The 43,153-nt window shown below is 64.7% G+C and carries 43 protein-coding genes and 2 pseudogenes; 21 read left to right on the forward strand and 24 right to left on the reverse strand.

Annotated elements, in window-relative coordinates; translation table 11 throughout:
- Positions 1-447: 447 nt before the first annotated feature.
- A pseudogene (locus tag B2828_RS05755) lies at positions 448-984 on the forward strand (YiiX/YebB-like N1pC/P60 family cysteine hydrolase); the annotation flags it as partial.
- Positions 985-1,047: 63 nt separating this feature from the next.
- Here B2828_RS05755 and B2828_RS05760 read toward each other — a convergent pair.
- The 4 genes from B2828_RS05760 to B2828_RS05775 form a co-directional block, all read right to left on the reverse strand.
- Positions 1,048-1,947, reverse strand: a complete 900-nt coding sequence (locus B2828_RS05760) for a hypothetical protein (protein WP_479632745.1) — start codon at positions 1,945-1,947, stop codon at positions 1,048-1,050.
- Positions 1,948-1,955: 8 nt separating this feature from the next.
- Positions 1,956-2,528, reverse strand: a complete 573-nt coding sequence (gene pgsA, locus B2828_RS05765) for a CDP-diacylglycerol--glycerol-3-phosphate 3-phosphatidyltransferase (RefSeq protein WP_479632746.1) — start codon at positions 2,526-2,528, stop codon at positions 1,956-1,958.
- 84 nt (positions 2,529-2,612) lie between these two features.
- A complete protein-coding gene (xerA, locus tag B2828_RS05770) occupies positions 2,613-3,527 on the reverse strand; it encodes a site-specific tyrosine recombinase/integron integrase (protein WP_479632747.1) in 915 nt (304 codons plus the stop codon).
- 7 nt (positions 3,528-3,534) lie between these two features.
- Positions 3,535-4,155: a C39 family peptidase gene (locus tag B2828_RS05775; RefSeq protein ID WP_479632748.1), complete on the reverse strand. Its 621-nt coding sequence runs from the start codon at positions 4,153-4,155 to the stop codon at positions 3,535-3,537.
- Between the two features lie 102 nt (positions 4,156-4,257).
- Between B2828_RS05775 and B2828_RS05780 the strand changes: the two genes are divergently transcribed.
- The 5 genes from B2828_RS05780 (at position 4,258) to B2828_RS05800 (ending at position 7,058) form a co-directional block, all read left to right on the forward strand.
- A complete protein-coding gene (locus B2828_RS05780) occupies positions 4,258-4,731 on the forward strand; it encodes a GtrA family protein (protein ID WP_479632749.1) in 474 nt (157 codons plus the stop codon).
- 115 nt (positions 4,732-4,846) lie between these two features.
- Positions 4,847-5,761 (forward strand): hypothetical protein, encoded by a 915-nt coding sequence (locus B2828_RS05785; RefSeq protein ID WP_479632750.1) that lies wholly within the window; start codon positions 4,847-4,849, stop codon positions 5,759-5,761.
- A 16-nt stretch (positions 5,762-5,777) separates the two neighbouring features.
- On the forward strand, positions 5,778-6,254 hold the full coding sequence (locus B2828_RS05790) for a hypothetical protein (RefSeq protein ID WP_479632751.1): 477 nt from the start codon (positions 5,778-5,780) through the stop codon (positions 6,252-6,254).
- Positions 6,255-6,337: 83 nt separating this feature from the next.
- The gene (locus tag B2828_RS05795; protein WP_479632752.1) at positions 6,338-6,829 is read left to right on the forward strand and encodes a bifunctional nuclease family protein; all 492 of its coding nucleotides are present in this window, start codon (positions 6,338-6,340) and stop codon (positions 6,827-6,829) included.
- 4 nt (positions 6,830-6,833) lie between these two features.
- Positions 6,834-7,058: a DUF2905 domain-containing protein gene (locus B2828_RS05800; RefSeq protein WP_479632753.1), complete on the forward strand. Its 225-nt coding sequence runs from the start codon at positions 6,834-6,836 to the stop codon at positions 7,056-7,058.
- Positions 7,059-7,062: 4 nt separating this feature from the next.
- Here B2828_RS05800 and B2828_RS05805 read toward each other — a convergent pair whose 3' ends face one another.
- Together B2828_RS05805 and B2828_RS05810 are read right to left on the reverse strand one after the other, a co-directional pair.
- On the reverse strand, positions 7,063-7,431 hold the full coding sequence (locus B2828_RS05805) for a hypothetical protein (RefSeq protein WP_479632754.1): 369 nt from the start codon (positions 7,429-7,431) through the stop codon (positions 7,063-7,065).
- Position 7,432: 1 nt separating this feature from the next.
- Positions 7,433-7,981, reverse strand: a complete 549-nt coding sequence (locus tag B2828_RS05810) for a hypothetical protein (RefSeq protein ID WP_479632755.1) — start codon at positions 7,979-7,981, stop codon at positions 7,433-7,435.
- Positions 7,982-8,202: 221 nt separating this feature from the next.
- Here B2828_RS05810 and metF point away from each other — a divergent pair, with 221 nt between their 5' ends.
- The 6 genes from metF (at position 8,203) to B2828_RS05840 (ending at position 13,231) form a co-directional block, all read left to right on the forward strand.
- Positions 8,203-9,117: a methylenetetrahydrofolate reductase [NAD(P)H] gene (metF, locus tag B2828_RS05815; protein ID WP_479632756.1), complete on the forward strand. Its 915-nt coding sequence runs from the start codon at positions 8,203-8,205 to the stop codon at positions 9,115-9,117.
- 10 nt (positions 9,118-9,127) lie between these two features.
- A complete protein-coding gene (locus B2828_RS05820) occupies positions 9,128-10,414 on the forward strand; it encodes a DUF2157 domain-containing protein (protein ID WP_479632757.1) in 1,287 nt (428 codons plus the stop codon).
- On the forward strand, positions 10,411-10,968 hold the full coding sequence (locus tag B2828_RS05825; protein WP_479632758.1) for a GDYXXLXY domain-containing protein: 558 nt from the start codon (positions 10,411-10,413) through the stop codon (positions 10,966-10,968). The genes B2828_RS05820 and B2828_RS05825 overlap by 4 nt, the downstream gene beginning before the upstream one ends.
- A 98-nt stretch (positions 10,969-11,066) precedes the next feature.
- Positions 11,067-11,804 (forward strand): class I SAM-dependent methyltransferase, encoded by a 738-nt coding sequence (locus B2828_RS05830; RefSeq protein WP_479632759.1) that lies wholly within the window; start codon positions 11,067-11,069, stop codon positions 11,802-11,804.
- A gap of 38 nt (positions 11,805-11,842) precedes the next feature.
- Complete coding sequence (locus B2828_RS05835; protein WP_479632760.1) at positions 11,843-12,829, forward strand: aldo/keto reductase; 987 nt, start codon at positions 11,843-11,845, stop codon at positions 12,827-12,829.
- Between the two features lie 75 nt (positions 12,830-12,904).
- On the forward strand, positions 12,905-13,231 hold the full coding sequence (locus tag B2828_RS05840; protein ID WP_479632761.1) for an STAS domain-containing protein: 327 nt from the start codon (positions 12,905-12,907) through the stop codon (positions 13,229-13,231).
- 144 nt (positions 13,232-13,375) lie between these two features.
- On the opposite strand, the gene B2828_RS05845 is transcribed toward B2828_RS05840, so the two are convergent.
- Complete coding sequence (locus tag B2828_RS05845) at positions 13,376-15,562, reverse strand: ATP-dependent DNA helicase RecG (RefSeq protein ID WP_479632762.1); 2,187 nt, start codon at positions 15,560-15,562, stop codon at positions 13,376-13,378.
- A 259-nt stretch (positions 15,563-15,821) separates the two neighbouring features.
- On the opposite strand from B2828_RS05845, the gene B2828_RS05850 reads away from it, so the two are divergent.
- The 4 genes from B2828_RS05850 to B2828_RS05865 all read left to right on the forward strand — a co-directional run bounded on the left by B2828_RS05850 (position 15,822) and on the right by B2828_RS05865 (position 21,019).
- Positions 15,822-16,490: a sigma-70 family RNA polymerase sigma factor gene (locus B2828_RS05850; RefSeq protein WP_479632763.1), complete on the forward strand. Its 669-nt coding sequence runs from the start codon at positions 15,822-15,824 to the stop codon at positions 16,488-16,490.
- Between the two features lie 139 nt (positions 16,491-16,629).
- Positions 16,630-19,146 (forward strand): DNA translocase FtsK, encoded by a 2,517-nt coding sequence (locus B2828_RS05855; RefSeq protein ID WP_479632764.1) that lies wholly within the window; start codon positions 16,630-16,632, stop codon positions 19,144-19,146.
- 13 nt (positions 19,147-19,159) lie between these two features.
- Positions 19,160-20,179, forward strand: a complete 1,020-nt coding sequence (locus tag B2828_RS05860) for a helix-turn-helix domain-containing protein (protein WP_479632765.1) — start codon at positions 19,160-19,162, stop codon at positions 20,177-20,179.
- A gap of 483 nt (positions 20,180-20,662) precedes the next feature.
- The gene (locus tag B2828_RS05865; RefSeq protein WP_479632766.1) at positions 20,663-21,019 is read left to right on the forward strand and encodes a hypothetical protein; all 357 of its coding nucleotides are present in this window, start codon (positions 20,663-20,665) and stop codon (positions 21,017-21,019) included.
- Here the strand turns inward: B2828_RS05865 and B2828_RS05870 are convergent.
- The 4 genes from B2828_RS05870 to B2828_RS05885 all read right to left on the reverse strand — a co-directional run bounded on the left by B2828_RS05870 (position 21,008) and on the right by B2828_RS05885 (position 24,048).
- On the reverse strand, positions 21,008-21,907 hold the full coding sequence (locus B2828_RS05870; protein WP_479632767.1) for an NAD-dependent epimerase/dehydratase family protein: 900 nt from the start codon (positions 21,905-21,907) through the stop codon (positions 21,008-21,010). The genes B2828_RS05865 and B2828_RS05870 overlap by 12 nt on opposite strands.
- Positions 21,904-22,419 carry an 8-oxo-dGTP diphosphatase gene (locus B2828_RS05875; RefSeq protein WP_479632768.1) on the reverse strand — a complete coding sequence of 172 codons (516 nt, stop codon included), beginning with the start codon at positions 22,417-22,419 and terminating at the stop codon, positions 21,904-21,906. The genes B2828_RS05870 and B2828_RS05875 overlap by 4 nt, the downstream gene beginning before the upstream one ends.
- A 190-nt stretch (positions 22,420-22,609) precedes the next feature.
- Positions 22,610-23,245 (reverse strand): response regulator transcription factor, encoded by a 636-nt coding sequence (locus B2828_RS05880; protein WP_479632769.1) that lies wholly within the window; start codon positions 23,243-23,245, stop codon positions 22,610-22,612.
- Positions 23,246-23,403: 158 nt separating this feature from the next.
- Positions 23,404-24,048 carry an acyloxyacyl hydrolase gene (locus B2828_RS05885; protein ID WP_479632770.1) on the reverse strand — a complete coding sequence of 215 codons (645 nt, stop codon included), beginning with the start codon at positions 24,046-24,048 and terminating at the stop codon, positions 23,404-23,406.
- A 131-nt stretch (positions 24,049-24,179) separates the two neighbouring features.
- Between B2828_RS05885 and B2828_RS05890 the strand changes: the two genes are divergently transcribed.
- Positions 24,180-24,938 carry a GDSL-type esterase/lipase family protein gene (locus B2828_RS05890; RefSeq protein ID WP_479632771.1) on the forward strand — a complete coding sequence of 253 codons (759 nt, stop codon included), beginning with the start codon at positions 24,180-24,182 and terminating at the stop codon, positions 24,936-24,938.
- Between the two features lie 68 nt (positions 24,939-25,006).
- On the opposite strand, the gene B2828_RS05895 is transcribed toward B2828_RS05890, so the two are convergent.
- The 8 genes from B2828_RS05895 to glgA all read right to left on the reverse strand — a co-directional run bounded on the left by B2828_RS05895 (position 25,007) and on the right by glgA (position 32,039).
- The gene (locus tag B2828_RS05895) at positions 25,007-25,654 is read right to left on the reverse strand and encodes a lysophospholipid acyltransferase family protein (protein WP_479632772.1); all 648 of its coding nucleotides are present in this window, start codon (positions 25,652-25,654) and stop codon (positions 25,007-25,009) included.
- Between the two features lie 34 nt (positions 25,655-25,688).
- On the reverse strand, positions 25,689-26,339 hold the full coding sequence (gene cmk, locus B2828_RS05900) for a (d)CMP kinase (protein ID WP_479632773.1): 651 nt from the start codon (positions 26,337-26,339) through the stop codon (positions 25,689-25,691).
- Positions 26,340-26,394: 55 nt separating this feature from the next.
- On the reverse strand, positions 26,395-27,723 hold the full coding sequence (gene aroA / locus B2828_RS05905) for a 3-phosphoshikimate 1-carboxyvinyltransferase (RefSeq protein WP_479632774.1): 1,329 nt from the start codon (positions 27,721-27,723) through the stop codon (positions 26,395-26,397).
- A gap of 5 nt (positions 27,724-27,728) precedes the next feature.
- On the reverse strand, positions 27,729-28,592 hold the full coding sequence (locus B2828_RS05910; protein ID WP_479632775.1) for a prephenate dehydrogenase: 864 nt from the start codon (positions 28,590-28,592) through the stop codon (positions 27,729-27,731).
- Between the two features lie 101 nt (positions 28,593-28,693).
- Entirely contained in the window at positions 28,694-29,056 is a 363-nt protein-coding gene (locus B2828_RS05915; RefSeq protein ID WP_479632776.1) for a hypothetical protein, read from the reverse strand.
- Positions 29,057-29,101: 45 nt separating this feature from the next.
- Positions 29,102-29,989 (reverse strand): alpha/beta hydrolase, encoded by an 888-nt coding sequence (locus B2828_RS05920; protein WP_479632777.1) that lies wholly within the window; start codon positions 29,987-29,989, stop codon positions 29,102-29,104.
- A 17-nt stretch (positions 29,990-30,006) separates the two neighbouring features.
- Positions 30,007-30,831 carry an alpha/beta hydrolase gene (locus B2828_RS05925; RefSeq protein ID WP_479632778.1) on the reverse strand — a complete coding sequence of 275 codons (825 nt, stop codon included), beginning with the start codon at positions 30,829-30,831 and terminating at the stop codon, positions 30,007-30,009.
- Positions 30,832-30,842: 11 nt separating this feature from the next.
- A complete protein-coding gene (gene glgA / locus B2828_RS05930) occupies positions 30,843-32,039 on the reverse strand; it encodes a glycogen synthase (protein ID WP_479632779.1) in 1,197 nt (398 codons plus the stop codon).
- A gap of 192 nt (positions 32,040-32,231) precedes the next feature.
- Here glgA and B2828_RS05935 point away from each other — a divergent pair, with 192 nt between their 5' ends.
- Positions 32,232-32,741 (forward strand): YciE/YciF ferroxidase family protein, encoded by a 510-nt coding sequence (locus B2828_RS05935; protein WP_479632780.1) that lies wholly within the window; start codon positions 32,232-32,234, stop codon positions 32,739-32,741.
- Between the two features lie 298 nt (positions 32,742-33,039).
- On the opposite strand, the gene B2828_RS05940 is transcribed toward B2828_RS05935, so the two are convergent.
- Together B2828_RS05940 and B2828_RS05945 are read right to left on the reverse strand one after the other, a co-directional pair.
- The gene (locus tag B2828_RS05940) at positions 33,040-35,496 is read right to left on the reverse strand and encodes a glycoside hydrolase family 94 protein (RefSeq protein ID WP_479632781.1); all 2,457 of its coding nucleotides are present in this window, start codon (positions 35,494-35,496) and stop codon (positions 33,040-33,042) included.
- 23 nt (positions 35,497-35,519) lie between these two features.
- Positions 35,520-36,641, reverse strand: coding sequence for a GntR family transcriptional regulator (locus B2828_RS05945; RefSeq protein ID WP_479632782.1), 1,122 nt, complete (start codon positions 36,639-36,641; stop codon positions 35,520-35,522).
- A 229-nt stretch (positions 36,642-36,870) separates the two neighbouring features.
- Between B2828_RS05945 and B2828_RS05950 the strand changes: the two genes are divergently transcribed.
- From B2828_RS05950 to B2828_RS05960, 3 genes are read left to right on the forward strand one after another with little or no spacing between them, the layout of a single operon-like run.
- Positions 36,871-37,821 carry a thiamine pyrophosphate-dependent dehydrogenase E1 component subunit alpha gene (locus tag B2828_RS05950; protein WP_479632783.1) on the forward strand — a complete coding sequence of 317 codons (951 nt, stop codon included), beginning with the start codon at positions 36,871-36,873 and terminating at the stop codon, positions 37,819-37,821.
- A 19-nt stretch (positions 37,822-37,840) separates the two neighbouring features.
- On the forward strand, positions 37,841-38,803 hold the full coding sequence (locus B2828_RS05955) for an alpha-ketoacid dehydrogenase subunit beta (RefSeq protein WP_479632784.1): 963 nt from the start codon (positions 37,841-37,843) through the stop codon (positions 38,801-38,803).
- Between the two features lie 39 nt (positions 38,804-38,842).
- Positions 38,843-40,060: a dihydrolipoamide acetyltransferase family protein gene (locus tag B2828_RS05960; RefSeq protein ID WP_479632785.1), complete on the forward strand. Its 1,218-nt coding sequence runs from the start codon at positions 38,843-38,845 to the stop codon at positions 40,058-40,060.
- 171 nt (positions 40,061-40,231) lie between these two features.
- Here the strand turns inward: B2828_RS05960 and B2828_RS05965 are convergent, their stop codons facing one another.
- From B2828_RS05965 to B2828_RS05975, 3 genes and pseudogenes are all read right to left on the reverse strand, one after another.
- Positions 40,232-40,960, reverse strand: a complete 729-nt coding sequence (locus tag B2828_RS05965; protein WP_479632786.1) for a tetratricopeptide repeat protein — start codon at positions 40,958-40,960, stop codon at positions 40,232-40,234.
- Complete coding sequence (locus B2828_RS05970) at positions 40,953-42,836, reverse strand: BatD family protein (RefSeq protein ID WP_479632787.1); 1,884 nt, start codon at positions 42,834-42,836, stop codon at positions 40,953-40,955. The genes B2828_RS05965 and B2828_RS05970 overlap by 8 nt, the downstream gene beginning before the upstream one ends.
- Positions 42,836-43,153, reverse strand: a pseudogene (locus tag B2828_RS05975) (hypothetical protein); the annotation flags it as partial. The gene B2828_RS05970 and the pseudogene B2828_RS05975, both read right to left, overlap by 1 nt.

A 43,153-nucleotide genomic window follows, 5' to 3' on the forward strand; every position in this document is an offset into this window, starting at 1 on the left:
TGGACATACGCCGCCGCCCCCCGGCCATATGAGTATAGCCCGGAAACGGCAATAGTTCTTTCGGCTATTGCCAGCCGCTTGTCACGGGGTTATCAAGTCCCGGCTGGCTCTCGCTAGCTACCGAGAATTTGTTGCTTCCGGGGCGAGAAGTAAAGCCGGAAACCGAGTCTGATTCGCGGGGGGGGAATCTGGAGATTCCCGGACAACTTGCGTTACGAATCTGGAGATTCGTAACGAGGATGAAGAGATAACTCGAATCCCTGAAAAAAAATCGACGGCTCTCTGGCGTCAGGCTATTCACTACCGCCACAAGGATATGAAATGCTTCCCCTCCTCTCGCGCGGCCCGATTCCGCTTGTTGGTGCTCGTGGTGGTCCTTATTGCCATTAGTTATGCGTTCCATGTCCAGTCGGCGCTTTATCTCCTTTTTACCATCCCCGGGAGGGCGACATTCTCTTTCAGTCGCTTCCCCACGACCCATTGGTGGATGCCATCGAGGGGGTGACGCACTCCCCGTATTCCCACTGCGGCGTGGTGCTTAAGAGCGGGGAGGATTGGGTAGTCATCGAGTCGATCTTTGATGTGCATGAAACCCCGCTGCTCCGGTGGGCGACACGGGGAAGAAGCGGCGGTTTTGCCGCCTACCGGCTGGCCCCCCGGTTTGCAGGGGCCATTCCGAATTTCAAAAAGGAGCTTCTTGCGTATACGGGGTATCCGTACGACTTCGACTATAGCCTTTCGGACCAGGCGATTTACTGTTCCGAGCTGCCCTACAAGGCGTTCAAAAAAGCCACGGGCGAGGAACTCGGGAAGATCGAGGCGCTGGGCGATCTGGACTGGAAGCCCTACACGGGGTTTATCAAATCCGTCCAAGGGAAGGTTCCGGTGGAGCGCGAAATGATTACCCCGGCCTCTCTCGCCAAGGCGCGCCAGCTTAAGGAAGTTTTCCGGGTGGGGATCGACGGACCGGCCCTCAATCCGTAGCGCTCCGGGGCATGGCCTCGCCCGCTATGCATCAGATTCATTAGGTTCGCGGGCGACGCGGGATTACGATTTCACCCGGCCTTGGCGAAAAGCCTTGCGCAGCGCAGGCTCGTCTGTCCCCTCAAACGCCTTGAGGCTGTGGACAACCCCCACGCAGGGATCCGCCATCAAAACGGCGGGGGCTTGGCGCAGCGTTGCCGGTTCGATACAAAACAGCGGGGCATCCACGGCCCGGCTCCCGGCGTAATAGGCCAGCATGGTAAGGATCACATCGTCGCTGACCGGGGCGTCAAGAAAATCGCGCCACCGGGCGGTGACTCCCTTTTCGACCAGTGCGCCCACCGCCTCCCGCCCGAAGGCAAGGGCGCCCCCTTCGATCAACTCCCCCCGAAGGTATCCCCGGCTTCGCGCCTCATGAAACAAGGAGGCTACCCAGCGGTGAGGCCCGCCCAGCGTGAACCGCAGATGCCAGCGGGGCTTGCGCCAGAGGCTGACCGGGGCGCACAGTTTCCGCGCTTTGGTGGCAAAGTAGCCCAGGGGGTTGGTGGTCTTGTACGCGGGGAGCGGCTCCAGGCCGATTCGGGAACCGGCGATGCCCACGGTGGGATCGGAGAATATCCGCCCCAGTGCTTCGCCGAGCGGCTTGATGATGAGGGCGTCGGTATCGAGCTTGATGACGCAGCCCGCGCCGGGAAATTCGCGCATAAGCCACTCGAAGGCCCACAACTCACCGCCAATCAGGCCGCCGCCCCAGCCCCAGCCTTTGCCCTGGCGGGGGTGATCGACGACGCAAACTCGCGGAAATCCCGCCACGCGCGCTGCAATGTCCGGGTTTCCATCGTTGAGGAGCAGTACCGCCAAGCAATCCTCGGGATCATGGAAAGCGAGCGCCTCCAGAAGATCGACTGCCCGCATTACCTCCAGGGGGCCGGGGCCACAGGGGACGAGCGCGGCGTATTTCATGGCTCTCTCTACTCCGTCTTAAGCAGTGTGCGGTTCTTCCAGAGGTAGCCGACGCCGGAGTAGAGCGTCAGGCCTAGGGCGACGCCGATTAAGGGCGTGCCGATTTCCAACTGAATCCGGTCGAGCATTTCCCGGCTCAGGCCCAGGCCGTGGAATTCCCGCGCGGCCAGGATCAGTAAAAAGAAAATGACTGTGGCGATCTGCCAGCCGGTCTTGTGCTTGCCGATGGCTTCGGCAGGGAGCACGGTCCCCTTGGACGCCGCCAGCAGGCGCAGCCCGGTAATCAAAAACTCGCGGCTGATGATGACCACCACCGCCCAGGCCGGAATACATCGCCCCACCAGGCAGATGAACGCTCCGGTGATCATGATTTTGTCCACCAGCGGGTCCATCAATTTGCCAAAATCGGTGACGAGGCCATCGCGCCGGGCGATGTAGCCGTCGGCGTAGTCGGTGGCGCTCCCGGCGATGAATAGCAGCAGGGCCAGCGTGTGGCTGTAGGGCCAGTCCACGCTCAGCAGAAAGACGAACCCGAGCGTCAGGAAGAAACGGGCTATGGTGAGGCGGTTGGGCAGGTTCATGCGGAGCGCGCCCAGATTCGCACCCCCGGCGCAATCCGGTCAATGCCGGAATGATTTACCGTCACTTTGGTTTTTATCGGGAACTCAGGCGCGCGGGTGGGCGTTGTTGTAGACTTTCTTCATCCGCTCCACGGAGACGTGGGTGTAGATCTGCGTGGTGGAGAGGCTGGCGTGGCCGAGGAGTATCTGGACGCTGCGGAGGTCTGCGCCGTTGTCCAGGAGGTGCGTGGCGAAGGAGTGGCGCAGTTTATGGGGGGTGATGCCGCGCGGCAGGCCCGCCAGGAGGACGTATTTCTCCAGCATGGCGGTGATGTTGCGCGTGGAGAGGCGCTTGCGCAGTTTGGATAAAAAGAGGGGGCCGCCTTCGAGCTTGGCGGCGAGGCGGTAGGTCTGGATGGCGTTGAGGGCCGGGGTGCCGACGGGGCAGACGCGCTCTTTGCGCCCTTTGCCCATGACGCGGACGGTCTCGGTGTAGGGGTCGAGGTCGGCGATGTTGAGCCCGGCCAGCTCGGCGATGCGCAGGCCGGAGGAGTAGAATAGCTCCAGGATGGCGGCGTCGCGCAGGGGGAGCCAGGCCGGGGCCTTGGGCGTGGGCTTGACATGGAGCGGGGCGGCGAGCAGGGCGTCCACTTGCGCCGGGGTCAGCACGATGGGGAGCTTCTGTTCGGCCTTGGGGAGCTGGACTTCCTTGAGCGGGTTGGTCTTGAAGCCGTGGCGCTCGACCAGGAAGCGGAAGAAGCTCCGCAGCGCGGCGAAGTGGAGCCGCACCGAGGCGCGGGAGAGCCCGCTTTTCATTTCTTCGTAGAGGAATTTGCGAAAATGCTCGGCCTTGCACTCGCGCCACGGGGGCGGGGTGCCGCAGGCGCGGAAGAGCTCCAGGGCGTGCCGGTAGTTCTCGATGGTGTGGGCAGAGAGGTTCCGCTCGGAGTCGATGGCCTCGAGGAAGGCCGCGACGTAGCGGTCGGCGCTGGGGCGGGGCTTTTGAGGGGGGCGGGGCATAGGTTTGCTACAAACGGCGGTAATAGCGCAGGGCTTCGACGCGGGGGGAGAGGTCGGCGAGCGGGTAGAGGCCGCGTTGGGCCCCACGGCCGGGGTCGCGGATGAGGTAATCCCAGCCCCGCTTGCCCGCGATGACGACGAAGTGCGTCGGCCCGCCCGGGAAACGGACCCGGACGATGACGGGGTTGCCCCGCAGGAGGTTCCAGTCGATCCGGGCAAAGGAGGGGGCGTCCTCGTAGGCTTTTTCGCAGCGGCCGGGGGTGAACTCGGCGGCTTTTTCCCAAACCAGCCAGCCCTGGCCGACGTAGCCGCCGTTGCGGGTAAGAAAGCGGTTGAGCCGCCCCGGGTCGGTATCGACGCCGTAAGCGGAGAGCACCATGGCAGCGGAGGCGACGGCGCAGCCCTCTCCGGCGAGGGTTCCTGCGGTGTCGCCCAGCGGGTCCCTACCCCAGCGGGGATCGCCCTGGCGGTAGGAGGGGACGGCCAGCTCCAGGCTCCAGGGGAGGTAGAGGCCACCCCGGGCGGGCAGGGCCTTCCGGGGCCACGCCCACCACGCCCCGGCCACGGCGAGCGCCAGCAGGAGCAGGGCTCCGAGGAGGATGCGGGGTTTCGCGGAGCGGGAAGGCATGGCCTTACTTTAGAGAGACCGCCCCAAAGCGCAAGGCGGGAACCGTGGGCGGGCTCTCGGTCTTTGCTGGATATTTCCCCCGGGCCATGCTCTAGATGAACCATGGATCAAGACCTCCAAGCGGCCCCCGTTTCGGCCGCCAAGACGAAGCAGACCCTGCGCTCCCGCATCTTTTGGTTTCTCGCGGGAGCCGTAGTCAACTACCTCGTGATCTCGACCCCGTTCAAGTACCTCAAGACCCACACCGACCTCTCGGTGACGGCCATCTCCGCATGTAGCGTGGGGGTGAGCACCTGCTTTTTCTTTGTCTGGAATTATTTCATCAACTTCCGGGGCGACTCCCGGCGGCGCGACGCCCTGGCCCGCTACCTCGCAGCCGTGGTGCTGATGTGGGCTTCGCAATCCAGCCTCCTCTCCTTCCTCAAGCACACGGACTTTAATTTCCGCCTGGCCCTGGGGAGAATCCCCCTCGATCTCGACATCGTGGCCACGCAGTTCTTCGTCGGCGGCTTCAAGTTCCTGCTCTATCACTTCTGGGTTTTCCCGGTCGAGAGCCGCAAGCGCCCGGCCCGGTAGCGGGAGCACCTGCAAAGGCTCACGGGGTTTTCCCGTTGAATTCGTGCTTTTCAATCGCCCCCAAGCCGGGCAACTATTGCGGCCTCCCCCTCCGCATCCAATTTAAAAAAGAGCCATGCAAATCCAGAAAGTTCCTTACGAAGGTTGGCAGCACAACGCTTCGATCAGTAATGACCACGCGGAGCTCATCGTCACGCTCGACGTCGGTCCCCGCGTCATTGCCTACAACACGCCCCGTGGCGCGAACGTTTTTAAAAACTACCCCGACCAACTGGGCGGCAGCGGGGAGTCGGAATGGATGATCCGCGGTGGCCACCGTCTCTGGGTTGCCCCGGAGGCGGACGTGAGCTATGCGCTCGATAATTCGCCCGTGGTCCATGAGCTCCTCCCCAACGGCATCAAGCTCGATACCCCGGCGGCGGCTCCCTTCGACCTGCGCAAACTGCTGACCATTACGCTGGATGAGAACTCCACGCACGTCACCCTGCACCACAAGCTGGTCAACGAAAGCAAGAAGCCCGTTGAAATCTCCTCCTGGGGCCTGAGCGTCATGGCGCCCGGCGGCCTGGAGATCATCCCGCTGCCCGAGCTGGGCGAGCATCCGCGCGATTTGCTCCCCAACCGCCTGCTGGTCCCGTGGCCCTACACCGACATGACCGACGCCCGCTGGCGCTTCGGCAGCGACTTCATCACCCTGCGCCAGACGCAGGAGGGCGGTCCGACCAAGCTCGGACTGCGGCACACGGGGAAATGGGTCGCCTACCTCAACGGCGAGACGCTCTTTATTAAAACGATCGATTACGTTCCCGGCGCGGTCTATACCGACTTCGGCTGTAACTTCGAGACGTTCACCAACCCGGAGATGCTCGAAATCGAGAGCTTGAGCCCGCTCAAAACCCTGGAGCCCGGACAATCCGTGGAACACACCGAGAACTGGTACTTAGTCGGCGGCGTGGCCCAGCCCCCGTCGCTCCAGGAACAGGACCTGGGCGAGTGGATCACCCCGATCCTGGAAGGCTTCGGGCTCTAGGAGACTCTTCCCCACGATGAAAACTGCCCTTCTCGCCCTGGCCGCCGCGAGCGCCCTTACGCTCCTGCCCGGCTGCGCCACCTTCGACCGCTCTGCCACCGCCGCGCGCGAGGAGATGCTCGCCCAGATCCAGGCGGAACCGCGGGGGAATTACTTCGTTGGCCGCCGCTACTTTAAGAACGACTACAAGTTCTGGGGTTACGTCCGCAAGCCGGGCGAACCGTGGAGCGCGGCCAAGATGGTCATGTTCAACGAGAACAAGCACCTGGCGCCGGACCGCGAGGGGGGCACGCTCGGCATGGACAACGGCTACGAGTACAAGCTCAGCGGGTACTTCTCCGGAGCCACCGTGTACGAACCGGCCAGCAACGGCTTCTACCCGGAGTTCGTCCTCACCGGCTACCAGCTCCGCAACGCCACGCCCGCCCCGATCTTCAGCAACGGCCCCGCCGCTCTGGACCCCTCGAAGCGGTACATCGTCACCCCCTACTAAACCGCATTAACCAGGCGTTAAACTCAGTATGACGCCCTGCGGGATCCCTTGTTTTTCAAGGCCTGCGCTGTTAGGTTGCAACTATGAACAAGCCCGTCGTTGAAGTGAAGGTTCGCGCCGTGCTGCCCACGGCTGCGGGGCGCGCGGTGTTTCTCGGCAACGACGCCAAGTCGTTCGTCATCTACGTCGACGACGTCGTGGGCACGGCCATTACCATGCTCATGAGCGGCGTGCACAAGGAGCGCCCGCTGACGCACGACCTGATGGGCAACCTCATGGCCGCTCTCGGCGCAAAGGTGGAGCGCGTGGTGATCAACGACCTCAAGACGGCGACCTACTTTGCCCGGCTCATCGTCAGCGCGGAAAACGAGCTGCAAGCCCGCAAGATCATCGAGCTCGACGCCCGGCCCAGCGACGGCATCGCGCTCGCAATCGCCCAGCACGCCCCGATCTACGTGACCCGGGAGGTGTGGGAAGAGGTGGAGGACATGAGCGAGATCCTCCGCAAGATGGCTGAGGAGTCCAACGAAGAAGGCGACGAAGGCACGGGCGGGGGCGAAGGGGAGGAGCACTAGCTTTATGGGCCCCGGCACGGCGGAACTGGGCAAACTGCTCCTGGGCGCGGGCATCGTGCTGGCCCTGGTGGGGCTGTTTCTCTGGAAGCTCTCGGGGAAAATCCCGCTCGGGCGGCTCCCGGGCGATCTCTACGTGCAGAAGCCGGGAATGACGTTCTATTTCCCGCTGACGACTTGCATTTTGCTGAGCCTCGTCCTGACGCTGGTGCTGTGGCTCGTGCGCCGGTAAGGGCTCACATCATCAGGTGGCAGATCCAGAAGACCACGAAGGCCAGGACGCCGACCAGGAACAGGAAGAGATAGAGGCCGTCTTGCTTTTCGCTGCGCAGCTTGCGCCGACCAAAGGCCGGGTTCGCCATGGCCGAGATGTGGTAGACATGCCGGTCCATCGTGGAGGTGCGGGAAAAGCGAGGGTCGTGCGCGAATTCCTCGCGGCGGCGGCGGGTCTGCTCTTCTTTGAGCTTGGGCGCTTCTTTCAGGAGGCGCTCCAGGCGCTCTTTGTCGCGGCGGAGCTTCTCCTCCGTTTCGCGCAAGGCACGGGCCTTCCGGTCGAACGGATTGCCGGAGCGCGAGCTGGAGGATTTGGAGGATTTCCCAAACATATCAATGCAGGGCGACGAGCGCGATCAAGGCCAGGACGCCAAGGATGAAAATGGGCAGGGTGAAGGCGAACCCGGCTTTAAGCCAGTAGAGGAAGTCATGGCCGTCGCCGCCGTCCAGCGATTCTTCCTCGCCGGTGTAGGCCTCGGCGGGCGATTCGGGCTGGATCTTGGGCAGCGATTTGCTGAACTCGGCCTTGGCGTCGTCCACGGCGCTGAGGGCTTTGCTCAGTTCGCGGTTAAGGTCGCCCCCCTCGCCCCAGGCTTTGGGGTTGATGGATTCGAGGATGTTATAGTGCTGCGAAAAAGCGGTCTGGATTTCGCGCAGCTGCTCGACGCGTTTCTGGGCATCGTAGAGCTCGCGCTCCAGCACGACGGCGGCGCGGGTGAGCTTTTCGATCATCTCCGTTTTGCCTTGGTGGAGCAGCTCCTGGCGGCGGGAGAGTTCTTCGAGTTCGCGCTTCTGTTTTTCGATTAAATCCTGCTGGCGTTTAAGGGAAAGAAGCTGCTCTTGGGCGCGCTGTACCTGGGCGTCCAGTTGTTCGGTCGACATGTCGTCGCCTTCAGGGAGGTCAAGAAAGGGTTCGTTGGGTTTCACTCGGGAAAATTCGGGAAAAAAACGGGAAAGAAAAAGAGATGGTCCGAGGGTAAAGCCTTGCGCCGGAAACTCCAGTTTTTTTCCCGAATATCAGAGCAAAATACCGGTGGACGCTCCGGGTGAACCCCGGCTTGCCAGACGCGCTCAAAGCCCCTAGGCTTGCACTCCACTCGCTCATGCACATTCAGGACATTTTTGCCTCCAATCCGACGACGTTTTCGTTCGAGTTTTTCCCACCGAAAACGCCGGAGGCCGCCGAGAGCCTCTTCCGGACGATCCTGGAGCTGGAGCCCTACTTGCCGCACTTCGTGAGCGTGACCTACGGCGCGGGCGGCTCGACGCGCGAGCTGACGCACGACCTGGTGCTGCGCCTCAAGACGCAAACTTCGCTCGACCCGATCCCCCACCTCACCTGCGTCTGCCACAAGGAGCCGGAAATCCGCTCGATCCTGGAACGCTACGCGGCGGAGGGGATCGGCAATATCCTGGCGCTCAAGGGGGATGCGCCGCGCACTCCCGGCTACGAGTGCGGGCAGGATGACTTCCACCATGCGGCGGATCTTGTGAAATTTATCAAGCGCTTCAATGAAAGCGGCGCGCACCCGGACCGGCGCGGCTTTGGCATCGGCGTGGCCGGGTTCCCCGAGGGGCACCCGGGGATGCCCAACCGGCTCCTGGAGCTGGATTACCTGAAAGCCAAGGTGGACGCGGGGGCGGACTACATCGTCACGCAGCTCTTTTTCGACAACCACGATTTCTACGACTTCCGCGACCGCTGCGAGCTGGCGGGCATCCGCGTGCCGATCATCGCGGGCATTATGCCGGTGACGTCGCTGGGGGGCTTGAAGCGCATGGCAGAGCTCTCGGGCGGCACACATTTCCCGGCGAAGCTCCTGCGGGCGCTGCAACGCTGCGGGAGCGATCCGGAGATGGTGGCGGCCGTGGGGGTGCACTATGCCTCGGAGCAGTGCCTGGACCTGCTGGAGAACGAGGTGCGCGGCATCCATTTTTACACATTGAACAAATCCGACGCCACGCGGCGGATCTTCGCCAGCCTGGGGCTGCGCAACTCGCGCGCTCAGGGGACCTGATTCCACCCCAATGAACCAACGAAACGCCATTGAATGGATTCTGGGCGAGGTGGAGGGGCTGGTCGCCTCGGGGGTGATCCCGCCGGAATGCGGCGAGGCGCTGCGCCGCCATTACGGCGAGCGGCTGGCCGGGACGGATACTACCGGGCGCACGGTGGTGCTTTCGGTGATCGGGGCGGCGCTGATCGGCGCGGGAGTGATCCTGCTCGTCGCGCACAACTGGGACGCGCTCGGGCGGCCCGCGCGCACGGTCCTCTCGATGCTGCCGCTCTTGGTCTCCGGCGCGCTTTCGATTTTCGCGGCCTGGCGGCGGTCGGGGTCCGTGGCCTGGCGGGAGAGCACGGGCGTCGCACAGAGCGCCGGGGTGGCGGCCTCCATCGCGCTGGTTTCGCAGACCTACCATGTCGTGGGCGACCTGGGCGATTTCCTCTTCACCTGGCTCATTCTAATTTTGCCGCTGCCCTACCTGCTGCGGGCGATCTGCCCGGCGCTGATTTACCTCGGGGGGATCGCGGTCTGGGCGGGGTGCCGGGCCTCGGCGGCGGGGGTGTCCGGCGGCGCGCCGGGCTACTGGCTTTTCCTGGCGGCGCTGGTGCCTTTTTTCGTTTCGGTGGTCCGTGAAAACCGCCTCGGGCGCTCGACGGCTTGGCTCGCTTCAGTCGGGGTGATCAGCGCGGCCTTCGGGCTCGGGTTCTCGGACCCCGACGGAGCCTGGATCCCGGCGTTCGCGGGATTCTCCGGCGTGGTCTACCTGGCGGGGGCGCTCGGCTTCCCGGAGCGGCGGTATCACCCAGTACGCCTGCTGGGCGCGGCGGGGATCGCGGGGCTGACGTTCGCGCTGGCCTTCAAGCCGCTGTGGAGCGACTTGCACCTCCGCTGGCCGGGCATCTTTACCGCAGGCGGCGCGGCAGCCCTGGCGCTCCCCTGCGTGGCGTTCGCGCTGGAATCCTGGCCGTTCCGCAATAAGGCGGATTTCAACCGCGTGGCAGCGGCATTCCCGGTGCTGACAGCGGTGGTGTTTATTTTCTGCCAGGACCCGAGCCGCGCGCTTTTCGCGGTGCTGGTGATGAATTTCTACGGCTTCCTGCTGGCGCTGGCAACGGCCTTCCGGGGGCTGCGCGAACGGGCGGCCCTGACGCTTAACGCCGGGCTGATCCTCTTCGCGGCGCTGCTGTTGGCGCGGTTCATGGACAGCGAATTTGGCATCCTGGAGCGGGCCGTGGCCTTTATCTTTTCAGGCGCGCTGATCCTGGGGGCCAACCTCTGGATGCTGCGCGGAAAGGGGGCGGCGCGATGAACCTGCGAGCCGGGCTGCTTTGCGCGGTGCTGCTGATCCAGTGCGCCGTGCCGGGCTGGGTGATTTTCGACCAAGAGCAGACGCTGCGCCATGGCGTGGAGTACCGCTTCCAAACGGAGCCGGTGGACCCGTACGATGTTTTCCGGGGCCGTTACGTGGCGCTCCGCTTCAAGGCGGCTGACTTGGATCTCAAGGGCGGCCCGGATATTCCTTCGGGCAGCACGGTTTACGTGGCGGTGAAGCCGAATGCGCAGGGGTTCGCGGAGATCGAGCGCTACAGCCTGACGCCGATCGCGGGCGACAACGTTTTTCGCGCCAAGGCCCAGGGCGGGCTGGGCTCCAAAACGGTGCGTCTGGAGTTCCCCTTCGAGGAGTTCTTCATGGACGAAAAGCTCGCCCCCAAGGCCGAGGCGGCCTACCGCGAGGCCAACCGGCGCGACGGTGCGAAGCCGAGCTGGGCGGTCGTCCGGCTGCGCCATGGCAAGGCGGCGCTGGTGGACTTGGTCATCGACGGCCAGCCGATCCGCGACTATTTGCGCGCGCATCATCAGTAATACTCAGGAGCCCCTTCGCACCCGGCCGCGCGCGAAAAAGCCCCTCCCCGCGAAAATGAGGATTGCGGCCGGACCCCGACGCGCCTACAACGGGGCGCGTGGACGCATTACGCAATCGACGGCACCGGCCCACCTATGTTCCGGGGTGGGGACCGGAGACTTTTGTCGTGCCGCTGCTTGCGGAGAAGATCCCCGCGCTGTTTCGCGAGTTTGGCGCCCCTCGCCGCCCGGGAGCGCGCGCTCTGGACGCCGGATGCGGGCTTCAACCCTTCCGCGCCATGCTGGAGGAGGCGGGCTACCAGTATGCCTCGCTGGACGTGGTGCAGAACCAGGCGGGAACGGTTGAATTCATCGCCACGCTCGATGCGCCCTCGCCGGAGCAGCTCACTCGTGGGATTCAGTATGATTTTATTTTATGCACGGAGGTAATGGAGCACGTGGCCGGGTGGGATGCGGCGTTTGCGAATTTCTCGCGGCTGCTGCGGCCCGGCGGCCGGATCCTTTTTACGTGCCCCCACTTTTACCCGCTCCACGAGACGCCGTACGATTTTTGGCGGCCCACGCCGTTCGCTTTCCAGACGTTCGCGGAGAAACACGGGCTCAAGACGCTGAGCCTGGAGGCGCTGGGCGGCCCGCGCGAGGTGCTCGGGACGCTCCTGGCCGAAACCTACGCCTACCCGGCGACGGGCCGTTTGTGGGATCGCATCGTAGCGAAAGCAGCCCGGATCACGCGCAATGTCGCGCTGGCGGCCTTGAAAAATCCCGGCTGGCCCGGGCGCGTCGAGCTGCGCGGCCCTTATTTCCTCTCGGTGCTGGCGGTGTTGGAAAAGGCATAGCCTTTTGGCCGCACCGGGGGTAGAACGACACACCATCTATGAGCTACCTCGCCTCCCCCGCCCGTTACGATTCGATGCCCTATGCCCGCTGTGGCCGCAGCGGCTTGAAGCTGCCCCGCATTGCGCTGGGGATGTGGCAGAATTTCGGCGACGTGGACCGCTACACGACGGGCCGCGAGGTGGCGCTGAGGGCGTTCGACCTGGGGGTGACGTATTTCGACCTGGCCAATAATTACGGCCCGACGCCCGGCTCGGCGGAGCTGAATTTCGGCCGGATGCTGCGGGAGGACCTGCACCCGTACCGGGACGAGCTGGTGATCGCCACCAAGGCGGGCTACCACATGTGGGAGGGGCCTTACGGGGAGTGGGGTTCGCGCAAGTATGTGCTGGCCAGCCTCGACCAGAGCCTCAAGCGCATGGGGCTCGATTACGTGGACATTTTCTACTCCCACCGGTTCGACCCGGAGACGCCGCTGGAGGAGACGCTCGGGGCGCTGGCTCACGCGGTCCGCTTGGGCAAGGCGCTTTACGTGGGCATTTCGAACTACCCGGCGGAGCAGACCCGGCGCGCGGCGGCGATTTTGCGCGAGCTGGGGACGCCCTGCCTGGTGCATCAGCCCCGCTATAATCTGCTGGACCGCTGGATCGAGGACGGCCTCACGGATGTGCTGGCGAAGGAAGGGATGGGCGCGGTGGTGTTCTCGCCGCTGGCGCAGGGGCAGCTAACGGGGCGCTATTTGCAGGGGATCCCGGAGGGTTCCCGCGCTTCGAAAGCGTTATTTCTAAAGGCGGACCAGGTGGAGACGAATCTGCCGAAGGTGCGGGCGCTCAACGCGATCGCGGAGCGGCGCGGCCAGCCGCTGGCGGAGATGGCGCTGGCCTGGGTGCTGCGGCTGCCGGTGGTGACGAGCGCGATTATCGGGGCCAGCTCGGTGGCGCAGTTGGAGCAGAATCTCCACGCGCTGACGCGGCTGGATTTCTCGTCCAAGGAGCTGGCGGAGATCGAGACGGCGCTAAGACAATAACGCGGTGGCAAGTCCGGCATCGGGGCGGGGTGCGGTATTAATAGATAGAGGCCCCCGCTTTTGTTTGCTGGAAAAATGGCGACGTTATTTATTCCGGAGCCGGATGTGCTCGCGCTGGAGGGGGAGATCGACTTGCACGAGGCTCCACGCCTGCGTGAGGAGGTGCGCAAGGTGCTGGATAAGCATCCCCGCACGCTTTATGTGGATTTCTCGGGGGTGACGTTTATCGACAGCTCTGGCCTGGCGGTGCTGATCGAGGCGATGCAGCGAATTAACGCGGATGGGGGCCAGCTCGCGCTCTTCGGGATTCACGATACGGTGGAGACGATTTTCCACATTGCGCGCCTCGACCAGGTGTTCCGCATCTTTCCCGACCAAGCCACAGCCCGCAAACAAACGTGACGTTTGATCCATGACGCGCTACCGCGCGATAGCGTCGGCTTCGCGCGCCGCCTCAGGCAGTTAGCTTCTTGTCGATTCCCTTTGGAAAGTCTCTGTCTTTTTTCCTGAGTTTCTGGGTTCCTGATAAATTTTCTTAAGGGGCCCTTAACTTACCCGGGAGAGGATCATTTTGCGCGTCTCGGCGAGGCGTTTGCGGAAACGCTGGTTTTCTGGGAGCGCCAGTTGCGGGTCGGCGGCGAAAAGGCGTTGCGCCGTCTCGCGTGCCGTCTGCATGAGATCGGTGTCGCCCAGGACGTCGCCGATCTTCAGCGGCGGCAGGCCACTCTGGTCCGTGCCCAGAATGTCGCCCGGACCGCGTAGGCGTAGATCGGCCTCGGCGATTTCAAACCCGTTGGAAGTGGCCTCCAGCGTCGCCATCTTGTCCTTCCCCTCCGGCGTCAGGTCGTCGGCTAGCGCGTGGATCAAAATACAATAGCTCTTGTGCGTGCCACGGCCCACCCGCCCGCGAAGCTGGTGGAGCTGCGCGAGCCCGAAGCGCTCCGCATTCTCGATCAGCATGATATTCGCATTGGGCACGTCGATGCCCACCTCGATCACCGTCGTCGCCACCAGCACCTGGCTCTCATTGCGGCGGAAGCGGCCCATGATCGCGTCCTTCTCCTCCGGCGGGATGCGGCCGTGGAGCAGCTCGCAGCGCAAGGGGGCAAAAACTTCCCGCCACTTCTCAAACTCCGCCGCGGCGGCCTTCGCCTCCAGCTTCGCCGATTCGTCGATGAGCGGGTAGACCACGTAGGCCTGCCGCCCCCGGGCGAGGTGGTCTTTGATAAAAGCAATCGCGTCGGGGAGCTTCGTGCCGTCCCGCGCGGCGGTGATGATCTTGCCCCGGTTGGCGGGCAGCTCGTCGAGCGTCGAGACGTCCAGATCGCCAAAAAGCGTCATCGTCAGCGTGCGCGGGATGGGCGTCGCGGTCATCACCAGCACGTCGGGCACCGGAGTGCGCTTGGTGAGCGCCGCCCGCTGTAGGACGCCGAATTTGTGCTGCTCGTCAATCACGGCCAGGCCGAGATTGGCCAGCGGCGCGCCCTCGTAGAGCAGCGCGTGGGTGCCGACGATGATCTGCGGCTCGCTGCCCGCGCCTTTTTGGATCAGCTCGGCGCGCTGGGCTTCGTCGCCCTCGCGAACGGCGGCGGACCACGCTTGGTCGTCGAAGAGGGGCATCGCGCCGGTCTCCTCCTTGCGGGAGCCGGTGCGCAGGGCAATGCGCACGCCCAGGGGCTCCAGCCATTTCTTGAAATTGAGGTAATGCTGCTCGGCCAAGATCTGCGTGGGGGCCATGAGCGCGGCCTGGAACCCGGCTTCAACCGCCAGGAGCATGGCCGAGAGGGCCACGACCGTCTTGCCGGAGCCGACGTCGCCGTGCAGAAGGCGGTTCATCGGACGGGGCGAGGCGAGGTCGCCGCGAATCTCCGCCACGGCCCGGTGCTGAGCCCCGGTGAGCGGGAAGGGCAGCTCGTTCTGGAAGGCTTCGAGCAGCCGCCCCGCGCCGCAGTGGGCCTGGCCGGGCTGGAGGACGACCTCGGCGCGCCGAGCGCAGATAAAGAGCTGCATCTGGAAAAACTCGGCCAGCACGAGATCGCGCCGGGCGGCATGGAGAGCCTCCCAGTCCTCGGGAAAGTGGGCGGCGCGCAGGGCGTCGGCGTAGGGCATTCCGGCCATGCCCGCCGGGAGGGGGCTGGGGACATCGGGCAGCACGGCGAGGAGCCGATGAATCCAGGCGCGGAGCATCCGGGGGGTAATTCCCTCGGTGGCCGGGTGGACGGGCGTAATCCGGCGCAAATGAATGGAAGCTTCCTCGGCGTCGGGCTCGACGACTTCGAACTCCGGGTGCTCAATGACCATCTGACGCCCGCGCCGCCGGGGCCGCCCGTAGACGACGAGCCGCATGCCGGTGGCGATCATTTTGCGCACGAAGTGGACGTTATACCAGCGGCAGATGATCTGCGGGCTGAGCATATTGGGCTCTCCGTCGGGGCTGGTTTCCTGGATCGTGGCGTCGAACATGAAGCGCCAGCCCTTGAACCGGCGGGACGCGGTCTTGATGACCTGTCCACAGATACAGACAGGTTTTTCCGTTTCGTCGTGCGGAAAGCGGTCGAACTCGCGGCGGTCCTCGTAACGCCGGGGGTAGTGGGTCAGGAGATCCTCCACCGTCCGGAGCCCAAAACGCTCCAGCGCCCGGGCCCGCTGGGGGGGAAACCACTCCAGGTTTTTCAGAGGCGTATCAAGGAACGCCGTCCCGGTGATCGGGGGTGGATTTTTAGAGCTGGGCATGACGGGAAAGGTTTGAATATGTCACGACGGGAGCGTTTTAGGGAGAAGAACTTTCCTGCGTTCATGGACGGCCCGGTGCCCCAAACAGGGCCTTTTCCACGCTAATGTACAGGATATTCCCAAGTTATTCACAGGCCGTTTTGGCACCGGGGGGTCACGTAGTGTCACGTCATTCTTCCACCCCCCGGCCCAACGGGGGGGCTCCGATTGTGGGAGAACGCCGGGACTTCTAGGCTGGGGGGTAACCGAAAGGAACGCCATGCTAGAAATCCATGATCTGACGGAACCAGAAACGCTCGACGATGTGTTGGCTGACCCCGAAACGGCGGTCCCCCTGCCCACGCCGATCGTGGAGGAAGGCGCCATCGGCGACGAGGCCCTGATGGAGGCGATTTCGCATGGCAATGCCGCCGCATTATCAACACTTTACGACCGTTACGCCTCCATCCTGAAGGCGTTGACGATCCGGGTCGTACACGACGAGGCGGAGGCTGACGATTTATTGCAAGAGGTCTTCATGCAGGTTTGGCAGCAGGCCCATAACTATTCGTCCGACAAGGGCAAACCGCTCGGGTGGATTGTGACCTTGACGCGCCGCCGCGCCATCGACCGCCTGCGCAAACGCCAGGCGTATTGCCGCGCCAAGGACCGCTTCGAAGTGACGACGGATCGACAGCCGGAGTCGTGGGTTCATAACCGGATCGAGGATGATATTCACCTGGAGGACATGCGAACGTTCCTCAAGGCGAAAATCGAAAATTTGCCCCCCTTTCAGCGCGAGGCGATCGAGATGGCGTTCTTCAAAGGCATGAGCCAAAGGGAGATCGCCGTGGCCACGGAAACGCCGCTCGGAACGATCAAGACCCGGCTGGAGCTGGGCCTGCGGAAGCTCTCCGAATCCGTGCGCGGCATCCGGCACAAAATTTAGCCCACAGCCCTGCTGGGGGATTCTACACGCTACCGTGCGCCATAGCGGCGCGCGTAAGCCGACGGTCGCGCAGCAGCGCGAAATGGATCAAACGTCACGTTTGCTTGAAAGAAGGGCAGGGGAGGATACAGTGGCCCGAATGTCACGTGAGCCCGACAATCGCTTCACTCATGAGTTGATCGGTCTGATCCTCCTGGGCTGCGGAACCCTCCTGTTTTTGGCGCTGATTTCCTACGATCCCAGCGACGTCCCGAGCTGGTTCCCGCTGGCGCGCGCCTCCAACCCGGTGCACCAGACGATGTTTGGCGCGACGGGGGCGGTGATCGCCAGCATTTGCAATTTCCTGGTCGGAGCGGCTTCGTTTTTCGTGGCGGTGGTGCTCTTTGGCCTGGGCGCGGTGAAGCTGATCTGCCCGAGCTGGCGGATCTTGCGCCGGACACCCTGGGCGGCGGTGTTTGTGCTCAGCGCGGCCTCGTTGGCCCATTTCCGACCCGGGTTTCTGCGGATTTTCCTCAGCAGCGACTTTCTGCCCAAGTACGCGGCGAGCATGAATCTCCACGGCCCGGGCAATGTGCTCTGCCCCGGCGGGATGCTCGGCTACCTGCTTCACCAGACCTTCAAGGCGCTTTTCGACCGGCCCGGTTCGCTCATTATTCTGACGGGCCTCTACCTGGTGAGCCTGGTGCTGATGACCGGCATTCACCCGGCCCTGGTGGTGCGCAAGACGGTGGACCTGATCCCGGCGCTGCTGGAGCGCATCCGCCAATGGCGCATGGCGCGCGCGAACGAACAGGAACGCCTGGAGATGGAGCGCCAGCGGCTCGAAGCCGAAGCGCGCAAGCTGGAGAAGCGCCTCAAAAAGAAGGGCATCAAGCCCGCGGCGGCACAGGAACCGGAAGCGGAGGGGGAAGAAACATCGCAGCCCGAGGGGGAACCGGATGCGGCGGCTGACGAGCCGTTATTCGACCCGGACCGCCCCGCGCCGCAGGTCATCGACACCAGCGCGCCCGCTCGCCCGAAGCCGCAGCCGAAGGAAAAGACTCCCGAGCCGCTGCAGGCCAAGGACCCGGTGCATTTGGAGGATTACCAGCTGCCGTCCCTAGACCTGCTCGACGAACCGGTCCCGGCAGACGCCGCGGCCGCCGATCCGCAGGAGCTTCTCAAGGTGCAGAATACGCTGGTGGAAACGCTCTCGCAGTTTGGCGTGGCGGTGGCTCCCGGCGACATCACGCGCGGGCCGACGATCACGCGCTACGAGATCTACCCGGCCAAGGGCGTCAGCGTGGATAAGATCGTGAGCCGCGAGCGCGACATCGCCCGCGCCACGTGCGCGGAGCGGATCAATATCCTGGCCCCGATCCCCGGCAAGGACACCGTGGGCATCGAGATCGCCAACAGCCGCAAACAGAAGGTGACCTTCCGCGAGCTGATCGAATCCGCCGACCTCGGCCACAGCAAGGCAAAGATCCCGCTCGTTTTGGGCAAGGACGTCTACGGCAAGGTGATTATCGGCGACCTGGCGGCGATGCCCCACTTGCTCGTGGCGGGCACGACCGGCTCGGGCAAGAGCGTTTGCATTAACTCGATCATCGCCTCCATTCTCTTTCACTTTAAGCCGGATAGCCTGCGCTTCATCATGATCGACCCGAAGGTGGTCGAAATGCAGGTCTACAACACGCTGCCGCACTTGATGATCCCGGTGGTGAGCGACCCGAAGAAGGTGCTCCTCGCGCTGCGCCTGGTCATCGACGAGATGGAGAAGCGCTACAAGATTTTCGCCAAAACCGGCGTGCGCAACATCACGAGCTTCAACGCCCGGCCCAAGCCAAAGAGCCAAAAGGAGCTCGACGCCGAGGCGGAGGAAAAAGCTGCCGCCGAGGGGGCCGAAAAAGCCCCGTGGGAAGAGGGCGACGAGCATGAGGCACCCGCGGAGGAGGAAGAGGAGACGAAGCCGCCGATCCGCGTGCGGCGCGACGACGAGGTGGAGATCCCCGAGGGGCCGATGCATTACATCGTGGTGATTATCGACGAGTTGGCCGACCTGATGCAGACCGCACCGGCTGATGTGGAAAGCGGCATCGCCCGCATTACGCAGATGGCGCGCGCGGCGGGCATCCACATGATCGTGGCGACCCAGACGCCCCGGGCGGACGTTATTACGGGCGTGATCAAGGCAAACATCCCGAGCCGGATCGCCTTCCAGGTGGCCAGCGGGCTCGATTCGCGCATCATTTTGGACGAAAAAGGGGCCGAGCGCCTGCTGGGCCAGGGCGACATGCTCTACCAGCCGCCGGGCACCTCGCGGATGACCCGCGCCCAGGGCGTACTGGTGACGGACGACGAGATCAAGCGGATCGTGGATTTTGTTTCCGCCCAGGGCGAGCCGCGCTTTGACCAAGAGGCCCACGAACGGCTCTCCGGCGAGGGCGGCGAGGCCGAGGAGGTCTCTGAGGAAGACGAGGAGCTCGTGCAGAAGTGCATCGAGATCATGAAGCAGGAGCGCAAGGCCAGCACGTCGCTTTTCCAGCGAAGATTGCGGCTTGGTTACACGCGCGCGGCCCGCGTCGTCGATATTCTTGAGCAGCGCGGCTACGTGGCCGCGGGCGAGGGCGCGAAGCCGCGCGAGATCCTGGTTGATTTGGATGATTTAATTTAAAAAAAACAGCTTTATGAACGGCAGTGTTGGCCAAGCCCTGCGCGATGCGCGGCTGGCAAAAAAACTCACCATTGAAGAGGTCGCGAGGGCGACCAAAATCAGGCCCGAACGGATTTCGGACCTGGAAGCGGACGATTACATGGGCTTCCCCAACATCGTCTACGCACGCAATTTCCTGATCCTTTACGCGAAATACCTAGGGGTGGATATCTCGCGTTACCCGACGGTGGAGATCGGGTTCGACACCGGGGTCAGCGATTATTCCTACCTCCAGCAGCAGGGGGAGAACGACACCACGGCGGGCGCTCCCACCCGGAAGCACCGCCGGGCAGAGTCCTCGGCCCCGCCAGAGAAGCCCCAGTGGCTCATTTCGTTTTTCATTTTCCTGGTCTTCTTCGCAGCCGCCGCGCTGGTGACGTGGGGCGTGATGACCGTCAAGCGGCTCGGCCCGGTGGGCGCTGCCGTACCGGCAAAGGGATCGCCCACGCCGACTGCGAGCGCAACCGCGCCCCCCAGGCCGGGGCTCCCGGGCCTGCCCGCGCCCGTTGCTTCCCCGGTGGTCGCGGCCCAAAGCTCGCCGGTCGCCAAGGTCGGGACGCCCGAGCCGGTGATCCGCGCGGTACCGGTGGCCGTCGGTGCAACCACGGCAGACCCCGTTTTGTCCACCCCCGCCGCCGTCGCGGAGGGAAACCCGCAGCCTGAACCGGTGAAGGTCCCCGTGCCGGTGGACGTCGCCGTGGCCTCGCCCAGCCCTTCGGCAACGCCCGAGGCCTCGCCGACGCCTGTGGTGGAGGGCGCGGAGCAGGAGATCGTGATCCGCTCCAAAAAGAAGACCCGCCTGCGGGTGGTTCGCGACGACCCCAAGTCGCCCTCGGTGTACCACGGCAACATCAACCCGCTGATGAAGCCGCTGACGTTCGTCGGCAAGCACTTCTGGATCAAAACAGCCGACCCGGCCTCGGTCGAGGTGACGATCAACGGCAACCCCGCGCCGGATTCGGTGGTGGAGATCCTTCCCACAAAAGGCATTTAGGGCCAGGGGAGGCCTAGCAAAGGTCCATTAGGATCAGCGCACTTTCGGAGCCAACGCTCTCTCATTTGTGAGAACGTTGGCTCTTCGTATTTTAGGCATTTCCGGACCGGATTTCGGCGGATTTTCGGGAACTCCCTCACATTTGGTATGCGTACTTGTACTCATTTACACCACCTCGCTTTTTTGAGATAACGTCTCAACTTTGTTACCAACAACCTATAGAACGTAAGAAATGACGCACACCAAACTGTCTCCGTCCCCCCGGAACAGTCTGAGACTTCGGCAAGTCATTCAGAGCAGGTGGGCGCTCCTCCTCGGGGCGCTTGGCGAATTGGGGTTACCTCATCACGCGACTGCTGCGGCAGTGGCGGAAACGGCGCAACCGGAAACCTACGCCGTATTCATGGGCGGGCTGGGGCTGCTTGTCATGACCCAAGTCATCAGGAACCGGCGCACCTATTAATCTCAGACCTATTCAAGGATATGAAATACTCAACCAGGTTTCCATTTCCCCGCGCAATCCTTCCGCTGTTGGCGGGATGCATCGGGCTCGGCAGCGTCGCAGGAGCTTGGGCTGAACCGCTCGCCGTCGCCATCAGCGCGCGCGTTGCAGCGGACAATAACGGCGATGCCCCGCTAATCGACGAGCTTCCGCTCACCGTCTGGGATCTCGAATCGGCGGGGGACGTGCGCCTCGCGGTCTTCGACTACGGCTTCAACCCACGGGCCGCCTCTCTCGCGGGGGCGATCCGGCTCCATACCGGGCTCGAAACTCCGGAGCTTCCGGTGAGCGATTACGCGCCGGTGGTGGCACGCCTGGAGCTGGCTCTACCCAGCTAGCCCAGGGACCGACCCTGTCGCCGGAAGCGCCTCGCGAAACGAAGCGTAGAGCGGCTGCCAGCCCAGGGCGACTAGCCGCGTATTGGCGACCCGTTTGCTGGACCAGCCGCGTTTGCGCGCAAGGTCAGGCGGAGCGGTAGGCGGCAGGGGGCGCTGAAAGTGGGCGGCAAAGGCGGCGTAGATTTCGCGCTGGGTGGCCGGTTGGCCATCAGCGACGTTGTAGAGACCCGGCGCGGCGGCGAGCAGCGCGCTCAATGCCGAGGCGGCGTCGGCCCGGTGGATCTGGTTGATCCAGCGCCCACCGTCGCCCTCGATCCGCGCTTCGCCGGAGAGGAACCGCGCGAGCTGTACCCAGCGCTCTGGCCCGTAGATGCCGGAGAGCCGGGCCACGCTGCCGCCAGCCTCCAGCGCGAGGGCCTCGGCCTGGAGAAGGATTTTGCCGGTCTCGCGCGCCGGTTCAGCCGGGCTCTCCTCGGTGACCCACGAGCCGTCGCTCTGGGTGTAAACCGAGGTGCTGCCGGTCAGCACGAAGCGCGCCTTGGGGAAAGCCGTCAGGAGGTTGCGCGTCCCCTCCAGGAAGACCTGGCGGTAGGCATCGGGCCCGCCGTGGCCTGAGCTGGCGGTGTGGAGAACGGCGTCAAAGGTGCCAAGGCAGGAGAGCGTGGCACAGTCGCCCAGGTCGCAGGCGATGACCGGGAAGGTCTCGCCTTGCAGGGCGAGGGCCGATTCCGTACGACGCGTGAGGCCCACGACTTCCCAGCCGGAGGCCTGAAGCAGCCGGGCCGCCGCCAGGCCGAGATAGCCGCATCCGGCCACGAGCACGCGGCCCGTGCGTTGCCGGGTTTCGCAGGGAAGCTCATGGGCGGGCGCGGGCGGATTGACGTTCATAAAAGCGGGGGCAGTTCAGGGCCGGGGAAAAGCTCGAGGGACTCCCCCAGCATGATTCCGTCGTTGAAAAGGTATCGGGCCCGGAAGGACTTCCCGGCGATGACATGAGGCAGCCAGCGGACGTCATCGGCCCACATCTCGTGGTAGGGCACGGCGTCGAGCGCGGTCCAGAGGGGGAGGGCCTCGTCGGTTTCGATCGGCTCGCCCTCGCAGCCCTCGGCGCGAAAGACGACGCAGTGGAGGGCGAGGCCGTCGGTGAACTGGAAGGAGAGGTCGCCCACGGGCCGGAGCGCGTGCGGGAGCAGGCCGACTTCCTCACCGGTCTCGCGAATGGCGGCTTCCAGTGGCGTCTCGCCGGGCTCGATCTTGCCGCCGGGGGCATTGATTTTGCCGCCGCCCAGGCCCCGTTTTTTGCGAATGAGGAGGACGCGGCCCGGCTCAAAGATGAAGCAGAGCACGGCGCGCTGCCCCGGCGTCCAGTGGGTCCAGTCGATTTCGGAAAATGAGATCACAGCCACGGGATGGTAGCGAAAAGAATAGAATCAGGAACTCATGAACTGAGGAAAAGAAAGAATTTCTGCCTTTCCCTGAGTTCCCGAGTTCCTGATAAAAAACCACAGGGGACCGTATCACCGGTATTACTTGCCGGCCTGGGCCGGTTGGGGGACGAATTCCGGGGCTGAGGGGAGGCGCGGCCCCCGCTTATTCCGCTTTCGCGCCGGGCTTTTTGGCGTCCACTTCGCTCTGGAGCCGGGCCAGGCACTTCGGGCAGATGCCGTGGGTGAAGTCCGTGCCGGTCTCGGTGTGGATGTATTCCTCTATCTGGTGCCAGTAGTCCTTGTCGTCACGGATGCTCTTGCAGTAGCTGCAAATGGGGAGCAGCTCTTTCAATTTGCGCACCTCGGTGATCGCTTTTTCCAGGTCGGTGATCTTGCGAGCCAGCGTCCGCTCCAGTTGCACCACGCGCTGGCCGACTTTGAGCCGGGCGCGGAGTTCGTCGGGGTCAAAGGGCTTGATGACGTAGTCGTCGGCTCCCGCCTCCAGCCCAGCGGCGACTTCCTCTTTCTGGCTCTTGGCCGTGAGGAGCAGCAGGTAAAGGTAGGGGCGATCTTTCATCGCCCGCACGCGGCGGCAGACCTCCAGGCCGTCCACTTTGGGCATCATCCAGTCAATAATGGCGATAGACGGGGCGTCGGGAGCCTCAAGCACGCGCAGCGCCGCTTCCCCATCCTCGGCGCTGTTAACTTGAAAGCCCCAGTTAGCCAGGTTGCGTTCCAGCAGATGCCGGGATACGAAGTGGTCTTCCGCAATGAGGATTCGGTTGGTCTCGACGTTCATAGCGCTGGAGCAAATAGCTCGTAGGGAACTGTGCACGAGTCCCTGTCTCTTCGCAAGTGCCAGAAAGCGCCTTTGTTACCCACTTTCCAAAAAGTCGGTAGGTGATGTGCGCCAACCGGTTACTTCGCCCTTCGAGCCTTTTCCGGATGGGGATAGCGCTAGAAAAAGAAGCCGACACCCGCCATCCCGCCCACGGCGTTAACGCCCAGGTTGCGGCAGGCGGTGTTGGCGTTGGAGACGTGCTCGAAATCGGCCATCAGAAAGGCCGCCACGGTGGGGGTGATGAAGTAGCGCACCCCGCCGTCGGCTACGAGGGTGAACTCAAAGCCGCTGCCGACGACGCGCTGGTCGTAGTTCTTGTAAATGTTATCGCCCAAGCCCCCGCCCCCCAGCTGGATAAAGGGGACCAGCCGCGCTCTAGGCTGGACGAAGTTATAGCGAAATAACAAGCGCCCCCCGGCCATGAAGCCGCTGGGCCCGTCGACGGAATTCGCGCCGAAGAGGTTCGCCACGACCTCCCAGTTCCCCCGCAGCCAGTCGCACCCCAAGCCGGGCGCGGGCGAGGTGAGCATCCACCCGAACATGAGATCGCCCTGCACGTATTTGAGCACCGGGCGTCCCCCGGTGGCCATGACTGGGGAGTAGAAGTAGCCGCCGACGAGGTTCACTTCGTTACGGCCCTTCACAAAAGGATCGAAGGGGGCCACGGCGGTGGTGACAGGACAGGAAAGCTGGGTTCCCCCAAATACCGCAGAAGGAAGGATGGAGGTAACGAGGAAGAGAGCAAAGGAGGCTAATTTCATGGATGAGAGCGGGATCGGGTTATACGGGGGCTTAATCGCAGGGGAATCACCTTCTGGCTGCTTTTAGCTTCAACAAAGAACGCATGTTTTTTGGTGACTCCTCAGCGCGGCACCGGCATTCTAGAGACCGTATGAAGTTTCCTATCGTTCTCTCCACGTTGGTCCTTTGCGCCGCCAGCGCGATGGCCCAGAATGCTCCCAGTGTCTGGCCAATGCCCTCGCCGCTCCCGGCAGTGCCGAAGGGCGCCAACCCGGCGGCGGTCCCGTTCCCGCGGGTGGACTGGTTCCAGCGCGTTCTCAACAATAACACCAAGGCCCAGGCGATCGCCGGGCAGATCGAGCTGGTTTTTGACGGCGACTCGATCACCGATAACTGGCAGGGCCCCGGCCGAGATGTATGGCAGAAGTACTACGGCAACCGCAATGCGTTTGACTTCGGCATCGGTGGCGACCGCACCGAGCACGTCCTCTGGCGGCTCGCCCAGGGCCAGGTAAACAACCTTCACCCGAAGCTGGTGGCCATCATGATCGGCACCAACAACACCGGAGCCAACTCAGCCGAGCAAATCGCCGAGGGGGTCAAGACGGTGGTGGCCGACTACCAGAAGCGCTGCCCGGATACGGTGATCCTGCTCCAGGCCATCTTCCCGCGCGGCGAAAAGGCGGATAACCCCCTTCGCGCCAAGATCAAGCAGATCAATGAGACCATCTCCACCCTCGCCGACGGCAAGAAGGTGATCTACGTCGACTTTGGCGATAAATTCCTCCAGCCCGACGGGACGCTGAGCCGCGACATCATGCCGGACTTCCTGCACCCCAACGCGGCGGGGTACGAAATCTGGGCCAACGCAATCGCGCCGATTGTGGACAAATACGTTCCCGCGAAGTAGAGCGTCTCTCTTTCCAATCAAGCCCGCGTTTGGCCCCGTGCCACTCGCGGGTTTTTTTGTGCGCGGCTTCAGCGCCGGGTGTTCGCCGGGAAGTCGTCCACGTATTCGATGGCCGCGATGGCCTCCATGACGCGGTCGGCCAGGCGCTGGTAGTCGTCCCGGCTGCCGGTGAGGTCGGCTTTGGTAAAGTATAGCGGCTGCCCCAGGACGACGGTGATCGGGATGGCGTTAAGGGAAGCGTACCACTTGGCGTTGCGGGGCAGCGCCTCAAAGGAGCCAAAGATACGCATCGGCACCACTGGGGCGAGCGTCTTGGCGATGATCAGGCCGACGCCCGGCTGGGCTTTCTGCAAGTGGCCGTCCTTGGAGCGGGTCCCCTCGGGGAAGATGAGCGTGGCCTTGCCCTCGCGCAGGACGCGGATGGTGAGCTTGAGCGCGGAGGAGTCGCCGCCCTTGGGGTCGATGGGCAGGACGTTGACCTTGGGGAGGAGCTTGCCCATCACGGGGGCTTTAAAGAGGGTGTTGCGGGCGAGCGTGTAGAGTTCCCGCTCGGTGCTGATCCCGGCCATGGGAGGGTCGAGGAAGCTCTGGTGGTTCATGGCCAGGATGGCGGGGCCCTCTTCGATCATCCGCTCCGGGTAGACGACGCGGAAGGAAAAGAAGGTGCTGCCGAAGAATTTGAAGAGCCGATGGCCAAGCTGATAAAGCGGTTTCATTCCAAAACGAAAAGAGGATTTGCGCGGTGCTTTGCTAGAGCCCGAGGCGCTGGACCACCTCGTCGACCACGCCCTCGATGGTGAGGAAGGTGGAGTCGATGACGACGGCTCCGTCGGCCACTTTGAGGGGGGCGGTGGCGCGGGAGGAGTCGAGCTTGTCGCGGTGGGCCAGGTTATCGCGGATGCCCTGGGCCGAGCGGCGGGCGGCACGCACTTCCTCGGAGGCGTCGATGTAGGCTTTGAGGCGGGTCTGGGGGAAGACGACGGTGCCGATGTCGCGGCCTTCCATGACGAGGTCGTGCCGGAGGACGAATTCGCGCTGCCGGGCGACGAGGACTTCGCGCACGTGCGGGATGGCGGCGATGGCGGAGACGTTGGCGGTGATCTCGGGGCCGTTAAGGAACGGCGCGGGGTCCACGCCCTCGACGCGCAGGGTGCTTTCGTTGGCGGCGACGCCGCATTCAAAGGGGGTGGCGTCGAGCAGCGCACCGACGGCGGCGGCATCCGATGGGGCGACCCCATGGCGCAGGGCGAGCCAGGTGACGGCGCGGTACATGGCTCCGGTGTTGACGTAGACGTAGCCGAGCCGCCGGGCCAGCAGCCGGGCCACGGTGCTTTTGCCCGAGGCGGCGGGGCCGTCGATGGCGACGACTTTATGCGGGAGAGGTGATGGAGTGGTTTCCACTGGCCGCTCAGATTGGCACAAAAAACCGCCCCCGGGAAAGCGAAAACCGGGGCCCCTATTTCGGCAACGCGCCGACGACGGGGATCTGCGGTTCGGAGGGGGAGGTGAGGCGCCCGAGGGTCTCGTAAAAGGTGGGGTAGGAGGTGGCCACGCACTCGATGCCGTCGATGACGGTCTCGCCCTCGGCAAAGAGGCCCGCGATGGCAAAGGCCATGGCGATGCGGTGGTCCCCGTAGCTGGAGACGCGCGCCCCTTTGAGCGGGGTGCCGCCGAAGATCTCCAGGCCGTCGTCCTTCTCGTTGACCTTGACGCCCATGGCCCGCAGGTTGGTGGCGATGGCGGCGAGGCGGTCGGTCTCTTTGACGCGCAGCTCGGCGGCGTCGGCGATGACGGTGGTCCCTTTTGCCAAGGCGGCGGCGACGGCCAGGATGGGCAGTTCGTCGATGACGTTGGGGATTTCTTTGCCGCGGATTTCGGTGCCTTTGAGTTCCGAGCCTTCGATTTCGACGGTGCCGTAGGGCTCGCCTTCTTCGATTTCGACGATTTCGCGAACATGCGCGCCCATCCGGACGAGCACGGCGAGGATGCCGGTGCGGGTTTCGTTAAGGCCGACGTCGGTGACGAGCAGGTGGCTGCCGGGCTGGGCGGCGGCGGCGACGAGCCAGAAGGCGGCGCTGGAGAGGTCGCCGGGGACGTGGAAGTCGCGCGATTCGGGGGTCTTGGGCCCGACGACGGTGACGGTGTGGCCCTCGATGTGCGGGGCGGCCAGGAACCACTGGAGCATCCGCTCGGTGTGGTTGCGGCTCTGCTCGGGCTCGGTGACGCTGGTGCGCCCGTGAGCGAAGAGGCCCGCGAGCAAGACGGCGCTCTTGACCTGGGCGCTGGCGACGGGGGACTGGTACTCAAGGGGCTTGATCTCGGCCGCGCCTTCGATGACGAGCGGCGGGGCGCTCTTGGGGCCCTCGGCGGTGAGCTGGGCGCCCATCTGGGTGAGCGGGTCGATGACGCGCTTCATGGGGCGGCGGGAAAGGGAAGCGTCGCCGACCATGCGGCTGCGGAAGGGCTGGGCGGCCAGGATGCCGGACATGAGGCGCATGGTGGTGCCGGAGTTGCCGCAGTCGATGTCTCTCTCTGGAGCGACAAGGTGGTGGCCCCGGCCATGGACGATGAGGGTGGTGGGGGCGGGCTCTTCGATTTCAACGCCCAGGGCGCGCATGGCGCCGACGGTGGAGCGGCAATCCTCGCTGGGCAGGAACCCGGTGACGACGCAGGTGCCGTTGGAGATCCCGGCCAGGATGACGGCGCGGTGCGAGATGCTCTTGTCCCCGGGGACGGTGATTTCGGCCCGGATGATGGGGCCTCTGTGGATGGTCCAGCGTTCCATGAGTTTTAAGGTGTCTTTCGCTTGATGTGACGGTCGCGGCCGACCTTGGCGTTGGTGAGGAATTCTTTCAGTTTCGCGTCGTTGCCGCCAGCAATATCCCGCGAGATCTCTTGGAGCCGGGCGATGAAGGCGTCGAGCTGTGCGCCGAGGACGGCTCGGTTGGTGGCGAGGATTTCGGTCCACATTTCCGGGAGGCCCGAGGCGATGCGGGTGGTGTCGCGCAGGCCGTTCCCACAGTAATCGATGGCGTCGCGGTTTTGCGCGCAGACGAAATCGACCAGGGAGGAGGCGATGAGGTGGGGCAGATGGCTGACGAGCCCGATGGCGGCGTCGTGTTCGCCGGGGGGCAGGGTGCGGATGTTGCAGCCGACGAGGCTCCAGAGGGCGGCGGCTTGCTCTTGCGCGCCGGGGGCGATGCCGGGGTGCGGGGTGAGGAGGGCGACGGTGCCCTGGAAGAGCCCCGCGCTGGCGGCGGCGAGCCCGGCCTGTTCGGACCCGGCCATGGGGTGGCTGCCGATGAAGTGGCCCCGGCCTGCTTTCTCAAAGATGGGCGCGAGGGCATCGACGACGGGGGCTTTGACGCTGCCGACGTCGGTGACGAGCGCGCCGGGCTCGATGAGCGGGGCGGCCTGCTCGGCCAGGCCGGCCATGGCTCCGATGGGGATGCAGAAGACGACGGTGTCGGCTCCTTTAAGCACGGGGCCAAGCTCGGTGGAGGCGGCGTCGCAAATGCCCGCCTGAAGCGCTTCCGCAGCCGCCGCCTCGCGCCGGGCCCAGACGGTGACGCGGCACCGGGGCGCACGGGCGCGAACGGCCAGGGCGAGCGAGGCGCCAAGGAGTCCGGGTCCCAAGATGGCGAGGTGGTTCATTGAAAAAGGTGTCTGTGATAGCCGGGGCCGATACAAAAAACAAGCCGCCCCGGTCAGGGCGGCTTGTTTCCAAAAAATCCGCTTTGTAACGTTTGAGGTTGTTAGGGAACCAGGAACGTCCTGCCGGGAGCGTATTCGTCTTTCATCTCGGTTCCCGGGGGATAACCACGGCAATCGAGGAGACCTCCCTGGGGATTGTAGGGGCTGCGCACGAAGCCGGGCCTGCCGGGTTCGGGAACTCCGTAGAGGACGTCCCGCTTTTTCGGCGCGGGTGTGGGCGTGGCCGTGGGTGCCGGAGCGGAAGCCGTGGCGGCCGTCGTGTCCGGGGCTACCGGAGCGGGCGGCACTTCAACCTGGGTTTCCTCTCTCGGGAACGGGGCCCTGTAAACCGTTGTCCGTTTGTGGGGCGCACAGGCGGCCAGAAGGGCGCAGGATAGTAGCGAGCAAAGGAGAATTCGCTTCATATAGGCAGGGGCAAGCAATAATGGATTATGGATCGGGTGACAACACTATTTCACAAAGCCCTGCTGGCGCAACCAGAAGAGGCAGTCGGCCGTCCACGGATGCAGGCCGCCCTTGCCGTCTTTGCCCAGGCCCATGCCGTGGCCGCCTTGCTGGTAGACGTGCAGGTCGAAGGGGACGCCTTTTTCCCGCAGGGCCATGGCGAAAGCGAGGGAGTTCTCGACTTTGACGCCTTTGTCTTCCCAGGTGTGCCAGATGAAGCAGGGGGGTGTTTGGGCGGTGACTTGTTTTTCGTTGGAGAGGAGCTCGACGAGGGCGGGCGAGGGGTTGTCGCCCAGGAGGTTTTTCTTGGACCCAGTGTGGGTGTTCTCTCCGAGCGTGATGACGGCGTAGCAGAGGATGCCCAGGTCGGGGCGCGAGCTGACGCGCTCGATGGGGTCGGGCGAAGCGGGGTTGCCCGCGTCGAAGTGGGTCAGGAGCGTGGAGGCAAGGTGGCCGCCCGCGGAGGAGCCGATAACGCCGATGTGGCCGGGATCGACCTGCCATTGCGCGGCGTTGGCGCGGACGGTGCGCAGGGCGCGGGCGGCGTCCTGGAGCATGACGGGGTGGCGATACCCGGCGGAGCCGAGCCGGTATTTGAGGACGAAGGCGGCGACGCCGTTGTCGGCGAACCACTGGGCGTAGCCTTCGCCCTCGTGATTGGCCAGGCCGCCGTAGGCGCCGCCGGGGCAGATGACGATGGCCGCGCCGGTGGCCTTGGCGGGGTCGGGCAGGTAGGGGGTGAGGGTCGGGATGTCCTTCGGCTCGGTGCCGAGGGCCCCGGGCGCGCCGTCTTTCCAGAGCGGGAATTCATCCTGCTTTTGCTGGGCAAAGGCGGCGACGGGAAGGAGCAGGGCGGCGACTAGACCGGCCAGGAGGGAGCGTTTGGGTTTCATGGAGGGTTCGGAGGATGCTAGGATTTTAAGAAGCCGTTTTCGCGCAGCCAGAAGAGGCAGTCGGCGGCCCACGGATGAAGGCCACCCTTACCGTCGGTGCCCAGGCCCATGCCGTGGCCACCCTTCTGGTAGACGTGGAGGTCGAAGGGGACGCCGTTGGCCCGCAGCGCGCGGGCGAAGTCGATGGAGTTCTCGACCGGCACGGCACCGTCCTCGCTGGTGTGCCAGACGAAGCAGGGGGGCGTTTGCGGGGTGACTTGCTTTTCGTTGGAGAGCAGCTCGACCAGCTCCGGGGCGGGGTTCTCGCCGAGGAGGTTGTCGCGCGAGCCGCTGTGGGTATTCCCGCCCAGGGTGATGACGGCGTAGCAGAGGATGCCGAAATCGGGGCGCGAGCTGACGCGCTCGACGAGGTCGGCGGCTTTTGGGTCGCCCGGCTCGAAGTGGGTCAGGAGCGTGGAGGCGAGGTGGCCCCCGGCGGAGGAACCCATGATGCCGATGCGCTGAGGATCGACGCCCCAGCACTCCGCTTTGGCCCGGATGGTGCGCAGGGCGCGGGCGGCGTCCTGAAGCATGACGGGGTGACGGTACCCGGCGGAGCCGAGCCGGTACTGGAGGACAAAGGCGGCGATGCCATGCTCAGCCAGCCAGAGGGCGTAGCCTTCGCCTTCATGGTCGGCGAGGCCGCCATAACCGCCGCCGGGCAGGACGACGATGGAGGCTCCGGTGGCGTGGGCGGGTTCGGGAAGGTAGGGGGTGAGCCTGGGGATGTCGGTCAGGCAGATGCCCGTGGCGCCAGGGGCGTCGTTTTCCCAGAGACGAAAGGCGGCTTGCTTGGTAACCATAAAGCTTCTTTTTATGCGCCTAACTGCTCGTAAAGGGAAGCGGTTTGACGGGCAATGGCGGCCCAGCTGAATTTTTCCTCGGCGCGGCGGCGGCCCGCTTTGCCCATGCGCTCGCGCAGGGCGGGGTCGGCCATGAGTTCGTTGACGCGGGCGGCGAGGTCGCGGGCAAACTGGTCGGGGCAGAGTGGCTCGAACGGGCTCTCTTTCATCTGTTCCAGCGGGACGAGGTAGCCGGTTTCGCCGTGGACGACGACTTCTTTAATCCCCCCGACGGCGCTGGCGACGACGGCGGTTTCGCACGCCATGGCCTCCAGGTTGATGATGCCGAAGGGTTCGTAGATGGAGGGGCAACAGAAGACGGCGGCCTGCGAGTAGAGCTGGCGAACGGTCGGCTTGGCGACCATTTCCTGGATCCAGATGACGCCCGGGCGGTGCACGGCGTCCACGGCGGCTTTCATCTCGGCGGCGATCTCCGGGGTGTCGGGCGCTCCGGCGCAGAGGACGACCTGGATCTTGGGGTCGAGGTAGCGGATGGCGTTGACCAGGTGGACGATCCCTTTCTGGCGGGTGATGCGGCCGACGAAGAGGACGAAGGGGACGTTCGGGTCGATGCCGTAGCGGATGAGTTCCCCGGTGGAGTCGGTTTTCTGGTATTCGTCGAGGTCGATGCCGTTGTAGATGATGTGGATTTTCTTCTCATCGACGTTGTAGAGCCGCAGGACGTCGGCCTTGGTCTCTTGGGAGACGGCGATGACGGCGTCGGCCATTTCGAGGGCGGTTTTTTCGACCCAGAGGGAGAAGTCGTAGCCGCCGCCGAGCTGCTCGCGCTTCCACGGGCGGAGCGGTTCGAGGGAATGGACGGTGAGGATGAGCGGGATGCCGTAGTTGAGCTTGGCCATGATGCCGCCCAGGTGGGTATACCAGGTGTGGCAGTGGACGAGGTCGGCGTCGATGCCCGCGCTGTTGAAGGAGGTGCAGCGCTCGACGGCCCCGAAGACGGATTTCAGCGGCTTGGGCTCGGTGTGGCGGGCTTCGTCGATGCCGAAGCCACGGACGCGGAGGTGGTCGAGGGTCTCGTCCTGAGAGCCAAAGCAGCGCACTTCCACGTCGAGGAGCTTGGCGAGTTCCCGGCTGAGGTAATCGACGTGAACGCCCGCGCCCCCGTAGACGTTGGGGGGGTATTCGTTGGTAAGAAGGAGTGCTTTCATAAAAGAGGGGGCCAGGGCTGGCGGTTAGGGTTTCCTTTTGGAGCTGGGTGGATTGAAGCCCGTTCGGGGGCGCGGAGGCAAGGCGCGAATTGCGCGGCGGCGTGTTCTTTTGTCCTACAGCCGGGGCGCGGCACGGGACCGTATCTGTTAGGTATAGCCCCCTCCCTGGAAACCCTTAAGCGGAATACCGGTATGGACTACGAATCTCTTCAGGACCTTTATTTTCACGAGCTCAAGGATCTCTACAGCGCCGAGAAACAGATCTTGCGGGCGCTGCCGAAGGTGGCCAAGCACGCGTCGTCGGCCTCGCTGCGCGACAGTCTGGAACAGCACCGGGAGGAGACGCGCCTGCAGGCGGAGCGGCTGGAGCAGATCTTCGAGCGCCACGGGAAGTCCACCCGCGGGGCCAAGTGCAAGGGCATGGAGGGGGTGCTGGAGGAGGTGGAGGACTGGATCATGGAGGACGCCGCGCCGGAGGTGATGGACGCGGGGATCATCGCGGGGGCGCAGCGGGTGGAGCATTACGAGATTGCCGGGTACGGCTGTGCGCGCACGTTTGCCACGCAGCTCGGCTTCGAGGAGGATGAGGTACTCCTCAACCAGACGCTGCACGAGGAGGGCGAGGTGGATAAGAAGCTGACGGCCCTCTCGGAGCGGATCAACCTGGCGGCCCACCGGGCGCAATCGCACCAGCGGGCGTAATACGATTTCTACAATCCAAGGCCAAGAAGCTCAAAAAGTTCTTGTTAAAAAGGGCCTTGGGCCTCGTTCCCAATCTTCAGATTGGGAACGTCTTCTGTCTGCGAATCTCTGATTCGTTCCGTGCGCGGATGGAATCAGAGATTCCAAGACAATGTGCGTTACGAATCTGGAGATTCGTAACGAGGGGCGCTTTGTTGTCGCGTGGGTTGAGGAGGGTGCGGAGCGTTTCCTGCCCTCCCCCTCGTGCCCGAGTTGAACTCGGGCACGCGCTTCCTCACGGCTGTAAATCCAGCTGCCGCTACCCCAGCACCGCCACGACGTTCACCTCGGCCCCCTTCGGCTGGATCGGGATCACGTTGCCGCTCACGGGCTGGCCGTTGACGCTGAGGGTCTTGATGCCCTTGGATGCGCCGTCGGGGTTTTTGACTTCGATGTGGTAGGTCGCCCCACGGAACACGCGGTCCACTTTATATCCCTTCCATGCGCGCGGGATGCACGGGTCGACCACGAGCCCCTGGGGCCCGGGCCGCACGCCCAGGATGTATTGCGAAATTGCCACGAAACACCATGCCGCCGTGCCCGTCAGCCAGGAGTTCTTGCCCTCGCCCGGGGTCAGCGCGTCGCGCCCGGCGGTCATTTGGTTGTAGACGTAGGGCTCGCAGCGGAAGGTGTCGATCTGCTCTTCCTTGCCGCTCGGGCAGACGCTCATGTAATACTCGAAGGCCTTGTCGCCCCGGCCCACGATCGCCTCGGCAACCTGGATCCACGTATTGTTGTGCGTGAAGATGCCCGCGTTCTCCTTGTACCCCGGAGGGTAGCTGCTGATTTCGCCCAGGCGCGGCTGGTAGGTGGAGTAGGCCGGTTGCTGGAGAATGATGCCGTTGGGCGTGGCGAGGCGCTCTGCCACGGAGTCGAGTGCCGCCAGCGCATGGCCGTTCTCCAGGCCCACGCCGCCGAGCACGCCCCAGCCCTGGCTTTCGATGAAAATCTGCCCCTCGTCGTTCTTGGCCGAGCCGATTGCTTCTCCAAAGGCGTCGTAGGCGCGCAGGAACCATTTCCCGTCCCAGCCGTGCGCTTCGATGACCTCCTGCATCGCCTTGCGCCGGGCCAGCGACTCGGCGGCTTTATCCGCCTGGCCGATCTGCTGGTAAATCCCCGCCATGCTCTCCGTGGCCGCGCAGAAAAGCCCCGCGATCATCACCGACTCCGCCACGCGCGCCGCCGCGCCGGAGACGTCGCCCGCGAGCTGGAAGCTCTCGCCCGGCGTCGTCGAGTGGCAGTTGAGGTTAAGGCAGTCGTTCCAATCGGCGTGGCCAATGAGCGGCAGCCCGTGCGGCCCGTGCTCCCGGAGCGTGTAGGCGATGGAGACCTCCAGGTGGTCGAGTAGCGTCGCGCTGTCCTGGTTGTCCTTATCTGCATATCCGATCTTTTCGGATAATATCGCGGTGTCGCCCGTTTCGTTGAGGTAGGCGGCCACGGCCAGCGGCAGCCAGAGCGGATCGTCGTTGAAGCCGCTGCCCAGCGCTGTGTTCCCTTTCTTCGTCAGCGGCTGGTACTGGTGATAGCACGAGCCGTCGGCGCATTGGGTCGCCGCGAGGTCCAGGAGCCGTTCGCGGGCGCGTTCCGGCTGGATGTGGACGACGCCCAGCAGGTCCTGGTTGCTGTCGCGGTAGCCCATGCCGCGCCCGATGCCGCTTTCGTAGAAGGATGCCGAGCGCGAGAGGTTGAGGGTCGTCATGCACTGGTACTGGTTCCAGATGTTGACCATGCGCGAGACGTGCGGGTTGTCGATTTCGACGTGGTAGATGGAGAGGAGCCGGTCCCAGTGGGCCTTGAGCTTTGCGAAGGCTTCGTCCACTGCTTCTGAGGTGCCGAGGCGTTCGGCGACTTTGCGGAAGGGGGCTTTATTGGCCACGCCGGGGGCGGAGAATTTCTCCTCGTGCGGGTTCTCGGCCACGCCGAGGAGGAAGTGGAAACGCTTTTCGCCGCCGGGGGCGAGGGTGAGGTCGATCTGCTGCGCCGCCACCGGGGCCCAGCCGAGCGTGACTTCGCTGGAGCATTTGCCCGCCAGCACCGCGCGGGGAGCCTCAAGCCCCTCGTGCACGCCCACGAAGCGGTCGCGGCTCACTTCAAACCCGCTCGCCTGCGTTCCGAAGAGCGAGAAATAGGCAAAGTGATCCCGGCGCTCGCGGTATTCGGTAACGTGGAATACCGTGTTGGCCTCCACCTCAAGCTGCCCGGTGGAGAAATTGCGCTGGAAGTTGGACTGGTCGTCCATCGCGTCCCACAGGCACCACTCCACGAAGCCCCAGAGGCTCACCGATTTTTCCACTGCGCCCAGGTTGCGCACCCGCACATCCCACACCTCGGCCTTTTCGCCGACCGGGATAAAATAGCGCACGCTGACCTCCAGGCCGTTCTTTTCGCCCGTGATGATGCTGTAGCCCATGCCGTGGCGGCACTCGTAGCGGTCCAGCGCCGTGCGGGTGGGCTTCCAGCCGGGGTTCCAGACGGTATCGCCGTCCTTTACATAGAGGTAGCGCCCGTTGGAATCGAGCGGGACGTTGTTATAGCGGTAGCGCGTCAGGCGGCGCAGCCGGGCATCGCGGTCGAAACAGTAGCCGCCCGCCGTGTTGGAGATGATGCCAAAGAACTCCTCACAGCCGAGGTAGTTGATCCACGGCAACGGCGTCGCCGGGTTGGTAATGAGGTATTCGCGTTGCGCGTCGTCGAAGTGTCCGTAGGGATTTTGCATGGGAGTGGATGGGGAAAAAAGGGTTATTCGCTGGCGAGGTCGATCTCCGGCAGCCGGGCGCGGAGGGCTTCGTCAACGCGGCCCGCCCCGCCGCAGGTCGAGCGCACGAGCAGGATGGGCCGGGGCGTCCGGTCGCATTGACGCGGCTGCGGCCCGGCCAGGCCGAGGGCGCTTTGCAGGAGCCCGTGGGCGATGAAGTCGAAATCCTGGTGAATCGTCGAAAGCGGCGGATCGCTGAACCGGCTCGCTTCGGTGTCGTTGTAGCCGACGATGCGGTAATCCTCCGGCGCGCCGAGGCCCAGCTTGTGCATGGCCGTCATGAAGCGCAGCGCGTGCTCGTCATCGTAGGCCACCACGGCCAGGTGCCCGCGAAATTCCCGCCAGCGTTCCGCCAGTTCGTCCATGGCCGGAGCGCCGGGGCCTGCCAGACCGCAGAGGCGCGGAAGGTTCTCGCGGGCCGTGAAGTGGTGATAGGCCGCCAGGCGGTACTGGAGCACGGCGTCGTGGGGCGAATCCGGCCCCAGGTAGGCGATGCGCGTTTCGCCGAGGCCCTGGAAATAGCGGCAAACTTCCTCCACCGCCCCCGTCGTGCTGGCCTCGAAAAGCTCTGGCTGAATGTAGCAATGCCGCTCCAGGCCGGGGATCAAAAGCGCCAGGCTGATCGGCAACGGGCTGCGCCCCACCAGCGCCCGGACCGCCTCGCTCTGTTCGTGCGGGAACCAGGGGAGCGTCAAGGCCGTGCAGCCCTCCTGCTGAAACCGGAGCGCCTGGGCCAGCGCGTCGCCCGCCAAGTCGCGCACCCAGCCGGAGCGGATCTCCAGATCGGCGCTGCCTCCCGCCTCGGCGATGGCCTGGAGGAGCCGCGAGGCATAGGCGTTGCCCTCCTTGTAAACCAGCACCCCCACCGGCCCCATACCGGGCCGGGCCGCCTCGGCATTGCGGGCCACAAACGTCCCGCTGCCGGGCCGTCGGGCGATCCATCCGTCGTTGGTAAGCTGCTTGAGCGCCCGGCGTACCGTCAAAAAATTGCAGCCATACATCGAGGCCAATTCCCGCTCCGCAGGCAGCTTTGCCCCCACCGGCAGGCCGCGGATGAGCTGCCGCACCTCGGCTTCGACATGTTGATGTTTTAAGAGTGGTTTCACGGGGTAGAAGGTTGCGGCGGATTATAGCAACCGCTTTAATCGAGCGTCAAGTTATTCACCGCCGATCCGATGATCAAGGAAAACCTGAGCGAACGGCAGGGATTGCCTCGGTAGAAAGAACGATTGCGTGCGGCTCCATAACGTCGTTAAACTCCGCCTCATGCCTGACAATGCACTTTGTTCCGCACCAGCGGCGGCGCGAGAAACCTTTGTCCAAGCTTACCGTTGGATGCTTCTCGCCCGTGTTTTGGAGGAGAAGCTGGCAAGTCTGTACCGAGCTGGAAAGATCAATGGAGGGGTATTCCTGGGCAAAGGACAGGAAGCCTTGAGCGCGTCGCTGGGCATGTCGCTGCGAAAAGGAGACATTTTTGCCCCCCTCATCCGCGACCAGGCGGGCCGGCTCGCCTTCGGGGAGGATATCCTGGAAGCGGTCCGCACCTATATGGGCTCCGCCCTGGGGCCCATGCGAGGCCGCGAGGGGAACGTCCACCGGGGTCGCCCCAAGGACGGCTACTATGCCATGATCAGCCACCTGGGAGCCATGATCTCTGTCGTCTGCGGCGGCCTCATCGCCCGGCGTTTCAAGGGCGAAAAGGGCGTTGTGGGGGCCACGTGCATCGGCGACGGCGGCACCTCCACGGGAGCCTTCCACGAGGCCCTCAACCTCGCCGCCGTGGAGAAGCTCCCGCTCGTCCTCTTGATCGCCAACAACCAATTTGCCTACTCCACCCCGAACGACCGCGAATTTGCCTGCCATGACCTGGTGGACCGCGCCATCGGCTATGGCGTGGAAGGCCACAAAGTCGACGCCACCGACCTCGACGCCTGCCTTGACGTCGTGGGCCGCGCCGTCGCCCGAGCCCGCGAGGGGCATGGGCCGCAGATGGTCGTCGCCAGCCTGCTGCGCCTCTCCGGTCACGGCGAACACGACGACGCCAGCTACATCCCCGAGGCGCTGAAAGCCGCGCACCTTGGCCAGGACTGCCTGAAAACCGCCGAGTGCACCCTGTTGGACCGGAAGTGGATCTCGCCCGAGGAGCTGGCGGAGCTGACGGGCTCCATCCAGCAGCAGGTCGAGGAGGCCATTGCCACCGTCCAGCGCGAACCTGCTCCGGACCCCGCGACCGAAACGTGGTGCGCGCTCGCCACCCCCGGCTTGGACGACACCTTTTGCGCCTAAAAAAAGATCAGTTTTTTTCATGATTACCTACCTCGAAGCCATTCGCGAAGCCCAGGCCAAGGCGCTCACGGACGATCCCCGTGTGTATATTTACGGCCAGGACGTCGGCCGGTTTGGCGGCGCGTTTAAAGCCACCAAGAACCTCGCCCACGAATTCCCGGGCCGGGTCCTTGACGCCCCCATCAGCGAGGACGCCATGGTCGGTTCCGCCATCGGAGCCGCCATCGAAGGCATGCGCCCCATCGTGGAAATCCAGTACGCGGATTTCTCCACGCCCGGCTTTAACCAGATCGTCAACCACGCCGCCTCCCTCTACTGGCGCACGCGGGTCCCGTGCCCCATCACCGTCCGGCTTCCCTCCGGCGGCACCGCCGGTTCCGGGCCCTTCCATAGCCAGAGCATGGAGGGGGTCTACGCCCAGTACCCGGGCTTGGTCATCCTGACGCCCGCCACCGTCGAGGACGCCTACTCCATGCTGCTCGAAGCCGTCGCCATCGACGACCCCGTCCTCTTCTGCGAGCACAAATACCTCTACTACCACCTTAAAGCCGAGGGGCTGCCCACCGAGGCGCTCCCCGTCGGCAAAGCCCGCATCGCGCGGCCCGGGCGCGACGTCACCGTCGTCACCTACAGCGCCATGGTCCACGAGGCCCTGGCCGCCGCCGAGGAACTCTCGGGCGAAGGCTACGAAGTGGAGGTCGTTGACCTGCGCTCCATCAAGCCCATCGACACCGACACCGTGCTCGCCAGTGTCGCCCGCACCGGGCGGCTCCTGGCCGTCGGCGAAGCATGGCCGTGGGGCGGCGTCACCGCCGAAGTCGTGGCCCGCGTGGCCAGCGAAGGGCTCGCCCTCCTGGACGCCCCGCCCCGCCGCCTCAACGCCAAAAACACCCCCATTCCCTTCCATCCCAATCTTTGGGGCACTCACCGCCCCACCGCTCCCACCGTGGCCCGCGCCCTGCGCGATCTGCTGCGGCTGTAGCTCTCCCCCCCAACCCGAGCGAAACTTCATTTCATCCCGATGCCGCAAATTCCCATCATCATGCCACAACTCGGCGAATCCATCGCCGAGGCCACCATCGTCAACGTTGCCGTGCAGGTCGGCGACCAGGTCGAGGCCGACCAGGACGTTATCGAAGTGGAAACCAACAAAGCCGTCATGAGCGTCACGACGCCGTGCCCTGGCCGCGTGAGCTGCATCCTGGTAGAGAACGGCCAGAGCTATGCCGTGGGGTCCACCCTCGGCTACCTGGAGGCCACCGTCGAGGATGCCAAGCGCCACGGCCTGGACGTCCCCCCGCCCGAGACCGAAGAAACCCCGGCCCCGGCCGAGGCGCCGCTCGACGGCCAGCCCGCCAAGGCTGCCGAACCGGCCCGGCACGCCGCCGTTCAGCCGACCGTCCACGGCCTGCCCGTCCCGGTCCACGCCACGGGGGCCAGCTACCTTTCGCCCCGCATGAAAGCGCGCATGGAGGAGCTCGGCCTCCACGCCGCCGACCTCTCCGGCATTGCGGGGAGCGGCGCGGCGGGCCGCGTCACCATCGACGACCTGGAGAAATTCTTAAGTCAGCTCGACCATCAATCGCTCACCCCGGCCTCGCCCATGCGCGTGGCCGTCGCCGACGCCATGCGCCGCAGCGCCACCCGGCCGATTGCCACCGTGGGCCGCCCGCTCAACGTCGAGCCCATCCTGAGCCACCGCAAAACGCGCGACCCGAAACCCGGTCCCGCCCTCTACCTGCTGCGCGCGCTCGGCATCGCCCTGTCCGAAAACAGCGCCCCTGCGGGCCGCCTTATCGGCGAACGGATCGTCCACCCGGCCTCCATCGACATCGGTTTTGCTGTTGAGGCTGAGGATGGCGTGCTCGTTCCGGTCATCCGCAACGTCGCCGCCCGCAAGCTCGCGGAAATGGTGGGCGAATACAACGAACTCGTGGCCCAGGCCCGGCAGCGGCGCATCCCGCCGAGCGCCAACGGCGGCTCGGTCGCCACCGTCACGAACTTTGGCAATTTCGGCCTCATGTGGGCCACGCCGATCCCGTTGCCAGAGCAAACGCTCGTTCTGGGCCTAAGCTCCGCGCGGATCGTCCCGAACTGGAACCCCGAAACAAAGACCTTCGAGCCGCTCAAAGAAGCCGGGATGACGCTCAGCTTCGATCACCGCGTGCTGGACGGCGGGGCGGCGGGTCGCCTGCTAAGCCGCATCGCCGAACTGCTCGCGCAGCCGGAAACGCTGTAGGGTATTTTGTTAGCCGCAAAAAGTGCAGCCAGCCAGCGCCCTTTCATGGCGCAAACCGATGGGTGCCATCATTTCCCAGGGTGTTGCCCTAGGCTATAGAGCCTTCACCCTTTTAGGGTGATCCACGCAGAGGATCTTTGTGCCTTTTTGCGGCTATTTCTGCATTTAGCGTCAGTTAATCCGGACCGGCGCGGCGGCATCGAGGGCGATCCAGCCGGTCGAGGCGTCCGGGAGCCGCACGTGGACCCACGCGCCGCGTTCTTGCAGGAGCCGCAGGTGGCTGCCCAGCGGCAGCGTGAGCTGGAGCGGCGAACCGTCGGCGGGAGCCGTCCGGGCCGGGGCGGAGTCGGCGGTGACAATCCAGAGATCGCCCCGCGTACCGTTCCACGCCGCCACCGCCGCGCCCCAGACGAGCGCGAGCGTGCAAAAAACCGCCGGAGCCAGCGCCACTTCGCGCTTCCAAAGCCTCGGCGCGAAGCTCAGCAAGAGCCCCCAGAACCCCGCCGCCGCGAGCCATGTGGCCCATTGCGGCGAAGGCCACGCAAACGCCTGCGCGTACCATGGCCGGGCCGGGAGCTTGGCCCCGGTCTCCTGCCGCAAGAAGCGCAGATTGGCTGCCGCCTCGGGGTGGCCCGGGTCGAGGGCCAGCGCCCGTTCGTAGGCCAGGCAGGCCGCCTTTTTGTCGCCCAGGCGGAAGGCCGCGTTGCCGAGGTTGTAGAAAACATTGGCCCGCCGCTCGCCCGCGTCGACGAGGGCTTCGTAACCGGCGCGTGCTCCCTTAAAGTCGCCCTGGTCGTAGCGGCGGTTGGCTTCGTCAAAAGTGGTGGAGGAGGGCCCGGCGAAAAGGGCCCCGGCGGTGCTCAGGCCGATCAGGAATGAAAGGAGAAACGCTCTAAACATGGCAGGTTTCAAAGGCTTCGAGGATTTGCAGTACTTGCCCGCGCTGATCGGGCGCGATGGGCGCGGCGGCCCCGCTCCCGGCGTAGCGCAGCTCGTCGTGCGCGGCGAAGATCCGGCGCACCCCCTCGGCGGTTTCGCAATCGAGATCGCGGCTTGCGCAGGCCAGCTCGGCGTCGATCGTGGCCGGTTCGAGCGCCTCGGGCAGCCGGGCCAGGGCGGTTTCAACCTGGATGACGCGGATGGCCGCGTCGAAAAACTCCGGTGCCGCCACGCCCTCGCGGCGGATGAGGGCTTGGGCTTTTTCCTTTTCATGGCGCAGGCGCGCGGTCTTTTGGCGCAGGCCGTCGCCGTTGCGAGCGCGCCGCCATTGCCAGCCGCCGAAGGCCACGAACGCCAGCGCGGCGGCTCCCTGGGAGAGCCAGAAGAGGCGCGTTTGCCAGACGGGTGCAAAGCCGCTTGCGGACAGGTGCCCGAGGTCGGTGCGCAGGTACTGGATGTCGCGCGGGGCCGGGGTGGGCGTCGGCGCGGCGGCGGGCTGGTCCGGGGTCGCCGCGGCGGCCGCCGTCACGGGCGAGGGCGGCGGAAGAGCTCCCTCGACGTTCACTGTGATGGGAGCGGCTTTGAGGGTTTCGTACTTTTCGGAGGAGGGATTGAAAAAGCTGAAGGTCACCGGTGGCAGCTCGGCTTGTTTTTCCTCCGGGATGAGCGCCGCCTCGAAGGTCTTGGTCCCCGAGATGCCGACGGCGTCGTCCTGCTGGAACTTGCCGCTGGGCGGGTAGGCGCGCCAGCCGGGCACGTCGGCGATGGCCGGGGCGTTCATCCGGTCAAAGCTGCCGATGCCTTTGACCGCCGCCGTGAGGGTCACGGGGTCGCCCGCCTTGACGCGGGTGGGGGCGGCCTTGGTCTCCAGCGTGAACTGCCCGATGGCTCCGGAGAAATCAGCCGGTTTCCCCACCGTCGGCAGCGGCTTGATCTCCATTTCCACCGCGCCGGGCCGGATCGTCACCTGCTGCTGCACGTTAAAGGCTTGGTTGAAGAACGGGTCGTTGAGGAAGTCGTCCAGGCCGCCGGGCATTCTGGGCCGACGCGGGCGTTTCTGTGGCAGCACGGCGATGGCGTTGATCTCCGCCGGTTCGAGCGTCAGCTTGCCCGCTTTCACGGGGGTGATGGCGAGCTTGATGACGGCCAGGATCATTTCGCGCCCGTCTTTTTCGACGTCCCTCGTCTGGAGGCGGTCCATTTTTTGCAGCGTGATGCTGAAGCCGTCGGACTTGGCGATGACCTGCTGGAGCTGGCACTGGGCCCGCTTGTCAACGTAGAGCCAGAGCTCCGCCGGGATCGCCTCGCCGACGTAAACGCTCGTCTTGGGCAGCACCCACTGGGCAAAGGCAAATTTGGCGCTCTCATCCCGCGTGTCCTGAGGCTGCGAGCCCTGGCCCGCGAGGCTGCTGCTGCCGCCGCTGCTGTTACTGCTGCTGGAGGAGGAAGAGGCGCCTCTGGCCACTTTGAGGGTCAGCGGCGAGGTGGTCACTTTTTTCCCGCTCACGTCGAGGGTGAGGGCGGGGATGGTGAAGGTCCCCTCGCGGCGCGGCACCACGATGTAGGTCATTTTGACGCTACGGGTGACGTCGAAATTGTTCATCTGGAACTGCGTTGCGAGCCCCTGGTAACGGATGTCGAGGCCGTCGACGCGCACCTGGGGGCGCTCGGCGTTTTGGGCCCCCTGGACGGTCACTTCGAGGGAAAGCTCGTCGCCCACCTCGGCCTGGTCGCTCGAAAGCGAAGCCGTGGCCGAGGGTGACGCGGCCCGGGCCACGCCGCCACACCAGAAGAGCAGGAACGCGAGTAAAACGGCGCTAAGGCAGGAAGGTTTCATCACCAATCTTTTAAGACAGGAGCGGCGCTCCTTTGTTGAATTTTGAAGGGTTGTCCATCTTCGCCTTTGAGGGAATCGAGAACGGCGCGGGCCTGGGCGGGCGTCATTTCGCCGGGTTGGGCTTGCGCTTCTTCGGCGGCCTGTTGTTCCTCCTCATGCTTGGAAGAATCGTTCGCCTTGATGTCGCCGGAAAGTTTTTTTTGTTCGTCCTGGCCGGGGGTGGGGGACGGAGCGCCCTGCGGCGGTTGTTGTTGCTGGGGTTTTTCGTCCTTTTGATCCTGCCCCTGCTGATCCTTGGACTGCTGATCTTTGGATTG

Source organism: Spartobacteria bacterium UBA695, from assembly GCA_002298145.1.
Classification (GTDB): Bacteria; Verrucomicrobiota; Verrucomicrobiia; order Chthoniobacterales; family Chthoniobacteraceae; genus UBA695.

Excerpts from the sequence above, each read along its gene's own strand:
- B2828_RS05885 (WP_479632770.1), bottom strand. The coding sequence starts at position 24,048 with ATGAAATTAGCCTCCTTTGCTCTCTTCCTCGTTACCTCCATCCTTCCT.
- B2828_RS05910 (WP_479632775.1), bottom strand. The coding sequence starts at position 28,592 with ATGAACCACCTCGCCATCTTGGGACCCGGACTCCTTGGCGCCTCGCTC.
- B2828_RS05960 (WP_479632785.1), top strand. The coding sequence starts at position 38,843 with ATGCCGCAAATTCCCATCATCATGCCACAACTCGGCGAATCCATCGCC.
- B2828_RS05970 (WP_479632787.1), bottom strand. The coding sequence starts at position 42,836 with ATGAAACCTTCCTGCCTTAGCGCCGTTTTACTCGCGTTCCTGCTCTTC.
- B2828_RS05965 (WP_479632786.1), bottom strand. The coding sequence starts at position 40,960 with ATGTTTAGAGCGTTTCTCCTTTCATTCCTGATCGGCCTGAGCACCGCC.
- B2828_RS05880 (WP_479632769.1), bottom strand. The coding sequence starts at position 23,245 with ATGAACGTCGAGACCAACCGAATCCTCATTGCGGAAGACCACTTCGTA.
- B2828_RS05825 (WP_479632758.1), top strand. The coding sequence starts at position 10,411 with ATGAACCTGCGAGCCGGGCTGCTTTGCGCGGTGCTGCTGATCCAGTGC.
- B2828_RS05790 (WP_479632751.1), top strand. The coding sequence starts at position 5,778 with ATGAAAACTGCCCTTCTCGCCCTGGCCGCCGCGAGCGCCCTTACGCTC.
- B2828_RS05850 (WP_479632763.1), top strand. The coding sequence starts at position 15,822 with ATGCTAGAAATCCATGATCTGACGGAACCAGAAACGCTCGACGATGTG.
- B2828_RS05760 (WP_479632745.1), bottom strand. The coding sequence starts at position 1,947 with ATGAAATACGCCGCGCTCGTCCCCTGTGGCCCCGGCCCCCTGGAGGTA.
- B2828_RS05785 (WP_479632750.1), top strand. The coding sequence starts at position 4,847 with ATGCAAATCCAGAAAGTTCCTTACGAAGGTTGGCAGCACAACGCTTCG.
- pgsA (WP_479632746.1), bottom strand. The coding sequence starts at position 2,528 with ATGAACCTGCCCAACCGCCTCACCATAGCCCGTTTCTTCCTGACGCTC.
- aroA (WP_479632774.1), bottom strand. The coding sequence starts at position 27,723 with ATGGAACGCTGGACCATCCACAGAGGCCCCATCATCCGGGCCGAAATC.
- B2828_RS05915 (WP_479632776.1), bottom strand. The coding sequence starts at position 29,056 with ATGAAGCGAATTCTCCTTTGCTCGCTACTATCCTGCGCCCTTCTGGCC.
- B2828_RS05950 (WP_479632783.1), top strand. The coding sequence starts at position 36,871 with ATGCTTCTCGCCCGTGTTTTGGAGGAGAAGCTGGCAAGTCTGTACCGA.
- B2828_RS05810 (WP_479632755.1), bottom strand. The coding sequence starts at position 7,981 with ATGTCGACCGAACAACTGGACGCCCAGGTACAGCGCGCCCAAGAGCAG.
- B2828_RS05870 (WP_479632767.1), bottom strand. The coding sequence starts at position 21,907 with ATGAACGTCAATCCGCCCGCGCCCGCCCATGAGCTTCCCTGCGAAACC.
- xerA (WP_479632747.1), bottom strand. The coding sequence starts at position 3,527 with ATGCCCCGCCCCCCTCAAAAGCCCCGCCCCAGCGCCGACCGCTACGTC.
- B2828_RS05925 (WP_479632778.1), bottom strand. The coding sequence starts at position 30,831 with ATGGTTACCAAGCAAGCCGCCTTTCGTCTCTGGGAAAACGACGCCCCT.
- B2828_RS05865 (WP_479632766.1), top strand. The coding sequence starts at position 20,663 with ATGAAATACTCAACCAGGTTTCCATTTCCCCGCGCAATCCTTCCGCTG.
- B2828_RS05835 (WP_479632760.1), top strand. The coding sequence starts at position 11,843 with ATGAGCTACCTCGCCTCCCCCGCCCGTTACGATTCGATGCCCTATGCC.
- B2828_RS05935 (WP_479632780.1), top strand. The coding sequence starts at position 32,232 with ATGGACTACGAATCTCTTCAGGACCTTTATTTTCACGAGCTCAAGGAT.
- B2828_RS05855 (WP_479632764.1), top strand. The coding sequence starts at position 16,630 with ATGTCACGTGAGCCCGACAATCGCTTCACTCATGAGTTGATCGGTCTG.
- B2828_RS05820 (WP_479632757.1), top strand. The coding sequence starts at position 9,128 with ATGAACCAACGAAACGCCATTGAATGGATTCTGGGCGAGGTGGAGGGG.
- B2828_RS05920 (WP_479632777.1), bottom strand. The coding sequence starts at position 29,989 with ATGAAACCCAAACGCTCCCTCCTGGCCGGTCTAGTCGCCGCCCTGCTC.
- B2828_RS05840 (WP_479632761.1), top strand. The coding sequence starts at position 12,905 with ATGGCGACGTTATTTATTCCGGAGCCGGATGTGCTCGCGCTGGAGGGG.
- B2828_RS05805 (WP_479632754.1), bottom strand. The coding sequence starts at position 7,431 with ATGTTTGGGAAATCCTCCAAATCCTCCAGCTCGCGCTCCGGCAATCCG.
- B2828_RS05775 (WP_479632748.1), bottom strand. The coding sequence starts at position 4,155 with ATGCCTTCCCGCTCCGCGAAACCCCGCATCCTCCTCGGAGCCCTGCTC.
- metF (WP_479632756.1), top strand. The coding sequence starts at position 8,203 with ATGCACATTCAGGACATTTTTGCCTCCAATCCGACGACGTTTTCGTTC.
- B2828_RS05955 (WP_479632784.1), top strand. The coding sequence starts at position 37,841 with ATGATTACCTACCTCGAAGCCATTCGCGAAGCCCAGGCCAAGGCGCTC.
- B2828_RS05895 (WP_479632772.1), bottom strand. The coding sequence starts at position 25,654 with ATGAAACCGCTTTATCAGCTTGGCCATCGGCTCTTCAAATTCTTCGGC.
- B2828_RS05800 (WP_479632753.1), top strand. The coding sequence starts at position 6,834 with ATGGGCCCCGGCACGGCGGAACTGGGCAAACTGCTCCTGGGCGCGGGC.
- B2828_RS05780 (WP_479632749.1), top strand. The coding sequence starts at position 4,258 with ATGGATCAAGACCTCCAAGCGGCCCCCGTTTCGGCCGCCAAGACGAAG.
- B2828_RS05860 (WP_479632765.1), top strand. The coding sequence starts at position 19,160 with ATGAACGGCAGTGTTGGCCAAGCCCTGCGCGATGCGCGGCTGGCAAAA.
- B2828_RS05845 (WP_479632762.1), bottom strand. The coding sequence starts at position 15,562 with ATGCCCAGCTCTAAAAATCCACCCCCGATCACCGGGACGGCGTTCCTT.
- B2828_RS05890 (WP_479632771.1), top strand. The coding sequence starts at position 24,180 with ATGAAGTTTCCTATCGTTCTCTCCACGTTGGTCCTTTGCGCCGCCAGC.
- B2828_RS05940 (WP_479632781.1), bottom strand. The coding sequence starts at position 35,496 with ATGCAAAATCCCTACGGACACTTCGACGACGCGCAACGCGAATACCTC.
- glgA (WP_479632779.1), bottom strand. The coding sequence starts at position 32,039 with ATGAAAGCACTCCTTCTTACCAACGAATACCCCCCCAACGTCTACGGG.
- B2828_RS05795 (WP_479632752.1), top strand. The coding sequence starts at position 6,338 with ATGAACAAGCCCGTCGTTGAAGTGAAGGTTCGCGCCGTGCTGCCCACG.